Source organism: Ruegeria sp. BC8 (assembly GCF_056535705.1).
In genome coordinates, this window is record NZ_JBQFIV010000002.1 from 287,452 (window position 1) to 343,349 (window position 55,898).

55 protein-coding genes and 1 tRNA gene are annotated in these 55,898 nt (G+C 62.1%); 25 read left to right on the forward strand and 31 right to left on the reverse strand.

Going from position 1 to position 55,898, the window contains the following annotated elements; genetic code table 11:
• Nucleotides 1–75 precede the first annotated feature (75 nt).
• From ACR3EK_RS18500 to ACR3EK_RS18515, 4 genes are all read right to left on the reverse strand, one after another.
• Nucleotides 76–1,245 carry an ABC transporter substrate-binding protein gene (locus ACR3EK_RS18500; RefSeq protein WP_170461438.1) on the reverse strand — a complete coding sequence of 390 codons (1,170 nt, stop codon included), beginning with the start codon at nt 1,243–1,245 and terminating at the stop codon, nt 76–78.
• The gene (locus ACR3EK_RS18505) at nt 1,242–1,826 is read right to left on the reverse strand and encodes an ANTAR domain-containing response regulator (RefSeq protein WP_170341425.1); all 585 of its coding nucleotides are present in this window, start codon (nt 1,824–1,826) and stop codon (nt 1,242–1,244) included. Before ACR3EK_RS18505 ends, ACR3EK_RS18500 begins: the two co-directional genes overlap by 4 nt.
• A 189-nt stretch (nt 1,827–2,015) precedes the next feature.
• Nucleotides 2,016–2,092, reverse strand: a tRNA-Pro gene (locus ACR3EK_RS18510).
• A gap of 105 nt (nt 2,093–2,197) precedes the next feature.
• Nucleotides 2,198–3,310: a THUMP domain-containing class I SAM-dependent RNA methyltransferase gene (locus ACR3EK_RS18515; protein WP_480634207.1), complete on the reverse strand. Its 1,113-nt coding sequence runs from the start codon at nt 3,308–3,310 to the stop codon at nt 2,198–2,200.
• Nucleotides 3,311–3,608: 298 nt separating this feature from the next.
• Between ACR3EK_RS18515 and ACR3EK_RS18520 the strand changes: the two genes are divergently transcribed.
• From ACR3EK_RS18520 to nqrF, 6 genes are read left to right on the forward strand one after another with little or no spacing between them, the layout of a single operon-like run.
• Nucleotides 3,609–4,952, forward strand: a complete 1,344-nt coding sequence (locus ACR3EK_RS18520; protein WP_480634208.1) for a Na(+)-translocating NADH-quinone reductase subunit A — start codon at nt 3,609–3,611, stop codon at nt 4,950–4,952.
• 5 nt (nt 4,953–4,957) lie between these two features.
• Nucleotides 4,958–6,166 carry an NADH:ubiquinone reductase (Na(+)-transporting) subunit B gene (locus tag ACR3EK_RS18525; protein ID WP_170365861.1) on the forward strand — a complete coding sequence of 403 codons (1,209 nt, stop codon included), beginning with the start codon at nt 4,958–4,960 and terminating at the stop codon, nt 6,164–6,166.
• Nucleotides 6,159–6,974 carry a Na(+)-translocating NADH-quinone reductase subunit C gene (locus ACR3EK_RS18530; RefSeq protein WP_480634209.1) on the forward strand — a complete coding sequence of 272 codons (816 nt, stop codon included), beginning with the start codon at nt 6,159–6,161 and terminating at the stop codon, nt 6,972–6,974. Before ACR3EK_RS18525 ends, ACR3EK_RS18530 begins: the two co-directional genes overlap by 8 nt.
• Nucleotides 6,974–7,627: an NADH:ubiquinone reductase (Na(+)-transporting) subunit D gene (locus tag ACR3EK_RS18535; RefSeq protein ID WP_170341437.1), complete on the forward strand. Its 654-nt coding sequence runs from the start codon at nt 6,974–6,976 to the stop codon at nt 7,625–7,627. The genes ACR3EK_RS18530 and ACR3EK_RS18535 overlap by 1 nt, the downstream gene beginning before the upstream one ends.
• Nucleotides 7,627–8,235, forward strand: a complete 609-nt coding sequence (gene nqrE / locus ACR3EK_RS18540; RefSeq protein WP_050603817.1) for an NADH:ubiquinone reductase (Na(+)-transporting) subunit E — start codon at nt 7,627–7,629, stop codon at nt 8,233–8,235. The genes ACR3EK_RS18535 and nqrE overlap by 1 nt, the downstream gene beginning before the upstream one ends.
• A 12-nt stretch (nt 8,236–8,247) precedes the next feature.
• Nucleotides 8,248–9,468: an NADH:ubiquinone reductase (Na(+)-transporting) subunit F gene (gene nqrF, locus ACR3EK_RS18545; protein WP_170341458.1), complete on the forward strand. Its 1,221-nt coding sequence runs from the start codon at nt 8,248–8,250 to the stop codon at nt 9,466–9,468.
• Nucleotides 9,469–9,933: 465 nt separating this feature from the next.
• On the opposite strand, the gene tviB is transcribed toward nqrF, so the two are convergent.
• From tviB to ACR3EK_RS18565, 4 genes are all read right to left on the reverse strand, one after another.
• Nucleotides 9,934–11,217 (reverse strand): Vi polysaccharide biosynthesis UDP-N-acetylglucosamine C-6 dehydrogenase TviB, encoded by a 1,284-nt coding sequence (gene tviB, locus ACR3EK_RS18550; RefSeq protein WP_480634210.1) that lies wholly within the window; start codon nt 11,215–11,217, stop codon nt 9,934–9,936.
• A gap of 22 nt (nt 11,218–11,239) precedes the next feature.
• Nucleotides 11,240–12,253 carry a GDP-mannose 4,6-dehydratase gene (locus tag ACR3EK_RS18555; RefSeq protein ID WP_480634211.1) on the reverse strand — a complete coding sequence of 338 codons (1,014 nt, stop codon included), beginning with the start codon at nt 12,251–12,253 and terminating at the stop codon, nt 11,240–11,242.
• Nucleotides 12,254–12,366: 113 nt separating this feature from the next.
• On the reverse strand, nt 12,367–12,750 hold the full coding sequence (locus tag ACR3EK_RS18560; protein ID WP_480634212.1) for a hypothetical protein: 384 nt from the start codon (nt 12,748–12,750) through the stop codon (nt 12,367–12,369).
• Between the two features lie 136 nt (nt 12,751–12,886).
• The gene (locus tag ACR3EK_RS18565; protein WP_093963355.1) at nt 12,887–13,411 is read right to left on the reverse strand and encodes a CBS domain-containing protein; all 525 of its coding nucleotides are present in this window, start codon (nt 13,409–13,411) and stop codon (nt 12,887–12,889) included.
• A 125-nt stretch (nt 13,412–13,536) separates the two neighbouring features.
• Between ACR3EK_RS18565 and ACR3EK_RS18570 the strand changes: the two genes are divergently transcribed.
• From ACR3EK_RS18570 to ACR3EK_RS18600, 7 genes are all read left to right on the forward strand, one after another.
• The gene (locus ACR3EK_RS18570; protein ID WP_170365854.1) at nt 13,537–13,722 is read left to right on the forward strand and encodes a hypothetical protein; all 186 of its coding nucleotides are present in this window, start codon (nt 13,537–13,539) and stop codon (nt 13,720–13,722) included.
• Between the two features lie 66 nt (nt 13,723–13,788).
• Nucleotides 13,789–14,814 carry an FAD:protein FMN transferase gene (locus ACR3EK_RS18575; RefSeq protein WP_480634213.1) on the forward strand — a complete coding sequence of 342 codons (1,026 nt, stop codon included), beginning with the start codon at nt 13,789–13,791 and terminating at the stop codon, nt 14,812–14,814.
• 15 nt (nt 14,815–14,829) lie between these two features.
• Entirely contained in the window at nt 14,830–15,075 is a 246-nt protein-coding gene (gene nqrM / locus ACR3EK_RS18580; RefSeq protein ID WP_093963352.1) for a (Na+)-NQR maturation NqrM, read from the forward strand.
• The gene (locus ACR3EK_RS18585; RefSeq protein WP_480634214.1) at nt 15,076–16,743 is read left to right on the forward strand and encodes a sulfatase-like hydrolase/transferase; all 1,668 of its coding nucleotides are present in this window, start codon (nt 15,076–15,078) and stop codon (nt 16,741–16,743) included.
• 92 nt (nt 16,744–16,835) lie between these two features.
• On the forward strand, nt 16,836–18,353 hold the full coding sequence (gpmI, locus tag ACR3EK_RS18590) for a 2,3-bisphosphoglycerate-independent phosphoglycerate mutase (protein ID WP_480634215.1): 1,518 nt from the start codon (nt 16,836–16,838) through the stop codon (nt 18,351–18,353).
• Entirely contained in the window at nt 18,350–19,483 is a 1,134-nt protein-coding gene (locus ACR3EK_RS18595; RefSeq protein ID WP_480634216.1) for a murein hydrolase activator EnvC family protein, read from the forward strand. Before gpmI ends, ACR3EK_RS18595 begins: the two co-directional genes overlap by 4 nt.
• A gap of 6 nt (nt 19,484–19,489) precedes the next feature.
• On the forward strand, nt 19,490–20,836 hold the full coding sequence (locus ACR3EK_RS18600; RefSeq protein WP_170525885.1) for a S41 family peptidase: 1,347 nt from the start codon (nt 19,490–19,492) through the stop codon (nt 20,834–20,836).
• A 54-nt stretch (nt 20,837–20,890) separates the two neighbouring features.
• On the opposite strand, the gene ACR3EK_RS18605 is transcribed toward ACR3EK_RS18600, so the two are convergent.
• The 3 genes from ACR3EK_RS18605 to ACR3EK_RS18615 form a co-directional block, all read right to left on the reverse strand.
• Nucleotides 20,891–22,417, reverse strand: coding sequence for an MFS transporter (locus ACR3EK_RS18605; RefSeq protein ID WP_170359451.1), 1,527 nt, complete (start codon nt 22,415–22,417; stop codon nt 20,891–20,893).
• 110 nt (nt 22,418–22,527) lie between these two features.
• Nucleotides 22,528–22,887 carry a hypothetical protein gene (locus ACR3EK_RS18610; RefSeq protein WP_170341499.1) on the reverse strand — a complete coding sequence of 120 codons (360 nt, stop codon included), beginning with the start codon at nt 22,885–22,887 and terminating at the stop codon, nt 22,528–22,530.
• An 11-nt stretch (nt 22,888–22,898) separates the two neighbouring features.
• Nucleotides 22,899–23,660, reverse strand: coding sequence for a DUF6478 family protein (locus ACR3EK_RS18615; RefSeq protein WP_170407629.1), 762 nt, complete (start codon nt 23,658–23,660; stop codon nt 22,899–22,901).
• A gap of 245 nt (nt 23,661–23,905) precedes the next feature.
• Here ACR3EK_RS18615 and ACR3EK_RS18620 point away from each other — a divergent pair, with 245 nt between their 5' ends.
• The 4 genes from ACR3EK_RS18620 to ACR3EK_RS18635 are packed head-to-tail and all read left to right on the forward strand — an operon-like array spanning nt 23,906 to nt 30,161.
• Entirely contained in the window at nt 23,906–26,986 is a 3,081-nt protein-coding gene (locus ACR3EK_RS18620) for an ABC transporter transmembrane domain-containing protein (protein ID WP_170391501.1), read from the forward strand.
• Nucleotide 26,987: 1 nt separating this feature from the next.
• Nucleotides 26,988–27,887 (forward strand): CPBP family intramembrane glutamic endopeptidase, encoded by a 900-nt coding sequence (locus ACR3EK_RS18625; protein WP_170391502.1) that lies wholly within the window; start codon nt 26,988–26,990, stop codon nt 27,885–27,887.
• Nucleotides 27,888–27,945: 58 nt separating this feature from the next.
• Nucleotides 27,946–28,890, forward strand: a complete 945-nt coding sequence (gene accD / locus ACR3EK_RS18630) for an acetyl-CoA carboxylase, carboxyltransferase subunit beta (RefSeq protein ID WP_170359459.1) — start codon at nt 27,946–27,948, stop codon at nt 28,888–28,890.
• The gene (locus ACR3EK_RS18635; protein WP_480634217.1) at nt 28,887–30,161 is read left to right on the forward strand and encodes a bifunctional folylpolyglutamate synthase/dihydrofolate synthase; all 1,275 of its coding nucleotides are present in this window, start codon (nt 28,887–28,889) and stop codon (nt 30,159–30,161) included. Before accD ends, ACR3EK_RS18635 begins: the two co-directional genes overlap by 4 nt.
• A gap of 39 nt (nt 30,162–30,200) precedes the next feature.
• On the opposite strand, the gene zapE is transcribed toward ACR3EK_RS18635, so the two are convergent.
• Nucleotides 30,201–31,259: a cell division protein ZapE gene (gene zapE / locus ACR3EK_RS18640; RefSeq protein ID WP_480634218.1), complete on the reverse strand. Its 1,059-nt coding sequence runs from the start codon at nt 31,257–31,259 to the stop codon at nt 30,201–30,203.
• A 145-nt stretch (nt 31,260–31,404) separates the two neighbouring features.
• On the opposite strand from zapE, the gene ACR3EK_RS18645 reads away from it, so the two are divergent.
• On the forward strand, nt 31,405–32,646 hold the full coding sequence (locus ACR3EK_RS18645; RefSeq protein WP_170371711.1) for an MFS transporter: 1,242 nt from the start codon (nt 31,405–31,407) through the stop codon (nt 32,644–32,646).
• A 2-nt stretch (nt 32,647–32,648) separates the two neighbouring features.
• On the opposite strand, the gene ACR3EK_RS18650 is transcribed toward ACR3EK_RS18645, so the two are convergent.
• From ACR3EK_RS18650 to mbfA, 6 genes are all read right to left on the reverse strand, one after another.
• Nucleotides 32,649–33,269: an HAD family hydrolase gene (locus ACR3EK_RS18650; protein ID WP_480634219.1), complete on the reverse strand. Its 621-nt coding sequence runs from the start codon at nt 33,267–33,269 to the stop codon at nt 32,649–32,651.
• Nucleotides 33,270–33,342: 73 nt separating this feature from the next.
• Nucleotides 33,343–33,798, reverse strand: coding sequence for a YaiI/YqxD family protein (locus tag ACR3EK_RS18655; RefSeq protein ID WP_222458342.1), 456 nt, complete (start codon nt 33,796–33,798; stop codon nt 33,343–33,345).
• The gene (gene sthA / locus ACR3EK_RS18660; RefSeq protein ID WP_093963338.1) at nt 33,795–35,264 is read right to left on the reverse strand and encodes a Si-specific NAD(P)(+) transhydrogenase; all 1,470 of its coding nucleotides are present in this window, start codon (nt 35,262–35,264) and stop codon (nt 33,795–33,797) included. Before sthA ends, ACR3EK_RS18655 begins: the two co-directional genes overlap by 4 nt.
• A gap of 3 nt (nt 35,265–35,267) precedes the next feature.
• Complete coding sequence (gene fghA / locus ACR3EK_RS18665) at nt 35,268–36,101, reverse strand: S-formylglutathione hydrolase (RefSeq protein ID WP_222458341.1); 834 nt, start codon at nt 36,099–36,101, stop codon at nt 35,268–35,270.
• A gap of 101 nt (nt 36,102–36,202) precedes the next feature.
• Complete coding sequence (locus tag ACR3EK_RS18670) at nt 36,203–37,132, reverse strand: AEC family transporter (RefSeq protein WP_170359474.1); 930 nt, start codon at nt 37,130–37,132, stop codon at nt 36,203–36,205.
• Nucleotides 37,133–37,176: 44 nt separating this feature from the next.
• The gene (gene mbfA, locus ACR3EK_RS18675; RefSeq protein WP_170365821.1) at nt 37,177–38,151 is read right to left on the reverse strand and encodes an iron exporter MbfA; all 975 of its coding nucleotides are present in this window, start codon (nt 38,149–38,151) and stop codon (nt 37,177–37,179) included.
• Nucleotides 38,152–38,278: 127 nt separating this feature from the next.
• Between mbfA and ACR3EK_RS18680 the strand changes: the two genes are divergently transcribed.
• Nucleotides 38,279–38,896, forward strand: coding sequence for a TetR/AcrR family transcriptional regulator (locus ACR3EK_RS18680; RefSeq protein ID WP_170365819.1), 618 nt, complete (start codon nt 38,279–38,281; stop codon nt 38,894–38,896).
• 9 nt (nt 38,897–38,905) lie between these two features.
• On the opposite strand, the gene ACR3EK_RS18685 is transcribed toward ACR3EK_RS18680, so the two are convergent.
• The 12 genes from ACR3EK_RS18685 to ACR3EK_RS18740 form a co-directional block, all read right to left on the reverse strand.
• The gene (locus tag ACR3EK_RS18685; protein ID WP_480634220.1) at nt 38,906–39,745 is read right to left on the reverse strand and encodes an EamA family transporter; all 840 of its coding nucleotides are present in this window, start codon (nt 39,743–39,745) and stop codon (nt 38,906–38,908) included.
• Between the two features lie 175 nt (nt 39,746–39,920).
• Complete coding sequence (gene ureG / locus ACR3EK_RS18690; RefSeq protein ID WP_170359481.1) at nt 39,921–40,556, reverse strand: urease accessory protein UreG; 636 nt, start codon at nt 40,554–40,556, stop codon at nt 39,921–39,923.
• Nucleotides 40,553–41,206, reverse strand: coding sequence for an urease accessory protein UreF (locus ACR3EK_RS18695; RefSeq protein WP_480634221.1), 654 nt, complete (start codon nt 41,204–41,206; stop codon nt 40,553–40,555). The genes ureG and ACR3EK_RS18695 overlap by 4 nt, the downstream gene beginning before the upstream one ends.
• The gene (locus ACR3EK_RS18700) at nt 41,190–41,636 is read right to left on the reverse strand and encodes an urease accessory protein UreE (protein ID WP_170359485.1); all 447 of its coding nucleotides are present in this window, start codon (nt 41,634–41,636) and stop codon (nt 41,190–41,192) included. Before ACR3EK_RS18700 ends, ACR3EK_RS18695 begins: the two co-directional genes overlap by 17 nt.
• Before the next feature lie 14 nt (nt 41,637–41,650).
• Nucleotides 41,651–43,360: an urease subunit alpha gene (ureC, locus tag ACR3EK_RS18705; RefSeq protein WP_480634222.1), complete on the reverse strand. Its 1,710-nt coding sequence runs from the start codon at nt 43,358–43,360 to the stop codon at nt 41,651–41,653.
• The gene (locus tag ACR3EK_RS18710; protein ID WP_170359487.1) at nt 43,360–43,665 is read right to left on the reverse strand and encodes an urease subunit beta; all 306 of its coding nucleotides are present in this window, start codon (nt 43,663–43,665) and stop codon (nt 43,360–43,362) included. Before ACR3EK_RS18710 ends, ureC begins: the two co-directional genes overlap by 1 nt.
• On the reverse strand, nt 43,662–43,820 hold the full coding sequence (locus ACR3EK_RS18715; protein ID WP_170509879.1) for a hypothetical protein: 159 nt from the start codon (nt 43,818–43,820) through the stop codon (nt 43,662–43,664). The genes ACR3EK_RS18710 and ACR3EK_RS18715 overlap by 4 nt, the downstream gene beginning before the upstream one ends.
• Nucleotides 43,821–43,831: 11 nt before the next feature.
• The gene (locus ACR3EK_RS18720) at nt 43,832–44,134 is read right to left on the reverse strand and encodes an urease subunit gamma (RefSeq protein ID WP_005976933.1); all 303 of its coding nucleotides are present in this window, start codon (nt 44,132–44,134) and stop codon (nt 43,832–43,834) included.
• Between the two features lies 1 nt (nt 44,135).
• Nucleotides 44,136–44,897, reverse strand: a complete 762-nt coding sequence (locus tag ACR3EK_RS18725; RefSeq protein WP_170407665.1) for an urease accessory protein UreD — start codon at nt 44,895–44,897, stop codon at nt 44,136–44,138.
• Between the two features lie 317 nt (nt 44,898–45,214).
• Nucleotides 45,215–47,194, reverse strand: a complete 1,980-nt coding sequence (locus ACR3EK_RS18730) for a bifunctional 2',3'-cyclic-nucleotide 2'-phosphodiesterase/3'-nucleotidase (RefSeq protein WP_480634223.1) — start codon at nt 47,192–47,194, stop codon at nt 45,215–45,217.
• 223 nt (nt 47,195–47,417) lie between these two features.
• On the reverse strand, nt 47,418–48,137 hold the full coding sequence (locus ACR3EK_RS18735; RefSeq protein WP_480634224.1) for a glutathione S-transferase family protein: 720 nt from the start codon (nt 48,135–48,137) through the stop codon (nt 47,418–47,420).
• Nucleotides 48,124–48,732 (reverse strand): NAD(P)H-dependent oxidoreductase, encoded by a 609-nt coding sequence (locus tag ACR3EK_RS18740; protein ID WP_170435746.1) that lies wholly within the window; start codon nt 48,730–48,732, stop codon nt 48,124–48,126. Before ACR3EK_RS18740 ends, ACR3EK_RS18735 begins: the two co-directional genes overlap by 14 nt.
• Nucleotides 48,733–48,860: 128 nt before the next feature.
• Between ACR3EK_RS18740 and ACR3EK_RS18745 the strand changes: the two genes are divergently transcribed.
• On the forward strand, nt 48,861–49,226 hold the full coding sequence (locus ACR3EK_RS18745; protein ID WP_480634225.1) for a winged helix-turn-helix transcriptional regulator: 366 nt from the start codon (nt 48,861–48,863) through the stop codon (nt 49,224–49,226).
• A gap of 4 nt (nt 49,227–49,230) precedes the next feature.
• Here ACR3EK_RS18745 and ACR3EK_RS18750 read toward each other — a convergent pair whose 3' ends face one another.
• A complete protein-coding gene (locus ACR3EK_RS18750) occupies nt 49,231–50,244 on the reverse strand; it encodes a LacI family DNA-binding transcriptional regulator (RefSeq protein ID WP_480634226.1) in 1,014 nt (337 codons plus the stop codon).
• A 246-nt stretch (nt 50,245–50,490) separates the two neighbouring features.
• Between ACR3EK_RS18750 and ACR3EK_RS18755 the strand changes: the two genes are divergently transcribed.
• The 5 genes from ACR3EK_RS18755 to ACR3EK_RS18775 all read left to right on the forward strand — a co-directional run bounded on the left by ACR3EK_RS18755 (nt 50,491) and on the right by ACR3EK_RS18775 (nt 55,895).
• Nucleotides 50,491–51,759, forward strand: a complete 1,269-nt coding sequence (locus tag ACR3EK_RS18755; protein ID WP_170599930.1) for an ABC transporter substrate-binding protein — start codon at nt 50,491–50,493, stop codon at nt 51,757–51,759.
• Between the two features lie 104 nt (nt 51,760–51,863).
• Nucleotides 51,864–52,709: a carbohydrate ABC transporter permease gene (locus ACR3EK_RS18760; RefSeq protein WP_170341551.1), complete on the forward strand. Its 846-nt coding sequence runs from the start codon at nt 51,864–51,866 to the stop codon at nt 52,707–52,709.
• Entirely contained in the window at nt 52,706–53,545 is an 840-nt protein-coding gene (locus tag ACR3EK_RS18765; protein WP_170599929.1) for a carbohydrate ABC transporter permease, read from the forward strand. Before ACR3EK_RS18760 ends, ACR3EK_RS18765 begins: the two co-directional genes overlap by 4 nt.
• Nucleotides 53,546–53,566: 21 nt before the next feature.
• On the forward strand, nt 53,567–54,607 hold the full coding sequence (locus ACR3EK_RS18770; RefSeq protein WP_480634227.1) for an ABC transporter ATP-binding protein: 1,041 nt from the start codon (nt 53,567–53,569) through the stop codon (nt 54,605–54,607).
• Between the two features lie 10 nt (nt 54,608–54,617).
• Nucleotides 54,618–55,895 (forward strand): amylo-alpha-1,6-glucosidase, encoded by a 1,278-nt coding sequence (locus ACR3EK_RS18775; protein WP_480634228.1) that lies wholly within the window; start codon nt 54,618–54,620, stop codon nt 55,893–55,895.
• Nucleotides 55,896–55,898: the final 3 nt, after the last annotated feature.

A 55,898-nucleotide genomic window follows, 5' to 3' on the forward strand; every position in this document is an offset into this window, starting at 1 on the left:
AAATTGACGGCCATCAGGTGAAAATTCTGCAACGCAGCATAATTTGACGCTGCAGTGCAAAAAAATTAGGCGCACTTACTGGGAAGGCTCAAAAATCCGACTGTCGAAAAAGACGTTTTGCGGCAACATCAACTTTCCACCCGGGCCGGACACTAGCGTCGGGTCGTTGCCGGCACCCTCGGGCTTTTCAGAATCGGCGGGCATGACAACACCGATTCCCTGCAGCTCGCGCCGATACAGGTCACTTTGGAACACATCGGCTGCCGTACGCTCGGCATCTGACGGATCCAGTCCATATCTTCGCGCCATGTGGTGCGCGATCCATTTGGCCTGACTGCGCCACGGAAAACCCGTCGCGCCTTCATGAAAAGTGACAAAACGGTCGACCTGACGCTGGTCGCCGCGCGCTGAAATCGCAAATTGGCCGGTCAATGCCCGGTCGACCAGGTCCGCGGGAACATCAAGATAGAGCCTTTGCGCCAGCATCTCCGACGCCGTGGTCAGGCTTTCGGAATTTGAAAGCCATCGGCCCGCCCGCCAGATCGCCCGCAGCAGCGCGCCCGTCAGATGTGGTTCCGTCTGTGCCCAATCCGTTCGCACGGCCAGTACCTTTTCCGGGGCACAGGACCAGATCGCGTTCCCCGGCAGCAGAAGCGCACCCACCCGGTCGTCGACGGAAAATGACCCCCACGGCTCACCTACGCAGAAAGCATCGATCTCACCGGCGGCCAGGGCCTGGGCCATCAACGGTGGGGGAACGGTGCGGATCTCAACCTGGGTCGAAGCGAGTTCCGTGCCGCTGACCCAATATCGCAGCAGTTCCACATGCATGGAAAACGGAAACGGAACCCCGAAGGTCAGCGTTCCACCGGCCGCCTTTGCCAAGGCCGCTCCGGCCGCAAAAGCATCGCTGAAATCGAAGGCATAGCCATTTTCGCGCAGCCGCGCTTCCAGTTGGCGGCCGACGCCGATCACGTTTCCATTTACCGACAGGACCGATACGGCCGAAAGGGGCGTGACGATCCCCCCAAGCCCCAGCGCCATGGCCACCGGGACAGGAGACAGCAGATGCGCCGCATCAACATGCCCGAAGGCCAGCATGTCCCGCAACGAGGACCAGGACGGGGCAGGGCGCAGGTCAAGAGAGATGCCCTCGGCCTGATCATATCCCATCTCGTGCGCCACGATCAGGGGGGCCGCATCGACCAACGGCATATAGGCCGCTCGGAGCGAGACCGCCCTCATGACAACAGCCCCGAAGCGGTCACCAAAGCCTCGGCCACATCGGCCACCCGACGATTCTGATTCATGGCGGTCTTGCGCAGCAGGGCATAGGCTTCATCTTCCTGAATGCCCTTTGCTTTCATCAACAGCCCTTTCGCGCGGTCGATCACCTTGCGCTCTTCCAATGCGCGTCTGGTTTCGGCCAACTCGGTCCGCATCTGGCGCAGTACTTGGAAACGGGCGATGGCGGTGTCGATGATGGGCTTGACCCTTTCGGGATGCAGACCGTCGACGACATAGGCCGAGACACCTGCTTCGACCGCAGCTTTGGACAGGCCGCCTGCAGCCCCGGATACGAACATGGCAACCGGCCGCTCCATCGGGCCGGAGGCGGTTGTCAGTTCTTCAAGCATGTCCCGAGATGGATTGTCGATGTCGATCAGAACGACATCGGGATTGTGGACAGCAATCTTGCGCGGCAATTCAGACACGCCATCGATCACGTGCGCCTCGACGCTCCCCGCCGCTTTCAGGGCCTCGAGGATCGCATCGGCGCGGTCCGGGTTCTGTTCGACTACAACAACGGTCAACGTTTGGTTCATAACATCGAACTGACCAAGCAGGCAGAGCGAGGCAATGCCACCCTCGGAGCGCTGCGTTCAATTCCCTGGAAAGCGCCTATCTAGATGGCAGATCGTGCGCGGATGCCGAATAATTCAGCACGTTGCTGCCCCGGACATGTTTGGAGATACGACCAACCAAAAAAGGCGCCACAGGGCGCCTTGTTTTATTGGTCGGAGTGAGAGGATTCGAACCTCCGACCCCTGCCTCCCGAAGACAGTGCTCTACCAGGCTGAGCTACACTCCGACCGTGGCGCGTGATCTATACCCAGTGGATTTGATGCGCAAGAGGGATTCTGTGTGCTTTTTGTCCGAACTCGCTCTGCCGCTTGGACCCGCAGGAATTGGCCGGTCAGGGCAGGGCTTCGGTTTGATGGAGGCGGATCTTCGTACCGCCATGATCGACGATCGGACCCGGAGGCAGCAACGGCAGGCGGGTGGCGCGCGCCAGGGACTGGTTGCTGGTGACGACGCCGACACGCCAGCCGGAAAACCCGGACAACATCACCCTGCCAAAGCTGCCATACAGCGACCGCAGGCGTTTTTCATCGCCGATGCGTGCCCCATACGGTGGGTTGACGATTACCAGGCCCGGCCCGCCCATGGGCGGTTTCAGGTCAGCGACTGCGCGTTTTTGGAATTGCGTCGCGCCGTCCACTCCGGCGCGGCTGGCATTTGCCTGCGCGGCCGCGATCGCCCCGTCATTCCGGTCCGAGCCATAGAACGCGGTATCTGTCTGCGTCGCGACCCAGTCGGCGCGGAGTTCCGCCCAAGCCTTGGGGTCGAATCCGGCAAATTCCTGAAAGGCAAAGGCTCTGTCGCGGCCGGGCGGCAGGCCCAGAGCGATCTGGGCGGCTTCGATCACGAAAGTGCCCGAGCCACACATAGGGTCCAGCACCGGCTCAGATCCGTCAAAGCCGCAGTTGCGCAGAAACATCGCCGCCATCGTTTCGCGCATGGGAGCCTTGGCGACCGCTACCTTGTGCCCGCGCTTGTGCAGCGCTTCTCCGGAACTGTCGAGGGAAAATGTGCAGATGTCTTTCTCGATTCGCAGCAGAACACGGACCGTCGCCTCGGACGAGATCGGAGACCCCAACATGTCAGAGATTGCGCCTTCAATCCGTTGCCGTGCGGCGCCAGCGTGATAGATGCGGGATTTTCGGCTGGTGGCCTCAACCCGAACCGGGACGTCGGGTTTCAGAAAATCTCCCCACGGAAACTTTCGTGCCCGCTTGTCCAACTGAGCCAGGTGCACAGCCGGGAACGAACCCACCCGAACCAACACCTTGTTGGCCCCGCGCAACTGGAGATTGGCCCGCCAGACCTCGCGCAGGTTGCCACGAACCGTGACACCTCCGGGTGCAAGTCGGGCCTCAGCGAATCCGGCCTCCTGCGCTTCGGCGAGGAGGGGAGCCTCCAGACCGGGTGTCGCGACCAGAAAAATCTCAAGATCGGTATTCTCCATTCCGGCTGCTTATATCAGCAGGGCCATCCGTGCGACACGAAATTTCCTACCAAGTTTTTGGTACTCCGCCCGTGGTTTCGGGTAAAAATAGCTACACGACGCGCGATTTGGGCGGTAACAGGTTTGCGTTTGGCCGCTTCGCCGCGTAAAGGGGCCGTAATCAGAGAGACGCCCGCGGATTTCGGCCGGTCCTCGTCGTTTTTACGACGGGCTTGACGAAACTCCGCGCTATTCAGTGCCCAAAGCAAAGGGCCCTGTATGACGGGCGCAAGAAAAAGGCTTGGAAGAACGTAGCGACATGCAAACTTTCAAACTGAAAAAGGGACTGGACCTTCCGATCGAGGGATCGCCTGAACAGGTCATTCAGCCAGGGCCAGCATATTCTTCGGTTGGCGTGCTGGGTGGAGACTATATCGGGCTCAAACCACGGATGCTGGTGCAGGAAGGGGACACTGTCCAGCGCGGCACGCCGCTGTTCTGCCACAAGGACGCGCCCGAGGCGATGATGGTGGCTCCGCTGACCGGCAAGGTCGTGGCCATCAACCGCGGCGCGCGGCGCGTGTTGCAGAGCGTCGTCATCGAAGTGTCGGACCCCAACGACCCCGGCGTCGATTTCTCGGGCGTGGGCGATGCCGAGACCGCGCAGGGCCTCACCGCCAAGCTGCGCGCCGCCGGCCTGTGGACCGCGTTCCGCACGCGGCCCTATTCCAAGATGCCGCAGCCGGGCACCGCGCCCGCCGCGATTTTCGTCACCGCCATGGACAGCGAGCCGCTGGCTGCCGATGCCGCGCTGATCATCAATGACGCGGCCGAGGCCTTTGCCGCCGGTCTGGCCGCCGTGGCCAAGCTGACCGAAGGCAAGACCTATCTGTGCCAGAAGGATGGCGACACGATCCCCGGCGCCGATCTGCCGGGCGTCGAGGCTGCGGCCTTCAGCGGCCCCCATCCGGCGGGCCTGGCCGGGACGCATATCCATTTCCTCGAACCCGTGACCGCCGCGAAAACCGTCTGGACCATCGGCTATCAGGACGTGATCGCCATCGGGCGGCTGCTGCAGTCGGGCCATCTGGACCCGAACGTGGTGGTGGCCCTGACCGGCCCCGGCGCGCGTCAGCCGCGTCTGATCCGCACCGTCATGGGGGCCTCGACCGAGGATCTGACCCGCGACGAGATAAATGTCGACGGCGAGGCCCGCGTCATTTCCGGCTCGGTCCTGTCGGGGCGTCACGCCACCGGGCCGTTCGCTTATCTGGGACGCTTCGCGCGCCAGATCTGCATCATCCGCGAGGATCACGACCAGATCCCGATGGGCTGGATCCGTCCGATGCCGTCGAAATACGCGGTGCAGCCGGTTCTGGGTTCGGCCTTTGCCAAAAAGCTGTTCGCCTTCACGTCGAACCTGAACGGTGGCCGCCGCGCCATGGTGCCCACCGGCACCTTCGAAGAGCTCATGCCGCAGGACTACCTGCCGACGCAACTGCTGCGGGCGCTGTTGGTGATGGATACCGACACGGCGCAGGCCCTGGGCGCGCTGGAGCTGGACGAAGAAGATTTGGGCCTTGTGGGCTTTGCCTGTCCGGCCAAGTATGAATACGGGCTGGCGCTGCGCGACTGCCTGACCAAGATTGAAAAGGAGGGCTGATCCATATGGGTTTGCGCAGCTTCTTTGACCGGATCGAGCCGAACTTCACCAAGGGCGGCAAGTACGAGAAGTTCTTCCCCATCTACGAGATGGTGGAAAGTTTCATCTACACTCCGAAAACCGTAACATCCGTGGCGCCGCACGCGCGATCCTACGTGGATATGAAGCGGATCATGACCTATGTCGTGATCGCCACCATCCCCTGCATCCTGTGGGGCATGTACAATACCGGGTTCCAGGCCAACTCGGCCATCGCGACTCTGGGCCCGGAGTCGGCAACCGGTTGGCGCATCGCAGTCCTGCAGGCCTTGGGCATTTCTCTGGACCCGTCCAGCATCTTTGCCAACGTGATGCACGGGCTGATGTATTTCCTGCCGATCTACATAGTCACGCTGGTCGCGGGCGGCACCTTCGAGGTGATTTTCGCCACCGTGCGCGGGCATGAAGTGAACGAGGGCTTTCTTGTCACCTCGATGCTGTACACGTTGATCATGCCGGCCACCGCGCCGTTGTGGCAGGTGGCGCTGGGGATCATCTTTGGTGTGGTCATCGGCAAAGAAGTGTTCGGTGGCACCGGCAAGAACTTCCTCAACCCCGCGCTGGTGGGGCGGGCCTTTCTGTATTTCGCCTATCCCGCATCCATGTCGGGTGACGCGGTCTGGACCCCGGTCGATGGCTTTTCCGGCGCGACCGCGCTGGCCGTTTCGGCCGCTGACGGCTATCAGGCGCTGGCGGCCGAGGGCATCACATGGTGGAACGCCTTCTTCGGCTCGATCCAAGGCAGCTTTGGTGAGACATCGACCCTGGCATGCATGGTCGGGCTCGCCTTCCTGCTGATGACCAAGATTGCCAACTACCGCCTGATCGTGGGCTGTCTGGCGGGAACCATCGGCTTTACCCTGCTGCTGAACCTGATCGGATCGGATACGAACCCGATGTTCGCGATGCCATGGTACTGGCACGTCGTGCTGGGCGGTTATGCGTTCGGTCTGGCCTTCATGGTGACCGAGCCGGTCTCGGCCAGCCACACCAATATGGGCCGCTATATCTACGGCGCGCTGATCGGGGTGATGGTCGTGATGATCCGGGTGGTGAACCCGGCCTTCCCCGAAGGCATGATGCTGGCCATCCTGTTCGGCAACGTCTTTGCGCCGCTGATCGACCATTTCGTCGTTCAGGCAAACATCAAACGGAGGGCGCGTCGCCATGTCTGATACGCAATCCCCTGAACCCAAAGGCGCCATCGCCCGGTTCCTGGCGGCCTCGCCGGACTCGGTTGGCAAGACGATCTTCATCGCGGTCGCCGTGTGCCTCGTGGCGTCGATGATCGTGTCGGCAGCGGCGGTCAGCCTGCGCCCGGTGCAAGAGGCCAACAAGCTCAAGGACAAGCAGATCAACGTTCTGCAGGTCGCGGGCGTTTATGAGCCGGGCATCGACGTGGCCGAGGCTTTTGCCGCTTTCGAACCGCATGTGCTGGAACTGGCGACGGGTGAGTTCGTCGACGACCAGTTCGACCCGGCCACGTTCGACGACATTGCCGCCGCCAGTGACCCCGAGTTGAGCGAGCCGCTTGCCGACGACCCTGCCGGCATCGGCCGCAAGGCGAAATACCGCGTGATTTACCTGCTGCGCGACGAAAACGGCGCGCTGGACAAGGTGATCCTGCCGATCCACGGCTATGGGTTGTGGTCCACTCTGTACGGCTTCATTGCACTGGAAGAAAACGGCAACGACATCTACGGGCTGCAATTCTATCAGCATGGTGAAACGCCGGGTCTGGGCGCCGAGGTGGACAACCCGCGCTGGAAAGCCCTGTGGAACGGCAAGAAGCTGCGGGATGAGTCCGGCAATCTGCAGATCACCGTCGCCAAAACCATGCCCGCCGCAGGGCCTGACTTCTATATCGATGCTCTGGCCGGCGCGACCCTGACGACGGTCGGCGTCGACAACCTGGTGAAATTCTGGATGGGGGACGCGGGCTATGCTCCGTTCCTGGCCAAGCTGCAAGCAGGAGAGATCTGATGTCACAGACCAAGAAAGATCTGCTGGTCGACCCGCTTGTCGACAACAACCCGATCACGTTGCAGGTGCTGGGCATCTGCTCGGCGCTGGCGGTAACTTCGTCGCTGCAAGTGGCCTTCGTGATGTCGCTGGCGGTGATGTTCGTGACGGCGTTTTCGTCCTTTTTCATCTCATGCCTGCGCAACCAGATCCCCGGCTCGATCCGGATCATCGTGCAGATGGTCATCATCGCTTCGCTGGTGATCCTGGTCGACCAGATCCTCAAGGCCTATGCCTTCGAGATCTCAAAGACGCTGTCGGTCTTCGTGGGCCTCATCATCACCAACTGCATCGTGATGGGTCGAGCCGAGGCCTTTGCCATGAAGAACCCGCCCGTGGCGTCCTTCATCGACGGCTTGGGCAACGGCATGGGTTATGGCCTGATCCTGATGCTGGTCGGCGTCGTCCGCGAGCTGTTCGGCTCGGGCTCTCTGTTCGGGGTGACCATCCTGGAAACCGTGAACAATGGCGGCTGGTACGTGCCCAACGGCTTGCTGCTGCTGCCGCCGTCGGCCTTTTTCATCATCGGCCTGATCATCTGGGCCTTCCGCACGTGGAAGCCGAACCAGGTCGAGGAACGTGAATACAAGATCCAGCAGGTAGAGGCGCACTGATGGAAGGTCTCATCTCACTGGCCGTAAAGGCCATCTTCGTCGAAAACCTCGCGCTCAGCTTTTTCCTGGGCATGTGTACCTTCATCGCCGTGTCGAAAAAAATCTCGACGGCGCTGGGGCTCGGGATCTCGGTCATGGTCGTGCAGGCCATCACCGTTCCGGCCAACAACCTGTTGCTGAACTACCTGCTCAAGCCGGGTGCGCTGGCGTGGGCCGGGTTCCCGGATGTGGACCTGACCTTTCTCGGCCTGATTTCATATATCGGCGTGATCGCGGCGATGGTGCAGATCCTCGAGATGGTTTTGGACAAGTATTTCCCGCCGCTTTACAACGCGCTGGGTATCTTCCTGCCGCTGATCACGGTGAACTGCGCCATCCTGGGCGGCTCGCTGTTCATGGTCGAGCGCGACTACAACTTTGCCGAGGCCGCAACCTATGGCCTGTCCTCCGGCTTTGGTTGGGCGCTGGCGATCACCGCCATGGCGGGCGTGCGCGAAAAACTGAAATATTCCGACATTCCGGACGGACTGCAGGGCCTCGGCATCACCTTCATCACCGCAGGTCTGATGGCGATGGCCTTCATGTCCTTCTCGGGCGTCAAACTGTAAAGGGGCAGGGGCATGGAAACTTTCTCGCTCGGCGTTGTCCTTTTCACCCTGATCGTTCTGGCCCTGGTCGCGCTTATCATGGCGGCCCGGTCTCGGCTGGTTTCATCGGGCAACGTCAACATCACCATCAACGGTGAGAAAACCATCTCGGTTCCTGCCGGCGGCAAGCTGCTGCAGACGCTGGCAGCCGAAAAGCTGTTCGTTCCGTCGGCTTGCGGCGGCGGCGGTACCTGCGCGCAGTGCCGGGTGCGAGTGCTGGAGGGCGGCGGGTCGATCCTGCCAACCGAAGAAAGCCACATCACCAAGCGCGAGGCCACCTGCGGTGACCGTCTGTCGTGCCAGGTGGCCGTCAAGCAGGACATGAAGATCGAAGTTCCCGAAGAGGTCTTTGGCGTCAAGAAATGGGAATGCACCGTCCGGTCGAATGACAACGTGGCGACCTTCATCAAGGAACTGGTGCTGGAACTTCCCGAAGGCGAGGATGTGAATTTCCGCGCGGGCGGGTACATCCAGATCGCCGCCCCGGCTCACAAGGTCGACTACAGCGATTTCGACGTCGCCGAGGAATACCGTGAGGATTGGGACAAGTTCAACCTGTGGCAGTACAAATCCACGGTTACCGAACCGATCGAGCGCGCCTATTCGATGGCCAACTACCCCAACGAAAAAGGCATCATCATGCTCAACGTGCGGATCGCCTCGCCCCCGCCGGGGTCCGAAGGCATTCCGCCCGGGCAGATGTCGTCCTACATCTTCAACCTGAAGCCGGGTGACAAGGTTACGATCTCGGGTCCGTTCGGCGAGTTCTTCGCGCGCGACACCGACAAGGAGATGGTGTTCGTCGGTGGTGGCGCAGGCATGGCCCCGATGCGCAGCCACATCTTCGACCAGCTCAAGCGTCTGAACACCAAACGCAAGATCACCTTCTGGTATGGCGCGCGGTCGCGCCGCGAGATGTTCTATGTTGAAGATTTCGACCAGCTGGCCGCCGAGAACGAAAATTTCGAGTGGCACGTTGCTTTGTCCGACCCGCAACCGGGCGACGATTGGGATGGCTACACAGGGTTCATCCACAACGTTCTGTTCGAGGAATACCTCAAGAACCACCCGGCGCCCGAAGACTGCGAATTCTACATGTGCGGTCCGCCAATCATGAACCAGTCGGTCATCAACATGCTGCTGGATCTGGGTGTTGATCGCGAAGACATCATGCTGGACGACTTTGGTGGCTAAGACAAAACCGGCGCAATCTTGCGCCGGTTTCATTTTGTAACATCAAAACCCAAAACGCTGCGTATTGCCGTCAGTGGGTCAACGCGGTTGTCCCGCATACAGCGTTCTACCAACGCCAACGTCCGTTCGACACGACGACGATACCCAAGACCCCGCAGCCGGGGAAAACGCCGCCCTTGGCGGCTATCCAAAAATCCCAGCCAGATCACGTATCGCAACAGGAAATAGGCTCCGGCCCTGAGCCCACCCGACGAGAACGTGCTGCATTCCCCATCGCAATCAGCGCGGTGGTCGCTGCGCCATTCAGCGTGGACACAAAAGCAAGGACGCAGAGCACAGCGGACCAAGCACCAGCACGCCAGTCAGAAGACTGAACAGGCCGGCGGCAACCCACAGGGCCTCGGACCTTGCGGACAGAGGTCTCACAGTCAGAAAATGTCTCTCATTTCAGTGTACTGGCGCGGGTCAGAGCCTCAGATCACTGGCGCTGCGCGGCAGGCAGGATTTGACGTCGAACAGGACATTCCGGGCCTTTCCGAACACTCGGATTTCGGCCGGATCCATCGCAAGATATGCGTCATGGGCAACCGCAAGGACGATACCGTCATAGGTGCCGGGTTTGGGCTGCTCCAGCAGGTCGATCCCATACTCGTCACGTGCGGCTTGCGGATCGGCATGGGGATCGTGAACGTCTACGGTCACACCGTAGCTCTGCAACTCGTGAACGATGTCGACGACCCGGGTATTTCGCAGATCAGGGCAGTTTTCCTTGAAGGTTAGCCCCATGACAAGGACCCGGGCGTCCGTCATCTCGATCCGCTCGCGGATCATCCGCTTGACCAACTGGGATACGACATATGCGCCCATTCCATCGTTCAGGCGCCGCCCCGCCAGAATGACCTGAGGATGATGGCCAACGGCCTCGGCCTTGTGGGTCAGGTAGTAGGGGTCGACCCCGATGCAATGCCCACCGACAAGGCCAGGGCGGAAGGGCAGGAAATTCCATTTGGTGCCCGCCGCCCGCAGCACCGCATCAGTGTCGATGCCGAGGCGGCCGAAGATCATGGCAAGTTCGTTCACCAGGGCGATATTCAGATCGCGCTGTGTGTTCTCGATCACCTTTGCAGCCTCGGCCACGCGGATGCTTTCGGCCTTGTGCGTCCCCGCCGTGATGATCCGCGCATAAAGCGCGTCCACCAGATCGGCGGCCTTAGGCGTCGATCCCGACGTGACCTTGCAGATATCGGCGATGCGATGCGCCTTGTCGCCGGGATTGATCCTTTCAGGACTGTACCCGGCAAAGAAATCCACGTTGAAACGCAAGCCGGACTCCCGCTCGAGGATCGGGACGCAGTCTTCCTCGGTCGCGCCGGGGTAGACGGTTGATTCATAGATGACCAGATCACCAGGCTTCAACACCCGTCCAACCGTTTCTGAGGCGCGCAGCAACGGTGCAAGGTCTGGCTGTTTTTGTGCTGTGATCGGTGTGGGCACCGTCACGATATACGTGTCACAGTCCGCCAGATCAGCGGGGTCAGTGGTAAACCTAAGACCCCCGGCGGCGGACAGCTCGTCTTCGCTGACCTCATGCGTGGCGTCATTGCCCTGGCGCAGCGCGTCGATGCGCGTGGGATTGATGTCAAAGCCCAGAACCGGTCCGATCTTGCCAAAGGCAGCGGCCAACGGCAGGCCGACATAGCCCAGACCGATCACGGCGATCCGACGGGAATTGGGGTTCGTTTCAAGCATACGTCAGGTCCGGGTCACTAGATCATTTGCCGTGGTATTCGCGGAACCATTCGACAAACTGAGCGATTCCATCCTTGAAATCGGTCTGCGGACGATACCCGGTCAGGCGTTGCAGCAGGTCGGTATTGGCCCATGTCGCCGGAACATCACCCATCTGCATGGGCATGTAATTCCGGATCGCCTTCTTGCCCACGGCTTCCTCGATTGCTTCGACGAAATCCATCAGACGCACCTTGTCACCATTTCCGATGTTGACCACACGATAGGGCGCGACCGCCGAAAGGCTGTCACCCTCCTCGATATCCTCAGGGCTGTCCGGACGGACGGGGACCGCATCGATCAATAACCGGATCCCGCGCACCAGGTCGTTCACATTGGTAAAGTCGCGATACATTTCGCCGTGATTGTAGATGTCGATCGGGCGCCCATCCAGAATTGCATCGACAAACTTGTACAGGGCCAGGTCTGGACGGCCCCAGGTGCCGTATACGGTGAAGAACCGGAACATGGTCGTGGGCAGATCCCAGAGATGGGCATAGGAATGGCCCATCGCTTCGTTCGCCTTTTTGGTGGCAGAATAGATCGTCAATTGGGTGTCGGCCTTTTCAACCTCGGTGAAGGGCATGTCTTCGTTTGCCCCATAAACCGAAGAGGTAGATGCCATGAGCAGGTGCCCGACCTGATGCTGACGGGCCACCTCCATCACATTGAACGTACCCACAACGTTTGAATCGATATAGCTGCGCGGGTGTTCAAGGCTGTAACGCACACCTGCCTGGGCGGCGAGATGAACGATAACCTCGGGCTGGAATTCGTCTGCAACCTGCATGAGGCGTTCGTGGTTTTCCAACAGATCCTCGGTTGCCGAGAAGCCGGGCGTCTGCAACAGCATCTGATGGCGGCGCTGTTTGAGAGTGACGTCGTAGTAATCCGTCATCCCGTCATAGCCATGGACCTGAAATCCTTCGGACAACAGCAGCTTGGCCAGGTGGAACCCGATGAAGCCCGCAGTGCCCGTAATCAATACCCGTTGCATGAAACCCTCGAACGCAAATCAACAATCCCGACCATCAGGGACCCTTTCGACCCGCCAAGGTCAAGGGGATTATCGGTCGGTGGGGCCTCATATCCGATGCAGGGCGGGGCGCGTCAACCATTTGCCGCGCCCCGCCCCGCATTGACCAGCGAGGGCAGGAATTGATCCAGCGCCCGACCCCAGGTCGTGATCGGCTGTTCTTGGATGAAGACAATATCGTTGGGGCGCAGTTCCATACGGGCCGCGATCGACAGTGCCGCGGGATTGCACGCATCGAGGCGCCAGGCAGTTACGGCGCCGAATTCCTCAGGCTTGCGAGAGGCACGAAGTGCATAGATTTGCGATGCGTCCGCCGTTCTGGTGCTGTAACCGCCTTCACCGAACAAAGCACCGGCCAGGCTCAGGTGCCGGCCGCAGGGCAGGGGAACACAAGCGTCCTTGCGGAACTCTCCCCCTAGATAGACATAGTCGCGCTGTTCGGCGCCCAGTTGGCACAAGCGCTGCGCGAGTTTTCCAGCGTGAACTTGCAGGTCACCGTGCTGGTCATCTCGGACCTGGGGTCTGTCCGAAAGCAGACCAAGACAGGTGGGCAGCCTTATGGGGCCTATGCCCGTTACTACAACGTGTGACTATCTAGCCGACGATCATCTGCTTCATGCGCAGGGCTTCGTATTCCAGCTCTTTCAGGCGGAAATGCACGACATCGCCGATGGTGATCATGCCGCAAAGCTTGCCGTCGCGAAGAACCGGCATGTGGCGGAATCGCCCCTCGGTCATCGTCTTGAGCACATCCATCAGCAGGTCGTCCGGCGTGCAGGTCCGCACATCGCGTGTCATCAGCGCCTCGACCGACTGTGGCAGCGTCTGACCCGGAGTATCCGCCATGCGGCGAACGATATCCCGCTCGGACAGGATTCCCTGCAGTGCGCCGTTCTGATCGGTGACGACAACCGCCCCGATGCGTTTCTCCTTTAGAATTTCGACCACCGAATGGATGGTGTCATTCGGCCGAACCGAAAACACCGCATCACCTTTTCCTTCCAGCAATTTGGCGACAGTGGTCTGAGTATGTGACAAATTCGACTCGGCGGATTGGCTGTAAGTGCTTGACCCGGCCTTGTCGCCACGTGTCGGGGGCTGGTAAGAGCTTGGGGCCATGGGCGGTCTCCTCCTTCAACGCTACAGGCTGTCCTCACCACCTTATCGCAGCAGAGAAACCTGTATAGGGTGCAAATTCAAAAACCGGTGCAACCGCGCCGGGTCGCAAGGAAAAACCGGACCCCGTGACCCAACTCCATCTGTCTCCTGCGGTTGCCGCCGTGATCTTCCTTCTGGTCGTGATCTGCGGGCATAATTTTCGCAAACTGTGGAAAGAACAGCCCCCGGGTTGGCAGAAACGTGCGTGGCTGTTTGGAGTGCCCGCTGCGGTCGGGCTGCTGATCCTGGGCTTCCTGCCGCTGGCGTCCTGACGCAGGTTTGACTCTGGGTGGGGCCGCTGGCATATGCCGGGCAACACTTTTCCAGGAGATCGCCCCATGCGCCGACTACTTGCTCTGGCCCTGCCGCTTGTTGTTTCTGGCTGTCTGTTCGACGAGGAGCCCGAGATTGTCCGTCTGTCCGGCGAAACCATGGGCACGACCTATCACATCACCGCAATCGACGAGGATCTGGACGAGGCTGCTCTGTCCGCCGACGTCGAGGAAACGCTGGCGCAGGTGAACGCCAAGATGTCCAACTGGGACCCGAATTCCGAGGTCTCGGTCTTTTCCGCCTCGGCCAACACCGACCCGATACCGGTGTCACAGGAATTCGCCTATGTGATCGCGGCGGCCAACCAGGTGCACGAGCAAAGCGGCGGCGTTTTCGACGTGACCCTCGGCCCGTTGATCGAGCTGTGGGGCTTCGGCCCGCGCAAGCCCGAAGACCCGGTGCCGTCGGATGCCGAGATCGCAGCGGCGCTGGAACAGGTGGGGCAGGCGCGCCTGCTGACGCTGGATGCACAGGCCGGGACGCTGGCCAAGACGCAACCGGGGGTGGGGATCAACCTGTCGGCCATCGCCAAGGGATACGGGATCGACGCCGTGGCCGAGACGTTGCGAGACGCCGGCATCGAGAACTACATGGTCGAGATCGGCGGCGATCTGGTGGCCCGCGGTCAGAACGACAAGGGCCAGGCCTGGCGCATCGGCATCGAAAAGCCCGAAACCGGATCGCAGACCATCCAGTTCATCGTGCCGTTGGACAACCGCGGCATGGCGACCTCGGGCGACTACAAGAACTTCTTCGAACAGGACGGGGTGCGGTATTCGCACATCATCGACCCGATCACCGGACGCCCGATCACGCATCGGACGACCTCGGTCACGGTTCTGGCCGAAAACGCGATGATGGCCGATGCCTGGGCCACCGCGATGCTGGCACTGGGGCAGGAGCGGGGGCTGAAACTGGCCGATCAGCTGGGTTTGGCGGTGTTTTTCATCTCGCGGGATGTGACAGGCGGCGAAGATGCCTATATCACGGTACAAAGCAGCGCGTTCAAGGATGCGCTGGGATCGAACTGAAGGGCGGGCCGGCCGATGAGCACCTTTATCCTCGCGTTTGTTCTGCTGCTGATCATCATGGTCGGCATGTCGCTGGGCGTGATGCTGATGGGCAAGACCATCAAGGGCAGTTGCGGCGGGCTGAACGCGATCTCGGGCGCCGACAAATGCGTGGTGTGCCAAAAGGACGTGGACCCCAACAGCCCCCTGCGTGACAAGCTGCAATGCAAGCGCGCCCGCCGGATGGTGGAACAGATGGAAAGCCAGGGCGCGCAGCACTGAATGGCCAAGGCCCGCAACATCCTGTTCATCATGTTCGACCAGCTGCGCTGGGATTACCTGAGCTGTTACGGCCATCCACATCTGCACACGCCCAATATCGACCGGCTGGCCACGCGCGGCGTGCGGTTCACGCGGGCCTATATCCAGTCGCCGATCTGCGGCAGCTCGCGCATGTCCACCTATACCGGGCGCTATGTACAGTCGCATGGCGCCTCGTGGAACGGCATCCCGCTGAAGGTGGGTGAACTGACCATGGGCGACCATCTGCGCAAGGCGGGGATGGACTGCTGGCTGGTCGGCAAGACCCATATGCGCGCCGACGCCGAGGGCATGGCGCGGCTGGGCCTTGAACCCGACAGCCTGATCGGCGCGCGCGTGGCCGAATGCGGTTTTGACGTGTTCGAGCGCGACGACGGGATGCGCCCCGAAGGCCCCGACGGGTTCTATGACCCCGACGGGGCCCGCGCCTATAACGCTTGGCTGGCTGATAAGGGGTATGACAGCGACAACCCCTGGCACGATTTCGCCAATTCCGGTCTGGACGCGAACGGCAACGTGCTGTCCGGCTGGTTCCTGAAAAACGCGCCGCAGGCCGCGAACATCGCCGAAGAGGACAGCGAGACCCCCTATCTGACCACGCGCGGCATCGAATTCATGGAAACCCATGACGGCCCGTGGTGCTGCCACCTGAGCTACATCAAACCGCATTGGCCCTATATCGTCCCCGAGCCCTATGCCTCGATGTACGGGCCCGAGCATGTCCTGCCCCCCAACCGGTCCGAGGCCGAACGGGCCGATGCACAACCCGTGCTGAGCGCCTTCATGCACACCAAGATCGGTCAGACCTTCTGGCGGCAGGATGTGCGCGAGGCGGTGATCCCCGCCTATATGGGCCTGATCAAGCAGGCCGACGACCAGATCGGGCGGCTGCTGGACTGGATGGAGCAGACCGGCCGCATGGACGATACGATGATCGTGCTGACCTCGGACCATGGCGATTTTCTGGGCGATCACTGGATGGGCGAAAAGACGTTTTTCCACGACGCTTCGACCAAGGTGCCGCTGATCATCTATGACCCGTCCGAACAGGCCGATGCCACGCGCGGCACCACCTGCGACGCGCTGGTCGAGTCGATCGACCTGGCCCCCACTTTCGTCGAGGTCGCGGGCGGTGCGGTGCCTGATCATATCCTGGAAGGCCACTCGCTGCTGCCCATCCTGCACGGGCAGGCGACCGAGACCCCGCGCAAATTCGTGATCTGCGAATACGACTATTCGGCCTCGCCCATCGCGGAAACGCTGGGCGTGTCGGTGCGCGATGCGGCGATGTTCATGGTGGCCACGAAAAAATGGAAGCTGATTCATTGCGAAGGCGGGTTCCGCCCGATCCTGTTCGATCTGGAAAAAGACCCCGACGAGCTGACCGATCTGGGCGACAGCGCGGCACATGCGGATGTGATCGCGCAGATGTATGACCACCTGTTCGCCTGGGCCCGGCGTCCGTCGCAGCGCACCACGCGCTCGACGGCCGAGCTGGTCGAGATGCGCACCAAAAGTCGCGGCAAGGGCGTGATCCTGGGCGCCTATGAAGAAAGCGACGCCCCGCCCGAGCTGACGGTCAAGTATCGCGGCCGCAAGGCGCGGCCCTGGCAGCAGATCAGGAAATAACCCGGAGAGGGGCGCATCGCCGCAAAAGGCGGTTCACGATGCGGCGGGCAGGGGATAGAAGAACGGACAAGAGCAGTTACCGGAGACCCGACATGAGCGCACCCAAACCCGTCGTCCTGTGTATCCTTGATGGTTGGGGCCTGTCCGACGACACGCAGGCCAATGCGCCCTATCTGGCCCACACGCCCACCTTCGACGCGATCATGTCCAAGGGTCCGCACGCGCGGCTGATCACCCATGGCCCGGATGTGGGTCTACCCAGCGGCCAGATGGGGAATTCCGAGGTCGGGCACACCAATATCGGGGCCGGGCGGGTCGTGGCCATGGATCTGGGCCAGATCGATCTTGCGATCGAAGACGGCTCGTTCTTCGAAAATGCCGCACTGCAGGACTTCATCGCCAAGGTGAAGGCGGCGGGCGGAATCGCGCATCTGATGGGGCTGGTCTCGGATGGCGGGGTGCATGGGCACCTGAACCATATCGTCGCCGCCGCGACAGCGATCACCGAGGCGGGCGTGCCGGTGGCGCTGCACGCCATCACCGACGGACGCGACGTGGCCCCGAAATCGGCGCTGGACTTCCTGGCCGAGCTGGAGCGCCGCCTGCCTGCGAACGCGCGCGTCGTCACCGTCTCGGGGCGGTATTATGCCATGGACCGCGACAACCGGTGGGAACGGGTCGGACGCGCCTATGAAGCGATCATTAAAGGGCAGGGTGGGCAGGCCGATACCGCAAGCGCTGCGATTCAGGCCGCCTACGACCGGGGCGAAACGGACGAGTTCATCGCGCCCACGGTTCTGCCCGGCTACGACGGCGTCCGCGACGGTGACGGGTTCTTCTGCCTCAACTTCCGCGCCGACCGCGCCCGCGAGATCCTGCGCGCCATTGCCGAACCTGATTTCGCCGAATTCGACACCGGCCCGCGCCCGCACCTGTCGGCGCTGCTGGGCATGGTGGAATATTCCGACGGCCACAATGCCTACATGACGACCGTTTTCCCCAAGCGCGAGATCGTGAACACGCTGGGCGAATGGGTTGCCAAGCAGGGCCTGCGCCAGCTCCGCCTGGCCGAAACCGAGAAATACCCCCATGTCACGTTCTTCCTGAACGGCGGCAAGGAAACCCCCGAGCCCGGCGAAGACCGCTACATGGCCCCGTCGCCCAAGGTTGCAACCTATGACCTGCAGCCCGAGATGTCGGCCGGAGAGGTCACGGACAAGTTCGTCGAGGCGATCGAGGCGGGCTATGACCTGATCGTCGCCAACTATGCCAACCCCGACATGGTGGGCCATTCCGGTGACCTGCAGGCCGCGATCAAGGCCTGCGAGGCCGTTGACCAAGGCCTGGCCCGCGTGGTCGCCGCGCTTGAAAAGGCAGGCGGTGCCATGATCGTGACGGCCGATCACGGCAACTGCGAAACCATGATCGACCCCGAAACAGGCGGGCCGCATACCGCTCACACCCTGAACCCGGTACCCGTGGCGCTGGTTGGCGGACCCGAGGGCGCAACCCTGCGCGAAGGTCGCCTGTCCGATCTGGCGCCTACGGTGCTGGACCTGATGGGCCTGCCCAAGCCGCCGGAAATGACGGGTCAGAGCCTGCTGTCATGAGGCTGCGCTCGCTTCTTCTGGCGGCCCTGATGGCGGGGCAGGCGGTCCGGGCCGCGCCGGACCCCGCGCAGGCGGCACTGGAGGCAGCGCAGATGCTGGAACAGGCCTCGATCGCGCTGACCGAGGCCGAATCCGCCCGTGACCGCGTGCGCGCCCTGACCGAGACGATCCAGGCCTACGAGGCCGGGCTGGCCGCAATGCGCGACGGGCTGCGCCGAGCGGCTTTGCGCGAAAGCCAGCTGACCGCCGAGTTGAACACGCGCGAACGCGAAATCCGCCAGTTGCTGGGCGTGCTGCAAACCATCGAAACCACGGCGCCACCGGTTCTGATGCTGCACCCGGCCGGGCCACTGGGGGCGGCGCGCACCGGGATGATGCTGTCCGAAGTCACACCTGGCCTGAACACCAGGGCCCAGGCGCTGGCCCGCGATCTGGACGAGGTGCAGACCCTGCGCCGCTTGCAACAAAGCGCTGCGGACACGCTGACCGAAGGGTTGGAAGGCGTGCAGAATGCCAGGACGAAGCTGAGCGAGGCCATAGCGGATCGTACCGACCTGCCGCGCCGCTTCATTGAAGACCCGGTACGGACAGCCATCCTGATCTCATCAACGGAGACTCTGGATGGCTTCGCCAGCGGTCTATCTGAGATTTCGGATGGAGAAATCATAGCCTCGAACGCGGATGTGTCCCAACTGAAAGGACAGATTCCGCTGCCGACCCAAGGCGTCATACTCCATCGTTCCGGAGAAACGGACGCCGCAGGGGTCACGCGTCCGGGGCTTGTACTGGGAACCAGACCACGTGCATTGGTGCTGTCCCCGACAGCGGCCACGATCCGATACAGAGGGCCGCTTCTGGACCTCGGAAACCTTGTGATCCTGGAACCGCAGCCGGGTTTGCTTTTTGTCTTCTCCGGCCTTCAGGAGGTGTATGGGGACCCCGGTCAGGTGATCCCCGAAGGAACACCAGTAGGCCTGATGCCCGGTCAAACACCAGAAATCGGCGCGATTTTGTCAACAAGCGGTGATGGCACTGGAACTGATCGTCCAGAAACGCTCTATATAGAGGTAAGAGAGAACAATAGCCCCGTGGATCCGGAATCATGGTTCCGGCCGGACAAGGATGGATAGACGAGTATGAAGAGATTTGTGATGGCCGGTCTGGCCGGCACCGTGGCAGGGATTATTGCGACTACCCAGATCGCCGGGCCACTGCTGGCGCAAGAGGCCGAAAACAAGGCCGGAGTGTATGAACAACTTGACCTGTTCGGCGATATCTTCGAACGGATCCGCGCCCAGTATGTTGAGGAAGTCGCCCCCGAAGAACTGATCGAGGCTGCGATCGACGGCATGTTGACGTCGCTGGATCCGCATTCAAGCTATCTTTCCCCGGACGACGCCGAGCAGATGCGCGTGCAGACGCGCGGTGAATTCGGTGGGCTGGGCATCGAGGTCACCCAAGAGGATGGCTTCGTCAAAGTCGTCTCGCCAATTGACGGAACGCCTGCGGACGAAGCGGGCATCGAGGCCGGCGATTTCATTACCCATGTGGACGGCGAAAGCATCCTGGGCCTGACGCTGGACAAAGCAGTCGACCTGATGCGTGGCCCGGTCGGTTCGGAAATCGTGATCACCGTCGTGCGGGAAGGCGAACCCGACCCATTCGATGTGACCATCATCCGCGACACGATCAAACTGACCGCCGTTCGCGCCCGCACCGAAGGCGCCAGCGTGGTGTTGCGAGTGACCACCTTCAACGATCAGACCTTCCCGAACCTGAAAGAGGGCTTGGAAAAGCAGATCGCCGAAGCTGGCGGCATCGACAAGGTGAACGGCTTTGTTCTGGACCTGCGCAACAACCCCGGCGGGCTGTTGACCCAAGCCATCAAGGTATCGGACGCATTCCTGAACGAGGGCGAGATCGTCTCGACCCGTGGACGCAATCCCGAAGATGGTGAACGGTTCAACGCAACCCCGGGTGATCTTGCCCAGGGCAAGCCGATCGTAGTGCTGATCAACGGCGGATCGGCGTCGGCGTCCGAAATTGTTGCCGGTGCATTGAAGGATCACCACCGCGCGATCGTCGTCGGTACCAAAAGCTTCGGCAAAGGATCGGTTCAGACCGTGATGCCGCTGCGTGGCGACGGGGCGATGCGTCTGACCACCTCGCGCTACTACACCCCGTCGGGTCGGTCGATCCAGGCTTTGGGTGTCAGCCCCGACATCATCGTGGAACAGCCCCGCGTCCGTCCCGAGGCTGAGGAAGAGGAAGAAAGCAACGCCCGCACCCGGTCCGAGGCCGACCTGCGGGGCAGCCTGAACAATGACAGCTTGACCGAGGATGAAATCCGCCAGATCGAGGAAGACCGCACCAAAGCGGAAGAAACCGCCGAACTGCGCAACGAAGACTACCAGTTGGCCTATGCGATCGACATTCTCAAAGGCCTGTCCGCCTTCAATCCGACAGAGCGGGCATCGCAGTAAGCTGCGCAAACAATGACCGAAGGGCCGCGGTTTTCCGCGGCCTTTTCTTTTGGCTCAGCTCTCGATTTTGTGCAGTTTCTTTTCGTCCAGCATCAGCGCCAGAACCAGCCCTATGGACACCGACAGCGTTGAAAAGACAAAAGCCATGTCCATCCCGCTGTCAAAGGCCATCGACAACGCGGATTTGATCTTTTCGGCCTCGGGCGCGCTGAATTTCTGCATGACAGCCTGCGCGGTCTTGGTCGTCAAAGTACCGCCATTGATGGCTTTTTGATCGGCTAGGGACATGTCGATGCCAGCTTTGGCAAGGTGCTCGCGGAAGCTGGACAGGCTGACCATGTACATGATGGCCGTCGCGCAGGCGACCGAAATGGCGCCATAGACCAAGTGCACCATGAAGCTCAGACCGCCAACCAGGCCGGCGCGTTCGGGCTTGACGGCGCAAACGGCGGCGGTGCCCGACGGGCCAACCGTCAGTGTCGCTCCCAACCCGATCAGAGCCATCCCCGGAAGAATATGGAAATACCCCAGCCCGGCCGGCATCACGACGACACTGGCCGCGCCTATCGTAGCGCAGAGATACCCCCAGAACAGCAGGCGCTTGGGTCCGAAATCATTGTACAAGGTGCCAGAGACGATCGACCCGACCGCCAAAAGAACGGTCAGCGGCGCAAGGCCCAGAGCGGATTCAAACACTGACCAACCAAGAACCTTTTGCATATATTGCGGAAAATACAGCAATCCCACAAAGGCCGCCGAGACGTTGAACATGTTCAGCCCCAAGGTGATGCGAAATTGCGGATTTTGCATCATCTGCGGAAGCAATAGCGGTTCTTTCACCCGTTTTTCCACGCGTGGGAACAACAGAAACAGCGACGCGCTGAGGAAAAACAGAAACATCAGCGGAACCGACAGCCAGCCCCAGTCCGACCCGACATCAAGCGCGTACAGCAGCAGCAGGACAGCAAAAGAAAGGACACCCATTCCGGCAAAGTCGATGTGCTCACCCGTCTTGTGGGTCTTGTCACGCTGCATCAGCAGGACTGCCGTGGCCATCGAGATGCACGAGAAGACGACATTCGCCAGAAAGAACAGGCGCCAATCCCCAAGATTGACGACAAACCCGCTGATCATCGGACCAAATACGTTGCCCGTCGTGACACCGGCAAGGATCAACCCCATGACCATCGCACGGTGTTCCTCACGGGATACCCTCGTTGCCCCGAAGGCCAGCGTGCACGGCCACACGCATCCCGCGCCGATACCTTGAAGCGCGCGTGCGCCGATCAGGAAATCAAGGCTGGGAGATACGAAACACATGACCGAGGCGAAAAGAAACAGCGACAATCCGATGATCATGATCTTGCGATGACCGTACATATCGCCCAGCCGGCCGCCTGCGACCATCGTCATGGCGAAGAACAGCGCGTAGATGTTCAACACCCACTGAGTACTCGTGATATCGGCATCAAACGAGTTTTCGATCGCCGGAACCAGCATCAGCGCACCGGTAAAGTCTATGCCGATGCCAAACGCCGTTACCATCAGCGCTATGACCTTGATAATGCTGTCACGTTCCATTCGGCCCCCTGAGTTTCCTTGGCGGCTCAATCATGCATGAATTCAGCAAAAAAGATAGGAATGCGTCCAAGCAGGTTTCGATTACGTAGATCCTGCAGGCTTTTGGCCGATCAACCCTGACCAGCGCTCAACCGACGCACCACGCGCTTCAGAAGATCAAGTTCGGCGCGCAGCAGGTCCATCTCGGCTCGGATATCGCCTACGGCCGGCGCGCCCGCGATTACGGTGATGTCGCCCACTTTTTCCTGTGAAGCGCTGTCGAGGATAATCACACTGTGGACACCTTCGGACAACAGGACCGTTGGTACGGGAACCCGAACATGCCAGCCACCTTCGGCCTCGGAAACCTCGATACCTTGCAGGACCTGATCCCGGTACCGGGCTTCAAGTTGGGGTGCGGTACTTCCTGAAAAGTGGCCTTCCCATACGCCGTCTTCGAACCGGATCGGGACGAGTTTTGTTTCCACCATGGCCTTTCCTTTCACAAGTCAGCGCGATGATGGCGGCACAGGGTCAAATCCCGCAGCACCACACGGTTCATACCAGGATCCTGGATGATAAGGTCCAGCCACATCTTCTCGATGCGACGTTCGTTCAAGGACAGATGCGCAAGATCAAAATCGATGTCGGATGTCGCATCTTTCGGTTCCAGCTTTCGCAGCACCTGCTCGGTATTCGGTCCATTCTGGATATTCAGCCTGGCAAAGACCTCGGCCGGGCGTTCACTGTCGACCGTCACATGGGTCCGGACCAGGTGTTGCCGCGTCAGACCCTCGGCGGCGCTGCCCGGAAGTTCGACAGACACGGAGAGGAACGAGCCTTGAAAGCTGAATACGTCGATCGCCAGGCTGAAAGGCGCCAGGTCCTTTTCCCCGCTGTTGCGCATTTGCCGGACTGCAATCTCGGCCAGCGGACAGTCATGGAAAAGCGCCACACTGTCATCAATTTGCGCCTTGCGAGACAGTGATACCAGGCCCGTAACCGGCAGGGGGCTGCCCCACAAATCCGGGCGCCAGGCCCAATCCGTGCCAAGCGGTCTGGGGAAATTCTGGGTGCCAATATGCGGGCGGGTCAGGCGCCCGTCCGCAATCTGAATCAGCCGATCAAGTTGGGCGCGAAGCACTCGCGCCTGATCACGCTGCTGGCGAAGCAGGGGCAGGTCTTCGTGCGGCGCGTTCTGCGCCGTCCGTTTCCAGTGCCCAACTGCCTTGCGGCTGAAATACCGATCCAGAAGTCTGCTCATGTGCCCAGTGCTTGAAACTGCACCTCTTTAGTCGGATTCCGCGGGCGGAATAAACCCGCCTTCGACAGATAGCACTGCAAAATTTCCGAATTGTGAACGACGCCGATCCTGCCGGCCGGATTTTTGCAAGATCACGCCGGGGCACGTTCTTGAATTAGCACGGGGCAAAGCTTACCGTCAGTCACCCGGTCGCCGTGGATCCTCCGCAACGGGCCGCAGTCCAAAAAACAAGACGAGGCCGGGGCATGGAACCCACCCTATTCGCGTTCATCTGGAAACATTCCAAGAAACAGCAGTTCATTCTGCTGCTGTTGACCGTACTTTCGTTTCCGTTTCTCTATGCCTCGCTTGAACTGCCCAAGCAGATCATCAACGACGCCATCGGTGCGACCGGAAACACGGTAACGCTGTTCGGCACGAAGGTGACCCAGGTCCAATACCTGCTGATCCTGTGTTTTGCCTTCTTGGGAACCGTGCTGGCTGGCGGTCTCATGAAGATGCGCATCAACACCATGAAGGGGATCCTGGCCGAACGCATGTTGCGGCGGCTCAGATTCACCCTGATTAGCCGGATGCTGCGCTTCCCCAAGCCGTATTTCTCGACCACAAGCCAGGGCGAACTTGTGTCGATGATATCGTCCGAAGCGGAACCGATGGGCGGACTGATGGGCGACGCGATCGCCCAGCCGGTTTTTCAGTTCGGTCAGATGATGACGATTGTCACTTTCTTGTTCATGCAGAGCGTCTGGTTCGGGCTGGCCTCGATCGCGCTGATTCCGCTGCAAGCCTGGCTGATCCCGCGCCTGCAGCGTCAGATCAACCTTTTGAACAAGGACCGTATTCAGGAGATCCGTCACCTGAGCACCGAGATCGGCGAAACCGCCGCCGGTATCAGCGACCTGCGCGCGAACGGTGGTTGGCGCTATCGGCTGGCGCAGTTCAGTCATCGTCTGGGAACCTTGTTCGATATCCGGGTCCGGATCTACAACAAGAAATTCTTCATGAAGTTCCTCAACAACCTGATCACGCAGATGACGCCGTTCCTGTTCTATTCGGTCGGTGGCTATCTCGCTATCACGGGCGAAGTGACAGTCGGTGCGCTGGTTGCGGCGCTGGGGGCGTACAAGGACCTCAGCGGCCCTTGGCGCGATCTGCTGACCTATTACAATCAGGTTCAGGACATGTCGTTGCGCTGGCAGGTCGTCACCGAACGGTTTGCACCCGAGAACATGATTCCCGAAGAACTGTTCTATGGCGAACCGGAGAGCATCCCGCACCTGCAGGGCGACATCGAATTGCGCAATGTCACGGTGCGCGACGAGGACGGCAAGCTGATCCTTGAAGACATCGACCTGACGATCCCGAAGGGCGCTCGGGTAGCCATCAAGGCCTCGCACGACTCGGAAAGACAGGCGCTGGCCCAGTTGCTGATCCGCGAGATTCTGCCGGTTCAGGGCGAGGTCCTTCTGTCTGGGCACAACCTTCGCGAACTCCATCAGGCGGTGATCGCCGCCCGTGTCGGCTATGCCCACTCGCGACCCTACTTGTTCAACGGCACGCTTGGGGACAACCTGCTGATGCCTTTGCGTCCCCATCCCCAGCACGAGACCGAAGCTCTGAAGGCCCCATCACGTTATCAGGTCGAAGCCGTGCGCGCCGGCAACTCCCCGGACCTGCTGGAGGACGAATGGGTCGACCCACGCCTTGCCGGGCTGCAGAGCATCGACGAGATCCGGGATTGGTGGTTCGAACTGGTCGAGGCGATGGGCATCGACGAGTTCATGTTCCGGCGGACGTTGCGGTCGCAATTCGATCCCGAACTGCACCCCCATCTGGCCAAGGCGATCGTGGATGCGCGCGACAAGGTTGCAGCGCGTCTCAAGGAAAAGGGCTTGGACAAATACGTTTACCGGTTCGATCCGGACCGGTTCAACCCGGCCGTACCTTTGGGGGGCAACCTTCTGTTTGCCTCACCGTCGCGCAACATCTCACCGGACATCCTGGCCGGGGACGCTCGATTTCTTGCCATGCTGCGGGCCCATGATCTGGACAAGGACGCCCTAAGCATCGCGACGGCGGTCCTCAGCACGCTGCGGAAAACATTCGGCCGAGAAGGGACGGATCACCCGCTGTTCCTGCGTTTGGGCATGTCCAAGGACATGTACCACCGACTGCTCGACATCGACGAACGCCGCATGTCGAAAGGTGAGGCAACCCTGTCCGAACGTGAAATGGCACTGTTGCTGACGGTGCCGTTCATGCTGACCGCCGAACAGATCGGCCCCAGTTTCCCCGAGGAGTACAAGGAAAAGATCCTTTCGATCCGGCGCACGCAGGCCCAAAACCTGCACGCATCTTTCGACGGGCTGTTCATTCCCGTGGCACCCGAAACCTATGTTCCGCGCCTGACCGTCATGGAAAATGCCCTGTATGGCCGCGTGTCGCTGATGGCCGGGGCACATGCCGAAGAGATCGAGGATGCCGTAGCCGAAGTCCTGATCGAGGCCGGTCTCACCCGTCGCCTGGCGGCTATCATCTACGATCTGCCGACCGGTCTTGGCGGGGCCAACCTGCCCACGGTTTTCCAGGAACGTGCCGCGTTTTCACGGGCAGCGATCAAGCGGCCCGACATCCTGATCCTGGACAAGGTCCTTGCCAGCCACGATTCGGAAAGCCGTCTGCGTACGCGCCTCAAGCTGCGTGAGTTGCTTCCCGACTCGGTCATGATCTTCATGGAAGATCATTTTGGCCATCCCGAAGCCTATGACATGTACGTGGAAATCAAGGACGGCCGAATCGACGGTGTATCGCGTTCCAAGGTCGAGGCGGATGACGAACAACCCGAAGACTTCAGCCGAAAACTCAAGATCATTTCGGCAACCGAACTGTTTTCGAGGCTTGACGGAAAACACCAGCGTCTGCTGGCCTTTTCGGCGCAATGGTACGACGCGGCGGCGGGGCAGACCATATTCTCGCGCGGGCAAACGCCCGACGCTGCCTATCTGTGCATCTCAGGGCAGGCGAGCCTGGAATGGACGATGCCGGACGGCGAAAAGCGCAACATCTCCGTCGTCGAGCCAGGCCGTCTGATCGGCGACCTGTCGATCATCACCGGCGCGCCTCGGCAACTTGACCTCGTTGCGATGACCGACTGTTCGTTCCTGCGGATCGGCGCGGAAGAGCTGCGCGCCGTGGTAGAGGGTGACGCGGCTGTTTCGATGCGCCTTCTCGAAACGGTGGCCGGGTATCTGACAACTGTCTCGGAACGACTGTTGCTGTCTAATACCCCGTTGACACCCGAAGCCGAGACCGGGGCGGGCGGTTAGGATGCGCGACCCGCAGCCACACCCGGCCTATGCCCCGCACGAAATCCTGGTGGCGCCAGCCAGGGCTTATCCCGAACTCTGGCGGCTGCTGCTCGGGTTCGCGATCATCACGGTCGTCGTGCTGGCACTGAATCTGGTTCTCCTGGCCGCTGTAACCGCCTTTGGTTCGGCCGAACTGGTGTCCGGTTTCGAAGACGGGTCCTCGGCCCTGGCGCTGCTGGTCATCCTTTCCAGTTTTGCCTTTGCCACATTGGGCGTCGGATTGGCCGTGCGACAGGTGCAGCACCGGAAACTGATCTCCGTGGTTGGGGCGCCGATTCTGACTGTACGGCAATTCTGGCGGGTTCTGCGGGCGCTGGTCGTGCTGGGTGCCTTGCTTTTTGTTCTGCCCCCATACGATATGGGACCGCCCTTGGAGCCAAACCTGCCGGTTTTCAGGTGGCTGCTGCTGTTGCCGCTGGCGCTGGTGGCTGTCCTTATTCAGGTCAGCGCCGAAGAGATTCTATTCCGCGGGTTCCTGCAACAATCGCTGGCCGCGCGGTTCAGGGCCCCGTGGATTTGGATGGGTGTACCCTCCCTGATTTTTGCTGCCGGGCACTACGCACCTCTTGCCGCCGGTGACAATGCTATCCTGATCGCAGTTTGGGCCTTTGTCTTTGGCCTTCTTAGTGCAGACATCACCGCCAGAGCAGGAACGCTGGGACCCGCAATCGCCATGCATTTTGCCAACAATGTAACGGCTCTGCTGATCGTATCGTTGCCTGACGGCCTGGGGGGGCTGGCCCTCTATCATCTTCCGTTCGAAACATCGGACACCGGTATCCTGCGCCAGTGGCTTGTCGTGGATTTCGCGGTGATGATCGTCAGCTGGCTGGTTGCGCGACTTGCGCTCAGGCGCTGATTGCATTTCCTTCCGTAGCGTCTTATTTGACTGCAACCCGCATCAGCAAGGTTCCGACATGAACTGGATCACAAACTACGTCCGCCCCCGGATCAACTCGATCTTCTCCCGCCGTGAGGTGCCCGAGAATCTCTGGCACAAATGCGACGAGTGCGGAACGATGCTGTTCCACCGTGAACTGGCGGACAACCAGAACGTTTGTACCCAGTGCGGACACCACATGCTGATCACCCCGCGCGAGCGGTTCAAGCACCTGTTCGACGGCGGCATCTTCACCGAGGTCGCAGTGCCCGCGCCCAAGGAAGATCCGCTGCAGTTCCGCGATCAGAAGAAATACCCCGACCGGATGAAGGCGGCGCAGAAAAAGACCGGCGAGAAAGAGGCGATGCTGGTCGCCACCGGCGAGATCGGCCGCACCCCCATCGTGGCCGCGGCGCAGGACTTCTCGTTCATGGGCGGTTCGATGGGCATGTATGTCGGCAACGCCATCATCGCCGCCGCGCAAGAGGCGGTGAAACTCAAGCGCCCGCTGATCCTGTTTTCCGCCGCCGGCGGCGCCCGGATGCAGGAAGGCATCCTCAGCCTGATGCAGATGCCGCGCACCACGGTCGCGGTGGAGATGCTGAAAGAGGCCGGCCTGCCTTACATCGTCGTTCTGACCCATCCCACCACCGGCGGCGTCACCGCCTCCTACGCGATGCTCGGCGACGTGCATATTGCCGAGCCGAACGCGCTGATCTGTTTCGCCGGCCCCCGCGTGATCGAGCAGACGATCCGTGAAAAACTGCCCGACGGCTTCCAGCGCGCCGAATACCTGCTGGATCACGGCATGCTGGACCGCGTCACCAAACGGACCGAGTTGCGGGACGAGTTGATCACGATCATCCGGATGCTGATGGGTCTGCCCCCGGCGGTCAAAGGCGATCTGCCCGCCCCGAACGAGGACGCGGCCGAACAGCCTGACGCGCAGGCCAAGCCTGCCGAAGACCAGCCCAAGAAATGACCGCGCCCACATCCGACGTCATCCTCGACCGGATGATGGCGCTGCACCCCAAGATCATCGACCTGACCTTGGACCGTGTCTGGCGTCTGCTCGAAGCTTTGGGTAATCCGCAGGACAAGCTGCCGCCGGTGATCCACATCGCCGGTACCAACGGCAAGGGCTCGACCCAGGCGATGATCCGTGCAGGGCTGGAAGGGGCCGGGCTGACGGCCCATGCCTACACCTCGCCGCATCTGGCACGCTTCCACGAGCGCATCCGCCTGGCGGGCAAGCTGATCTCGGAACCCGACCTGACCGCCGTTCTGGATGAGTGCTACACCGCCAATGGCGGCGAGAACATCACCTATTTCGAGATCACCACCTGCGCGGCCTTGCTGGCTTTCTCCCGTGTACCTGCCGACTACACATTGCTCGAAGTCGGACTTGGGGGACGACTCGACGCCACGAACGTAATCGCAAAGCCCGCGGTCACGGTCATCACCCCGATCTCGATCGACCACGAACAGTTCCTCGGCAACACGCTGGCCAAGATCGCCGCCGAAAAGGCCGGCATCATCAAGCGCGGCGTGCCCTGCATCGTCGGCCCGCAGCCGGACGAGGCGATGGAGGTCATCGAGGCCACCGCCGCCCGCCTCGGCGCACCCTTGCTGGCCCACGGACAGCACTGGCACGTCCACGAGGAACATGGCAGCCTGATCTATCAGGACGAAAACGGCCTGCGCGACCTGCCGCTGCCGAACCTGCTGGGCGCGCACCAAGTCCAGAACGCCGGCGCCGCACTGGCGGTCCTGCGCCACCTCGACCTCGGCGACGAGGCCTACGAGGCCGCTGTCACCCGCGCCGAATGGCCCGCCCGGATGCAGCGCCTGAAAACCGGCCCGCTGGTCGAACAGGCGCCCCAGGCCGAACTCTGGCTGGACGGCGGCCACAACGTCGCCGCCGGTGTCGCGCTGGCGGACGTCTTGGCCAAGCTGCCCCCGCGACCCACACACCTGATTTGCGGCATGCTCAATACCAAGGATGTAACCGGCTACCTCTCCCCACTGGCACAGGAAGCTGCCAGCCTGACCGCCGTTTCCATCCCGGGCGAGACCAACACGCTGAGCGCCGAAGAAACCGCCGCCGCCGCCAAATCGGTGAACCTGCCCGCGACGACCGCCAGCAGTGTGTCCCAAGCCCTCGACACCATCATCAAAGCCAACCCACAGGCGCGCGTGCTGATCTGCGGCTCGCTCTACCTCGCGGGCAACATCCTGCGCGAAAACGGCTGACCATTCATTGAGTCACAGCTACGCCAGCGGCAACGCTCGCTATTGTCCCCAGTCCTGCGCCTGCATCTCCCGCAGGCGCGACGCTGTGCGCTCGAACTCGAAAACACCTTCACCCTCGACATACAGCATCTCGGGCTCGGCGGCCGCTGAACAGATCAACCGCACCTTCGCCTCGTACAGCGCATCGATCAACGTGACGAACCGCTTCGCCTCGTTGAAATTGTTGCGCGACAGGCGCGGTATGTCCTCGAGCACCAGCACTTTTACCGCATCAGCAACGGCTAGGTAATCCCCCGGGCCAAGCATCCGGCCGCACAGATCGTAGAACGAGGCCCGTGCCACACCATTGCGAAACGCGGGCAACACCACCTCGCGCCCCTTGACATGCAGGGTCAGGGGTTCGGCCGGCCCACCGGACAGGTCGGCCCACACGGCCCGGATCTTCTCCCGCGCCTCGGGTCCGATGGGCGTGAAATAGACCGGCGAGCCCTCGAGCCGGTTCTGCCGGTAATCCGTGGGCGACGTCAGTTCCCATACTTCGAGCTGCTGTTTGATGTGGTGGATGAAGGGCAAAAACAGCTGCCGGTTCAGGCCATCCTTGTACAGATCGTCGGGATGACGGTTGGAGGTGGTCACAACGACGACGCCCCCTGCATGCAACAGGTCGAACAGCCGCCCGACGATCATCGCGTCGGTGATGTCGGTGATCTGCATCTCGTCAAAGGCCAGCAGGCGCACGGATTTCACGACCGAGGCCGCCACCGGCGCCAGTGCATCCTGCACGCCGGTTTCGCGCGCCTCATGCATGCCAGCGTGGATTTCCTGCATGAAGGCATGGAAATGGACGCGCCGGGCCGGAACTTCGCCCAGCGTTTCGACGAACATGTCCATCAACATGGACTTGCCGCGCCCCACGCCGCCCCACAGGTACAAACCCTTGGGCGGCGGCGGTGCCTTGCGGAACAGCCCGCGTTTCACCGGCGCGGCCAGAGCCGCCCGGATGCGCTCGAACTGGGGCAGAACGGCCTCTTGCGCGTCGTCGCGGTTCAGGGTGCCATCGGCAACGCGGGCCTCGTACAACGAGATCATGTCGGTCATGGCCCGAGCCATAGCGCCCGCCCGCGCCATTGAAAAGAAGGCATCCTCCGGCACGCATCAATTTTGGTTAATCGTGACCGCAAAACTCCTGAATTGACGAGCGAGCCCAAGCGGATACTGTCGGCGGGCTGAACCCGGAGGCCCAATGACCCCAACCGCCCGTCTGCTCAACCCGGTGCTGATCGTCGGATGCGTGATCATCACGGTCAGCTTCGCCGTGCGCGCCTCGTTCGGCGTGTTCCAGATTCCGATCGCCGAGGAGTTCGGCTGGCTGCGCACCGATTTCTCGCTGGCCATCGCGATCCAGAACCTGGCCTGGGGCATCGGCCAGCCGATCTTTGCCGCCATCGCCGAAAAGATGGGCGACCGGCGGGCGATCATTCTTGGTGCGCTGACCTATGCGGCGGGGATGGTACTGTCGGCTTGGTCCGTTACGCCCTTCGGGCATCAGCTTTATGCCTGGCTGGTGGGCTTCGGTATAGCGGGCACGGGCTTTGGCGTCGTGCTGGCGGTGGTCGGGCGGGCCTCGACGGATCAGAACCGCTCGATGTCGCTGGCGATCGTGACGGCGGCGGGCAGCTTCGGGCAGGTGATCGGCGCGCCCACAGCAGAATGGATGCTGACTTTCCTGCCGTGGCAGCAGGTGTTCATCATCTTCGCCATTGCCATTCTGGCCCTTGTGCTGACACTGCCATTCATGCGAGCACCCGCGCAGGTCAGCAAGGCCGAATTGGAAGAAAGCATGGGCCAGATCCTGGGCCGCGCCTTCCGCGATCCGTCCTATGCGCTGATATTCTTGGGTTTTTTCAGCTGCGGCTATCAACTGGGTTTCGTCACCGCGCATTTCCCGGCCTTCGTGACCGAGATGTGCGGTCCGATCCAACCCGGCGGTGTCCTGCATGCGATGGGCATCACCACAACGTCTGCTTTGGGTGCGCTGGCGATCTCGCTGATCGGGCTCGCCAATATCGGAGGCACCCTTCTGGCCGGATGGGCGGGCAATCACTTCCCCAAGAAATACCTTCTGGCGGCGGTCTACACCGGGCGCACTATCGCGGCCGCGGCGTTCATCCTGTTTCCCATCACGCCTCTGACCGTGATCCTGTTCTCGCTGGTCATGGGGTCACTGTGGCTGGCGACGATCCCGTTGACCTCGGGCCTCGTCGCGCATCTTTACGGCTTGCGCTACATGGGCACGCTGTATGGCATCATATTCTTCAGCCATCAGGTTGGCAGTTTCCTGGGCATCTGGCTAGGCGGCCGCATGTATGACCTTTATGGCGATTACACCGTTGTCTGGTGGATCGGCGTGGCCATCGGCGCCTTCAGCGCGATCGTACACCTGCCGATCCGCGAAAATCGCCCCACGCAGCCCGCTGCCGCATAAGGTCAGGCGGCCTCGTCGGGGGAGAGCAGACCTTCGGCCACCAGCCTTTCGGCCCAGCCCTGCGGACCGTCGAAATGGTGGGTCTGCCAACCACGGCGACGGGCGGTTTCGATGTTGTCGATCCGGTCGTCTGTGAACAGCAGCGTCTCGGGCGGCAGGCCGCAATCCTGTTCGACCATCTGGTAGATCGGGGCATGCGGTTTCACCATCTTCATCCGCCCCGAGACATAATGCCGGTCGAACTCGTTCAGGAACGGATAGACGGTGGTCGCATAGTCGAAATTCTGCACCCCGAAATTGGTCAGCGCAAAGACCGGCACGCCCTTGGCTCGCAGCGCGCGCTGCAGCCGGACCGAATGCGGGATCTCGGGCGCGGCCAGTTCGATCCAGTTGTCGTGCCACATGCGGATCTCATTGCGCCATTCGGGGTATTTTTCGGCCCAGGCATAGATCGTTTCGGTGAAGTGATGCCCCTGATCGACCAAGTCGTTCATGCCGTGCAGGTCGACGGCCGAGAACATGGCGCGGCGCCGGTCGTCGCCGATCACGCGGTCATAATACCGCTCCGGCTGCCATTCGATCAGAACGTTGCCGATGTCAAAAACGACCGCTTCTACGGGCATGGGATTTCCTGTTCGCTTGTGTTGCGTTTGGGGCTGACTGAACCAACCCGCCGAGCGGGATGCAAGGCCAATCTCAGCCGCGCAGGGCGGCGCGCATCTCGCGCTCGAGCGCGTCCAGAAACCGCGACCGGTCGGCCTTTGAGAACGGTTTGCCACCGCCCCCGGCACCCAGCGGGTTGGCGGCGCGCAGATCCGCCATCAGATCGCGCATCGCCAGTTGCTGGCCGATATTTGCGGCGGTGAAGGCTTCACCGTTGGGACGCAGCACGCGCGCGCCGGTCTCGACGCATTTGGCGGCCAACGGGATGTCCGAGGTGATGACAATGTCGCCCGGGCCACTCCGCTCGGCGATCCACTTGTCGGCCTCGTCCGCGCCTTGCGCAACGGTCACGATCTGAACCAGCGGGTTGGCCGAGGGGCGCAGCCCGCCATTTGCGACCACGACCATCGGCACCTTGTGCCGCGTGGCGACGCGCTCGGCCTCGGCCTTCACCGGGCAGGCGTCGCCATCGACATACAGGATCGTCACGCCTGCTTGGCCTTCTTGGGCGCCAACTTTGCTGGCTCGGGCGCATCGGATTTGCGCACCTTGAACTCGTCCGGGATCGGCATCCGGTTGAAGGCGTCGAGCCCGGCGATCTTGTAGGCCTCGGCCAGGGTAGGATAGTTGAAGGTGTTCTGCACGAAATAGTCCACCGTGCCCTTCAGGTTCAGCACCGCTTGGGCGATGTGGATCAGCTCGGTCGCGCCTTCGCCGACGATCTGCACGCCCAGAACCCGGCGGGTTTTCAGCGAGAACAGCATCTTCAACATCCCATGCTCGAGCCCCATGATATGCCCGCGCGACGTCTCGCGGAACCGGGCCACGCCCACCTCGTAGGGAATGCCACGTTCCTGCAGCTCTTCCTCGGACATGCCGCAGGTCGAGATTTCGGGCACCGAGTAGATGCCATAAGGGAACCAAGGGCTTTCGGGCAGGGTGGGGGTCTCGAGCGCGTGGCAGGCGGCCACGCGGCCCTGCTGCATCGAGGTCGAGGCCAGCGATGGATGCCCGATCACGTCGCCGGTGGCATAGATATGCGGCACCGAGGTCTGATAGGTCTTGCGGTCCACCGAAATGCGGTTGCGGTGGTCGGTTTCGATCCCAACCGCACCCAGATTCAGCGCCGAGGTGTTGCCCATGCGGCCCGCCGCGAACAGCAGCATCTCGGCCCGGACATGGCGGCCGTTTGACATGGTGATTTCGACATGCTTGCCGGCGTCCTCGATCTTTTCCACGGCCGAGCCCAGCCGCAGGTCCACCCCGTTTTCCCGGATCTGGTGTGTGAATTCCTGGATCAGGGTCTTGTCGATGAAATCCAGGAAGGTCTCGCGCGGCTCGATCAGCGTCACCCGCACATCCAGCGCCGAGAACATCGTGGCGTATTCCACCCCGATAACGCCCGCGCCGATCACGCAGAGCGAACGCGGAATCTCGGCCATTTCCAGGAACTCGTCGCCATCGACGATGGTCTTGCCGTTGAAGGGCACGTAATCGGGGCGATAGGTTTTCGTCCCGGTCGAGATCAGGAATTTCGCGGCCGTCAGGCGGGTGGTGTCGCCCGCATCGGCAGTGACCTCGATCTCGTGCGGGCCCACGAAACGGGCTACGCCGTCCATGGTTTCAACGTGGTTGCGGTTGAACTGGTGTTCCAGCACGTCAACCTCATAGTCCAGCGTCATGTGCAGCCGGGCCTTGAGGTCCTCGGCGCGGATCTGGTCCTTGACCCGGTACGAACGGCCGTAAAAGCTGCGCTCGCGCCAGCCAGACAGGTTCAGCACCGTTTCGCGCAGGGTCTTCGACGGGATCGTGCCCGTGTGCACCGACACGCCGCCCAACCGGTCACGGCGGTCAACTACCAGAACCTTGCGTTTCAGCTTGCCCGCCTGAATCGCCGCCGCGCGGCCCGATGGGCCCGAGCCGATGATGATCAGGTCATAGTCGTATTTGCTCATCCCTCAGTCTCCGTACAGGGCTTCGGCGTGAAAGGTGACGTGGTCCTCAATGAAGGTGGACACAAAGAAATAAGAGTGGTCATAGCCGGGCTGCAGCCGGACCGTTGCCTGTTGGCGGAGTTCGGCGATGGCCTGGGCCAGGGCCTCGGGGCGCAGCAGGTCGATGAACTGGTCGTTGGTGCCGGTGTCGATCAGGATTGGGCCGTCAAAGCCCTTTTCCTTCATCATCAGCGTCGCATCATGTTTGGCCCAGGCGGTCGGGTCATCGCCCAGATAGGCACTCAGCTGCTTGCGGCCCCAGTCGCTCGCCGTGGGGTTCGAGATCGGCGCAAAGGCCGAGACCGAGCGGAACCGGCCCGGCAGGTTCATCGCCAGCGTCAGCGCCCCGTGGCCGCCCATCGAATGGCCGGTGATGGCCTGCCGGTCGCCATCGATGGCGAAGTTTTCGACCAGCAGCGCGGGCAGCTCGTCAGCCACATAGTCCCACATGTTGAAATGCGGCGCCCAGGGGGCCTGAGTGGCGTTCACATAGAACCCGGCACCCTGGCCTAGGTCGTAATCCTCGTGATCGGCGACCCCTTCGCCGCGCGGCGAGGTGTCGGGAAAGACCAGTGCGATGCCTTGTTCGGCGGCCCAGCCCTGCGCGCCCGCTTTGACCATCGCGTTTTCATGGGTGCAGGTCAGGCCCGACAGATACCACAGGACCGGAACCGGACCGTCCTTGGCCTCGGCCGGCAGGAACAGGCCAAAGGTCATGTCGCACTGGCACGCCGCCGAGGCGTGGCGGTACACGCCCTGCACGCCACCGAAACAGGCGTTTTCGGAAAGGGTTTCCATCTGGCATCATCCTTACGTTGGGTTCGTGCCATGGCTAACGGGCGAAGGCCCCGGCGTAAAGTCCGGGCACCAATGTTCGCACGCATTTTGAAGTCGCCGTGTCAGAATGCGGCAACCCACGCGATGACCACCGGCACGGTCAGAATGCTGACAATGGTCGACAGCAGAATGGCGGCAGATGCCCGGTGCGGCGCCACCCCATAGTGGGCCGCCAGCATATAGACATTGCCGGCCACTGGCAGGGCGGCGGCGGAGATCGCCACCGCCGCGGCAAAAGGATCAGTCGGCAGCAGCCACAGCAGCACCACGGCCACACAGGCCGGGTGCACGGCCAGTTTGCAAAAGCTGAGCCACAGCGCGATCTGAACCCGCTCGGCTGATTTGCTGGCCAGCGAAGCGCCAATGGCAAACAGCGCGCCCGGCGTGGCGGCGCCACCCAGAATGGTCAGAAAATCGTTCAACGGGTCAGGCACCGGCATCTGCAGGGCCGACCAGATCAACCCGGCCGAGATCGAGACGATCATGGGGTTTTTCAGCAGCCCGACTCCGATGAGCCGCAGCGTCCCAACTGTCAGCTTTCCATCCCGCCCGCCGTTGATCAGGATCACGATCAGAGAGGAAAACACCACCAGATCGACCGTCAGAACCAGCATGACCGGCCCGATTGCGGCTTCGGAAAACAGCAGGGCCAACATTGGCAGACCCAAAAAGCCCACATTTCCGATGGCGGCGCATTGCGCCTCGACCGCGGCGGTGGGGATGTCGAGCCCGCGCAGATAGGCGACCAACGTGGCCAGCGCGTATACGCCCGCCGTGCCGATCAGATAGCCCAGCATCAGCCGCGCGTTGAAGATCTCGGCAAAGGGCAGCGTGGCGGCAAAGCGGAACAGCATCGCCGACAACGCGAAATAGAACACGAACTTGGTCAGATAGGCCGTGGCGTCTTCGGTGAAGAACCGGCTGCGCCCGGCCCAGTATCCCAGGCCGATGATCGCAAAGAAGGGCAGGGTGCGCAGAAAGATATCGACCATGCGCAGATTGGTAACATAGAATTACCACATCGCAAGCAGGGTCATCACCCGCTGCCGATCAATATCCCGGCTGCCAGCACCAGCGCTCCACCCAAAACGACCTGAAAAGCGGCACGGAAGAACGGAGTTTCCATATAACGATTCTGAATCCACGCGATCGCCCACAATTCGAAAAACACCACGATGAAGGCAATGATCGTGGCCGTCCAGAATTCCGGGATCAGATAGGGCAGGGCGTGGCCCAATCCGCCGACCGTGGTCATCACGCCGGACGCCAAACCCCGCTTGACCGGTGATCCACGGCCCGACAACTCGCCATCGTCCGATGCCGCTTCGGTGAAGCCCATGGAAATACCTGCGCCCACTGACGCTGCAAGGCCCACAAGAAAGGTCGTCCAAGGGTCGTGCGTGGCAAAGGCCGTCGCGAAGATCGGCGCCAAGGTCGACACCGACCCGTCCATCAGCCCGGCCAATCCCGGCTGGACCCAGGTCAGGATGAATTGCCGGTGTGAAATCACCTTTTCGGCTTCTTTTTCATCGTGATCCAAGTGAGCTTCTTCCAATTCGGCGGCCGCGGCTTGATGCCCTGCTTCGGCCGCAGCCAGGTCGCCCAGAAGTTTGCGTGTTGCTGCATCGGTCGTGCGACCGGCAGCCGCCAGATAGAAGCGCTCCGCGTCGCGCTCCATCATCTCGGCTTCTTCGCGGATTCGCTCGATTCCAAGATTCTCGACCAGCCAGATCGGACGGCGGGCGTAGTAACCGGCGACATGCTCGCGCCGAATCAGAGGGATCACCGGGCCGAACCGATCCTCGTGCAGAGCGATCAGGCGACGGCGGTGCTCGTCTTCCTCGGCAGCCATGCCATCGAAGATTTTGGCCGTCGCCGGATAGTCGGGGCGTAGCATTTCGGCATATGACCTATAGATCCGCGCGTCATCTTCCTCGGACGAAATCGCAAGCGCGATAACTTCCTGCTCGGTCAGATCCCTGAAGTGTTTGCGCTGAGTGAAAAACCGCATAGCCACCCTCGTTTTAGAATTATTCTAATCTACGCTGCGTAACGGAACTTTCAAGCCGAATTGAAAACCGTTGAAACTGAACTGACTGGTTTATAGATTTGTCGCAGCACTCAGCCAAGGAGACACCATGACCCAAGCCGCAACCATCGTGCGTACCGGACGGAAATTCGACCAGGTTCTGAACGGCGCCCGAGAGGTTTTCATGGCGGATGGGTTCGAAGGCGCCAGCGTCGATGACATCGCGCGCGCGGCGGGTGTGTCGAAGGCAACTCTCTACAGCTATTTCCCAGACAAACGACTTCTGTTCTCCGAAGTGGCGCAGACCGAGTGCTGCCGCATGGCCGAAAACGTGTTGTCCATGATCGACGAAACCAAGCCGGTGCGCGAGGCGTTGATGATCACCGCCACGCATCTGACCCGGTTTCTGGTTTCGGATTTTGCGCAACAGGTGTTCCGCATCTGCGTGGCCGAGCGTGACAGGTTCCCGGAACTGGGCAAGGCGTTCTACGAAGCCGGCCCCGCCAACGGTCAGCGCCAGATGGCCGAGTATCTGGAAAAAGCCGTGGCCAAAGGTGAACTGGCGATTGACGATGTGCATTTTGCCGCCGAACAGTTCTCGGAATTGTGCAAGGTGCGCCTTTGGACCCTCGCGGCTTTGGGGATCCAAACCCGGTTCTCGGACGAGGAAATCGACGAAGTGGCCACCAACGCCGTTGACATGTTCATGGCGCGTTACGGCACCTGACGGATCGGCTCAACCCGACAGTCCAACCAGCGCCACGCCCACCGCCATCAGGATGGCGGCCCCCAGCCTGCGCACCCAATAGCCTTCGTGCAGGAAGACGAACCCGATCAGGGCCGCAAAAATCACCGAGGTTTCTCGCAACGCCGAGACCGCCCCCAGCGGCGCGAAATTCTTGGCATACAGCACCAGCCCATAAGCCAGCATCGACACGAAGCCGCCCAAGATGCCGATCGCCCAGGTGCGGGCCGGGAGTTGTGTCAGAACCTGCCGCCGTCGAAGACCCACAAAGCCGGCGATGAACAGGTGCAGAAACGCCCCCCAAGCCCAGTAGCTGAGCGTGTTTCCAGACAGTCGCACTCCGATGCCGTCCACAACCGAATAGACCGAGATGCAAAGTCCGGTACCCACCGCAAACCCCAGCGCTGCGCCGCCGACGCCTTGCCGGAGCGAGCTCCAACTGCTGAGCTGGATGCCGACCGCAATCAGACCGATGCCGATCCAGGCTTGCAGGGGCAGAACCTCATCCAGCAAAAGATAGGCCCAAAGCGCCACTAGCGCCGGAACGATGCCCCGGGCGATCGGGTAGACGACGCTGAGGTCGCCATGCTGATAGGCTTTGCCCAGCATGAAGTAATAACCGAAATGCACGACGGTGGACAAAAGGATGTAGACAAAGCTGTCGCCGCCCGGAAAGGGCAGGACAAGGATCATCACGCTGGCTGGGATCACATGCCCGAAGGCCACAAGCCCCAGCGTGGTCGTCCGGTCGCCCGCGGTTTTGACGATGGCGTTCCAGACGGCGTGCAGGATGGCAGCCGACAGAATGATCGCGACGACGAATGGGCTCACCGGCGGTCCTCAGGTGATGGGGCGGCCCCAAGAAGGATCGGCCCGGCTGCAACTTTCTCGCACCGGGCTATCGCAAGGACAGCGTCGGTGGTCGAGTCCGGTTACATCGGATTGCCTTGCAGGCGCAAGGTTCCAAAGTCTGGAACCGGAAACGCCCATAGTCGTGTTGTGGGTCTTACGCCGTTGCACGCCTTCCGGCGTCGATGCCGGCAATCTTGTCCAACAGATCGATGATTTCACTTGTTCCGCTGCCGCTCCGCAGGTTGGTGAATACGAAAGGACGATCGCCGCGCATCCGGGCCGCATCGCGCTGCATCACCGACAGGTCCGCTCCGACATGCGGAGCAAGATCGATCTTGTTGATGATCAGGATGTCCGACCGGGTGATCGCGGGGCCGCCCTTGCGGGGGATCTCTTCGCCCGCGGCCACGTCGATCACGTAGATCGTCACATCCGCCAGTTCCGGGCTGAAGGTGGCCGACAGGTTGTCACCGCCGGATTCGATCAGAACGATCTCGACCTCGGGGTGACGGCGCACCATCTCGGCCACGGCGGCCAGATTGATCGAGGCATCCTCTCGGATCGCCGTATGCGGGCAGCCTCCGGTTTCCACGCCGATCACCCGGTCCTGCGGCAGGATCTGCATGCGCATCAGCGCCTCGGCGTCTTCCTGGGTGTAGATGTCATTGGTGATCACCCCGATCGAGTGAGTATCGCGCAGCGCGCGGGCGAGGGCGGCGGTCAGGCTGGTCTTGCCCGCACCGACCGGGCCGCCGATTCCCACCCGCAGAGGGCCGTTCATGCTGCTCATGTGCGGAAAATCCTTGGTTGTTGGGTTTCATGTTGCATGGCCGCGATCTCGGCCAGAAAGGCAGTGCCGGACAGGGCCGACAGATCGGCCTCCACTGCCGCGTGCGCCTGAATTGCGCACAAGGGCGCTATGTCTCGGACCACCCCTTGCGCAGCGGTCTGGCCCAGGGGCATCAGCCGCTGCGCGGCCGAAACAAGATTGCTGATGAACGCATGCAGATACAGCCGCGCGGTTGGCTCCACCGGCAAATCGGCGTGGCGCGCGGCGCAGCCGACGGCAACGGGGTAGGTCAGATCCGCCAGTTCGATGCCCCAGACTGCAGCCGTCACACCGCAGAAGGCCGCGCCCTGTTGCGCGGTCTCGAACCTGCGCTCGAAGGGGCCGGCGAAGGCGCGGGCCATATCGTCAAGTTCGATCAAGGCCAGCTCGGATTTGGCGCGCCAAGCGGCGGTCAGAAACAGGGCATCCGACCATCCGGCACCGTGTTCCAGCACGTCCTGCAGCCAGTCCCGCAGGCTGGCCGCATCGTGCACCGCGCCCGTTTGAACCAGTCGTTCCAGCCCATGCGAATAGGCAAAAGCCCCCACCGGGTAGGCGGGTGACAGCCATTGCGTCAGCGTCAGCAGATCAAGGTCAGTGGCTGTGGCCATGCGTCCGTCCGTGCCCATAGGCGCCGCCTTCGGGGCTGAAGGGTGCGCGGATGTCCTGGACCGTCGCGCCAAGCTTCAGCAGCATGTCGCGGATCACATGGTCGCGGCGGATCATCAGGCGGGCGGGCTCGATCTGGCAGGGAGTGTGACGGTTGCCGATATGCCAGGCCAGCCGGGTCAGATCGGGGCCAGTGACGGCGAACAGATCCTCTTCGGCGGCGACCACCTCGATCAGGCGGCCATCGGCCAGTTCGAACGCATCCCCCCCGTCCAGCGAGGTCGTCTGCGACAGATCCACCAGGAACTCTTCATTCTGTGCGGTGCGCAGCATCCGGCGGCGCAGAAAGCGGTCTTCGTAGTTCAGCGTCACGGTGCCATGGGTTTCGTCCCACTGACCGTTGCGGCGGATTTTCTGTGATGTGGCAAGCATCAGGGCGTCCCTTCTCAGAACAGGAAATAGCGTTGCGCCATGGGCAGGGTTTCGGCGGGCTGGCAAGTCAGCAATTCGCCGTCGGCGCGCACCTCGTAGGTTTCGGGGTTCACCTCGATCTCGGGCAGGGCATCGTTCAGCCGCAGGTCGCGCTTGCCGATCGCGCGTGTGTTGCGCACGGCTACGGTCTGCTTGGCCAGGCCAAGACGCGCGGCGATGCCGTCCTCCTGCGCGGCTTCCGATACGAAGGTCGCCGCGCCCTGTTCGACCGAGCGGCCATAGGCCCCCCACATCGGCCGCGAATAGACCGGCTGCGGCGTGGGGATCGAGGCGTTCGGGTCGCCCATCTGCGCACAGGCGATGGTGCCGCCCAACAGCACCATCTCGGGCTTCACGCCGAAAAAAGCGGGGCTCCACAGCACCAGATCGGCGCGTTTGCCCTCCTCGATGCTGCCGATATGGGTGCCAAGCCCGTGCGCAATGGCCGGGTTGATCGTGTATTTCGCGATATAACGGCGCACGCGGAAATTGTCGTTTTCGCCTGTTTCCTCCGGCAGGCGCCCGCGTTGTTTCTTCATCTTGTCGGCGGTCTGCCAGGTGCGGATCAGCACTTCTCCCACGCGGCCCATCGCCTGGCTGTCGGAGGCGATGATGCTGAAGGCGCCCATGTCGTGCAGAATGTCCTCGGCCGCGATGGTCTCGCGCCGGATGCGGCTTTCGGCAAAGGCCACGTCCTCGGGGATGGATTTGTCGAGGTGATGGCAGACCATCAGCATGTCCAGATGCTCTTCGACCGTGTTCACGGTAAAAGGCCGGGTCGGGTTGGTCGACGATGGCAGCACATGCGCCTCGCCGCAGATCTTGATGATATCGGGAGCGTGGCCGCCGCCCGCGCCCTCGGTATGGAAGGCGTGGATCGTGCGGCCTTTCATGGCGGCCACGGTGTTTTCGACAAAGCCGCTTTCGTTCAGCGTGTCGGTGTGGATCATCACCTGCACGTCCATCTCGTCGGCCACCGACAGGCAGCAATCGATGGCTGCCGGGGTGGTGCCCCAGTCCTCGTGCAGTTTCAGGGCGCAGGCCCCGGCCAGGACCTGTTCGCGCAGGGCCGCCGGTTGCGAGGCGTTGCCCTTGCCCGCAAAGGCCAGGTTCATCGGAAAGGCATCGGCCGCCTGCAGCATGCGTCCGATATGCCAGGGGCCGGGCGTGCAGGTGGTGGCCAGCGTGCCATGCGCCGGGCCGGTGCCGCCGCCCAGCATGGTGGTCAGGCCGGAATGCAGCGCATCCTCGATCTGTTGCGGGCAGATGAAATGGATGTGGCTGTCGAACCCGCCGGCAGTCAGGATGCGGCCCTCGCCGGCGATGGCTTCGGTGCCGGGGCCGACGATGATATCGACGCCGGGCTGCGTGTCGGGGTTGCCCGCCTTGCCGATCTTGGCGATGCGCCCATCCTTGAGGCCCACATCCGCCTTGTAGATGCCCGTCCAGTCGACGATCAACGCATTGGTGATGACGGTGTCCACCGCCCCTTCGGCGCGGGTGGCCTGAGACTGGCCCATGCCATCGCGGATCACTTTGCCGCCGCCGAACTTGACCTCTTCGCCATAGGTGGTCAGGTCGCGCTCGACCTCAATGATCAGGTCAGTATCGGCCAGCCGCACCTTGTCGCCCGTGGTGGGGCCGTACATGGCGGCATAGTCGGAACGTTTGATCCGGGCTGGCATCAGAGGTCTCCCATGACTGCGCCGTTGAACCCGAAGACGCGCCGCGCGCCGGCGATCGGGATCAGCTTCACCTCGCGCCGCTGACCGGGCTCGAACCGCACGGCGGTTCCGGCAGCGATGTCCAGCCGCATGCCGTGGGCGGCGGCCCGGTCGAAATCCAGCGCCGGATTGGTTTCGGCAAAATGATAGTGCGAGCCCACCTGCACGGGGCGGTCACCGGTATTGGCCACCATCAGGGTGATTGCAGCCGCGCCCGCGTTCAGCTCGATCTCGCCGGGGGCGGGGATGACCTCTCCGGGGATCATTTGCGCGCCTTCAGCCAGATCGCGACGCCGCCGATCGCCAGCAGCAGGACCAGCACCAGCCAGGTGCCCGAGTCATGCGGGTGTAAATGCGGCCCTTCATGCGCCATCGCGGGCGCGGCCATCAGGGCGAATGGCAGGGAAGTCAGGTGTTTCATCGTCATATCCTTCAGCGGATGGGGTTGTGGACGGTGACCAGCTTGGTGCCGTCGGGGAACGTCGCCTCGACCTGCACCTCGTGGATCATCTCGGGGATGCCGTCCATGCACTGGTCGCGGGTGATGACCTGCGCGCCGGCCTCCATCATGTCAGCGACCGAGCGGCCGTCGCGGGCGCCCTCGACCACGGCATCGGTGATCAGCGCGATGGCCTCGGGGTAGTTCAGGCGCACGCCCCGGGCCAGGCGCTTGCGCGCCACCTCGGCGGCCATGGCGATCAGCAGTTTGTCTTTTTCGCGCGGCGAGAGTTGCATGTCAGATCATCCAGGGTCTTGGCAGGGAATTGCGGGTCAGCCGGTTCAGGATCGGCACAAGGGTCTGGCGCAGCGCGAAACCGTCGGGCGCCAGCAGGCGCATCAACAGCATGTCGTCACCCACAAGGCTGACGCCGCCGGTGTCAGGCAAGACTGCTCGGATCGGGTCCAGATGCGCAGCGGCATCCGAGCGGATCAGTATCAGGCTGCTGAGCGCGCCCGCGCCGTCGCCAACGCCCGGCCGGGCCATTTCCGCCGCCAGATCACCGATCAGGCGCAGCGCTTCCAGATGCGCCAGCCGGCCTGCACGCCAGATTTCGATGCGGTCTTGGAAGTGGGCCGCAGTAATCCGCTCGCCCATTGCGGCGCGTCCGAAGATCAGCGACTCCACCAGCAGCAGGCCGGCATCAGGGGCCAGATCGGCGCGCAGGCAGCGGTCGATCGAGCAACCATCGAAAAGGATCGTCTCCTGCGGCAGCCAGTTCAACTGTCCGCCTGCCGCCACGGTCAGATGCGTCCGAATCCGGCCCGGGGTTACTCCGGACGCGCGATAGGCGCGCTCGGCGGCCTGCGTGGTCAGGGTCAGATGTGCATCTGGCTGAGCGGTGGCGGAAAGGTCAAAACTGTCTCCGCCGGTGACGCCGCCGGCGGTATTGACCAGAACGGCCTGCATGTCCGAGCCATCACGCCGAGGAAACAGCAGCTTCAGCGACCCTTGCTGGCGCAGGTCCTGCAACTCGGTCCGGCCAGCGCGGCCAACCACGGACACAACACCCCGCCCAACAGCACGGGGAGGCGCGGCGATCGCTTGCGCGGGAGTTATTGCGGACAAAGAGGTTATCGGAAGCTCCGGGCAAAAGGACTGTCGGATGCGAAAGCACCACAGCCTTTTCCTGGTGTCAGTGCAGCACGGCAGAGGCAGTTGGTTGAGAAAACTCGTTCGCCCTATTTCTGAGCATTTTTTCCCCTATCGCCTGAAAAATAAGCATCCCGCCAATGCGTGTGATAATCCGGCCTTCAGCCACAAACCAAGAGAAAAGGGCGGCCAGATTGGCCGTCCGATCCGGTGTCTGTCGCCGGTCAGAGCGTGATGCGGAAGGCCGCGAAACCGTCGGCCCCGTCGCCTGCGTCTTCCAGCGCCAAACCTTTGACCTCGCTGATGTAATCGCGCGCCTTGGGACCGGTTTCGAACAGAACCGTGGTGTCGCCCAGCGGTGCGAAGGACCAGTTGCCGTCGGCCTTGGGGTCGATCGTGCCTTGCTCGACGATATAGCGCACGATCACGTCGCGGTTGGTGTCGGGGGCCTCGAACACGATGGTGTCGCCCATCGCGCCCGGGAACGATCCGCCGCCCGAAGCGCGGTAGTTGTTGGTGGCGATGATGAACTCCATGTCGTCGGTCACCGGGGCACCGTTGAACTGCAGGTTCACGATGCGCGCCGCATCAGGGTTGACCTCTTCGCCCTTCGGGCCAAAGCGCGAGGGCTGAGACAGGTCGATCTGATAGGTCACACCGTCGATCACGTCGAAATTGTAGGACGGGAATTCGGGGTTCAGCAGCAGCGCATCCTTGGCGCCCGGCTCGATCTGGTTGAACATCCCGGCCGAACGCTCCAGCCAGCCGCGCAGTTGCGCGCCGTTCACCCGCACCGCGCGCACGGTGTTGGGATAGAGATACAGGTCGGCCACGTTCTTGATCGCCACATCGCCCACCGGCACGTCGGTATAGTATTCCGGGCCACCCCGGCCACCGGCCTTGAACGGCGCCGCGGCCGACAGGATCGGCAAACCCTCGTGCTCGGTGCCTTTCAGCATCTCCTCAACATACCATTTCTGCGCGATCGACACGATCTGGACCGAGGGATCATCGGCCACCAGCGCGAAATAGCTGTGCAGCGGGGCCGAGGTCTTGCCCACCGCGCGGCGCACATAGGCCAGCGTTTCCTCGTGGTCCCGCGCGACCGAGGCCAGCACCTTTGGGTCGTCATCGACCAGCGCGGTGATCGAGCGGTCTTCGTTGCGCTTCGAGATCGGCCGCGCCTCGGAGGTGGTGGTAACCACGCGCCATTCGTTGCCGTCGCGTTCCAGCAGCAGGTCGAGCACGCCCAGATGCGACCCCCAGAACCCGCCCATGACGGCCGGCTTGCCCATCAGCGTGCCCTTGTCCACGTCAACTCCGGCACGGTCGGCGAAGGTGGGCGAGGGGAAGACCAGGTGGTTGTGCCCGGTCACAAGCGCGTCGATGCCATCGACCCCGGCCAGCGGGACCGAGGCGTTCTCCATCCCGTCCGCGTGATCGGCCGCGCCGATGCCCGAATGCGACAGGGCCAGGATCAGATCGCAGCCTTGCTCTTTCATCTCGGGCACATAGGCTTTGGCGGTCTCGACGATGTCGCGGGCCTGCACGTTGCCTTCCAGGTGGCGGCGGTCCCAGTTCATGATCTGCGGCGGGGTGAAGCCGATGACGCCGATGCGGATCGGCTGCTTGCTGCCATCGCCCAGCTCGATCTCGCGATCGAGGATGACATAGGGCTGCACCAGCGTCTTGTCCGCGCGCGGATTGGCGCCCTGTTCCTTGGCGATATTGGCCAGCACGATCGGGAATTGCGCCCCGGCCAGCGATTTTTCCAGAAAGCTCAGGCCATAGTTGAACTCGTGGTTGCCCAGCGTCGCGGCATCATAGCCCAACGTGTTGAACGCATTGATGATCGGGTGGGTGTCGCCGTCGTTTATGCCACGCTCGTAGGCGATGTAGTCGCCCATCGGGTTGCCCTGAAGAAAGTCGCCATTGTCGACCAGCATCGAGTTTGTGGCCTCGGCCCGGATCTCGTTGATGATCGAGGCCGCGCGTGACAGGCCCACCGTATCGCGCGGCTTGTCGGCGTAGTAGTCATAGGGAAAGACGTGAACGTGAATGTCGGTCGTTTCCATGATCCGCAGATGCGCCTGGTTGCTTGCGGCGGCGGCAGAAAACGGGTGCAGGGAAACCATGGCGACGCCGGCCGTGGTGGTGGCCAGGAATTGACGCCGCGACATCGCGAATTTGCTGGATAGGGTCATGAGGCACCTCTCGAAATAAATTGGTCGACGCATCATCTGAACGTTTATGACGACAATGATGTGACAGCGCGGCACGAGGGGATCACCCGGCGCGCCGATGGTTCAGACTGACCGCTTTTGACACCCGAGTAAAGCGTCCTCCCGGCCATTGACCCGCGCTTGGGCCGTGCGGCGCCCAAGGTACTGTTGTGCGGGCCCGGGCTAGGGAGCCCGGGCCGCGGCCTTAGTCCTTTTTCACGTCACCGGCAAACCGCGCGGCGTTCTCCCGCGCAAAGGCGCCGGCATCAGCCGAGGCATCCCAGAACTGCGGATTGGCCTTGGGAATGGTCAGCGCCTTCTGTACTGCGGGGCGGGCATCGATGCGGTCGAACCATGCTTTCAGATGCGGAAGGTCATCGACCTGAACCCGCGCCCAGACATAGGCCCGCGCCCAAGGGTACAGCATCATGTCCGCGATCGTGTATTCATCCGCAGCAATCCAGTCGCGCCCATTCAGGCGATCATTCATCACCTCCATCAGGCGGCGGCTTTCGTCCACGTAGCGGCGGATCGAGAAGGGTTCGGTATGGCCATTGGGGGCGGCAATGTGCTGGAAATACATGGCCTGGCCCATCATCGGACCCACATGCCCGACCTGGAACAGCATCCACTGCATCACCTCGGACTGCTGCACAGGGTCTGAGGGCAGGAACTGACCGAATTTCTGCGCGAGGTGCCACAGGATTGCGCCGCTTTCGAAAATCGCGCGACCTTCGGCCCGGTCTTCGATCACCGGGATCTTGCCGTTGGGGTTCAGCGACAAGAAATCCGGCGTCTTTTGTTCCTGTTTGGAAAAGTCGATGGGGGTCAGGTCGTAGGGCACGCCTGCCTCTTCCAGGAAGATCACCGGTTTGTAGCCATTCATCGTGGCCGCGGTGTAGAGGTGAATGTCAGGCCGCGACATGCGCAATCTCCTCGAAATGCTCTTTCAGATGCGCGTCGAACCGCTGGAAATCCTGTTCGATCCGGGGGTTCTTCATCACGTCGAAAGCCGCGAAGGTGGGCAGGGGCTGCATCGCCAGAAACTTGGCGTTCAGGTGCATGGGCCACAGCAGGTCATCGACGCTGGCCCCGGCAAAGAACGGCTCGGCCGGGTTGTCGAACGCCTCGCGCGGGGCGTTGAAGGTGACCGACAGCATGTATTTCGTTCCGTGCAGCAGGCCACCGGTGCCGTAATTGGCCTTGGGCGCCTCGGCGGTCCGGCCGTCGCCGGCCAGCAACCGGCCGTCCATCCCCGCGGTATAGACCTCGTCGAGGTACTTTTTGAACACCCACGGTACACCCATCCAATTCACCGGAAACTGCATGATGACCACATCCGCCCAGACATGGGCGTCGATCTCAGCATTGATGTCGTATCCTTCGGCAACCGTGGTCACGCGCACCTCGTGGCCCATGCCGGTCAGCGCGTCCTGCGCCCGTTGCACCAGCGACGCGTTCAGGCGGCCAGGTGCGAATTCATAAGGCTGCGTACCGTTCACGATCAGGATCTTGCTCATGTCCATATCCTTGGTTTTGAAACTGCTTGCCCCTTGACTTCGGTCGGGGTGAAACCGAACTTGAGAACAGTAGTGATGAATTGCAACCAGTTTACTTTTTGTAACCTGCGACTGGACTGGAGAAGGTGATGCGTGCCCGTATCGAACAGGACGACCAAGGCAAGCGGCAAGCAGTGGATGCGTGCAGCGAACCATGCCCCATCGAACGCGGCATGCGGATCATTGGCGGCAAGTGGACCGGGTCGATCCTATGGCACCTCAAAGACGAGCCAGTGCGATTCAATGACTTGGCGCGGATGATCGGCGGCGCCAGCAAAAAGATGATCGCCGAACGCCTGCGCCAATTGGAGCAACAGGGCCTGGTACTCCGCCAAGTGCTCGAAACCTCACCGGTTTCAGTGCAGTACTCCGTGACCGACCGTGGACGCACCGCGCTGGGTTTTCTGGACGAGCTGCGGAAGTGGAGCGAGACCTTGCCGGATACGCGCGCCTGACTCGTCAGCGGTCCTTCTGCAGCGGCCCCGTGGTTTCCCGTGCGATGAACCGGGCTGAAACTTCGGACACGATTACCGGCATGTCAGGGTCTTTTATCCTGTCCAGCAGAGTACGTGCGAGCTTGCGGCCCAACCGCTTTGGCGAAACCGCCATGGTACTGAGCGCGGGAATTGCGACCGAGGCATCCTCGGTATCGTCAAATCCAACAATCGAAACATCCCGCCCCGGCTGCAACCCAGCCCGCATCAGGCCGAAACACGCCCCCAAAGCGACCATGTCGCCATTGCAGACCACCGCCGTGACCTCTGGATGGGCGTCATGCAATTTCAGCATCTCCTGCATACCCGCACGTTTGGTGTCAGGTGAGGGCCAGATGATCGGCGGCGCCAAAGACAAGTCCTGCAGCGTACGCTCATACCCGGCTATGCGCTGCTTTCGAACGGGGTTCATGCCGATGCCGCCGAAGAATGCGATGTGCTTGTGCCCCAGTTCCGCCAGATGATTGGTCGCGGTCGCGGTCGCTTCGGCATTTCTGATGCCCACATGATCAAAATCAGGGCTGACATGGCGTAGAAATGTCACCGTGGGCAAACCATGCGTGCGCAAGAGTTGAAGGGTTTCCGCCGTGGTCTCCAGTGCGGGAACCCACAGCAGGCCGCCGCGCCCGTTACGGATGAAATCCCGCAGTTGCCTGCCCTGACGGTCCGCGTCGTCGCGCGTGTCCAGGATCGAAACCAAATACCCCTCGGCCTCCAGCAACTCGACCGCGCCGCTGACCACTTCGGCGTTGAACGGGTTTGCAAACTGGTTCAGAACGAACCCGATTTCCCGGTTCTCGCCCGACCGCATAGACGCCGCGCGCGAGTCCGTGACATAGTGCAGGTCCTCGGCCGCCTGCAGCACTTTCTTGCGGGTCTGCTCGGAAATCCGGCCAGTGCCGCGCATCACCTGACTGACCGTCGGAATCGAGACTCCGGCGGCTTTGGCGACACTGGCGAGGGTGGGTTTGGCAGCCATTTCTCGAACTTCTGATATATCGTTGCATCATCAAAATGCCCAACTCACTAGAGCATTGCAACGAGCAATTCCCACAGTTTATTAAAGTTCGGGCCAACCGATTGGAAAATATTCGTTGACGTAAGATATATCGTTATACCATGCTAATGGCATCGCCTGGGGTGAGTCGTCGCACGACAAGCACAGCAAACCGACCCCACCGGGCAGAACGGGCAAAAAGCCCAATCGAAACTCTGGGAGGAGTCCATGTCAATTCAATCCAAGCTGGTCGGTGCCGCATCCGGCCTTGTTCTGGCCCTGGTCACAAACGTGGCGCAGGCCGAGGTTCTGTTCTGGTCGACACAGGCCAAGCCGGTCGAAGAGGCGCAGGCCATGCGCGAACAGGTTCTTTCAGGCTTCGAGGGTGGCGTGGATTACCAGCCCAATGACGGCGGCCCCTGGCTGACGCGTCTGCAAGCCGAATTGCAGGCCGGCTCGGGCACGATCGGCGTTCTGGGCGCGCTGCATGGTGATTTCTCGGCCATGAACCCCGATGACCTGGTCGACCTGGATGATCTGGGCATCGCCTCGGCCTCGGACACGTTCAACGAACTGGCGACGCTGGGAGCAGGCAGCTTGCAATACATTCCCTGGATGCAGGCCAGCTATATCATGGCGGCCAACAAAGAGGCGCTGCAGTACTTGCCCGAAGGTGCCGACATCAATGCGCTGACCTATGACCAGCTGATCGAATGGGCCGCCAACGCCCATGAGGCAGCGGGCGAGCCGAAATTCGGCTTTCCGGCCGGGCCCAAGGGCCTGAAGCACCGCTTCTTCCAAGGCTATCTGTACCCGTCCTACACGAACGGCGTGGTGCGGACCTTTGCCAGCGACGATGCCGTGACCGCGTGGGAAAAATTCCGCGAGCTGTGGACGCATACCAACCCGGCCTCGACCAACTTCTCGTTTATGCAGGAACAGCTGTTGTCGGGCGATACTTGGATCGTGTTCGACCACACCTCGCGTCTGGCGCAGGCCTTCAACGAGCGGCCTGATGACTTCGTGGCCTTCCCGGCCCCGGCGGGCCCGACCGGGCGCGGCTTCATGCCGGTTCTGGCTGGTGTTGCGATCCCCAAAACCGCACCGGACATGGAAGCGTCCAAAGCTCTGGTCGCCTACATGATGAAGCCGGAAACCCAGATCGCCACGCTGCGCGCGACGAACTTCTTCCCGGTCGTCGCGGTTGATCTGCCCGACGACCTGCCGCCGGCTGTCAAGGCCGCAGGCGACGCGGTCGCCAAGATGAGTGGCTCGGCTGATGCCAACCCCGGGCTGCTGCCCGCGGGACTGGGCGACAAGGGCGGTGACTTCAATCGTGTTTATACCGATGCGTTCGAGCGGATCGTACTGGGTGGTCAGGACATCCGCACCGTGCTGGACGATCAGAAAGGCGCATTGGAGGCGATCATGCAAGAGACCGGCGCGCCCTGCTGGGCTCCGGATGCACCCTCGGACGGTCCGTGCCCCGTCGAATAAGGGTCTGACCTGATCCCGACACCGGGCTTGATGCAGGCCCGGTGTCCCCCCCCGAACTCTTTGCCCGAAACCACCGGAACTTCCGCAAGGAAAGGAGCGATCTGATGAACGCTCGAGTGTTGCCCTATGTGCTGATCCTGCCCGTGACGGCGTTTCTGTGCCTGTTCTTTCTGTATCCTTTCGTCCTGGTCGCCAAACAGGCTTTCAACACCGGCGACGGATTCACGCTGGACAATTTCCGGCAGGTGGTCGGGTACTGGAAATTCCCGATCTCGCTGCAGAATACGCTGCTGCTGGCGGCGGCGGTGGTTCCGGTGCAACTGGCGCTGGCGCTGCTGATGGCCACGATGGTCAACAAGATGCAGCGAGGGCGCGACCTGGTGCTGTATGTCTGGACCATCCCACTGGGTATCTCGGATCTGGCCGCGGGCATCATCTGGCTGGCGATCTTCGAACAGTCGGGCTTCCTGAACTCCATGCTTTCTGGGCTGGGCGTAGTGGACCGGCCGGTGAATTTCCTCAGCTATCAGCACCCCGGCGTGGTGTTCCTGGCCATCGCCCTGGCCGAGATCTGGCGCGCCACGGCGATCATGCTGGTAATCCTGGTGGCGGGGATCGGTCTGATCCCCAAGGAATACTACGAGGCGGCCGAGGTCTTTGGCGCCTCGCCCTGGAAACGCTTCACCCGCATCACGCTGCCGCTGCTGCGCCCGTCGCTGCAGACGGCACTGGTGCTGCGCGTGATCCTGGCCTTCGAGGTCTTCGCCGTGGTGCTGGCCCTGGGCGGCACCCTTTTCCCCGTCCTCATGAGCGAAACCTACGCCTATCAATTCGACCTGCTTGACAGCGGCGCAGCGGCGGCGATGGCCCTGATCATCCTCGCCATCTCGATCGGGTTCACCCTGATCATCCTGCGCGCCCTGCGTGTCCCGAAAGGAGCCACGATATGACGACCGTCACGACCGATGTCGCCGCGCCCGATACGCGCCGGGCCGGACGCTATGTCTACATCGCCGCGGTGGTGCTACTGTGCGCCTGGGTGCTGGTGCCGCTGTATTTCCTGCTGATCAACACGCTGTCTTCGCCGGAAACGGTGAACAGCTTTCCCAAGCCCTTCATCCCCGAATTCGACCTGGGGAGCCTGGGGTTCTTTGCAGGCTTCGCGGGCATCCTGACCGCGCTCAAAAACTCGATCCTGGTGGCCGGGCTGACGATGATCATGTCGATCCTGATCGGCGCGCCGGCAGGCTATGCCCTGTCGCGGTTCGACTTTCGCGGGAAAGAGGTGTTCCGCCTGCTGATCCTGCTGACCCGCGCCTTTCCGCTGCCGCTGCTGGCACTGCCCTTGGCGGTGATGTTCATCCAGACCGGGCTGGATGACACGGTATTCGGCCTGTCGCTGGTGCACACCACGTTGGCCATCCCGTTTGCGGTGCTGATCACGTTCTCGCTGTTTTCCGGCATCCCGCTGGAACTGGAAGAGGCCGCCTGGACGCTGGGCTGCACCCGGCTGACCGCCTTCACCAAGGTGGTGCTGCCGTTGATCCTGCCGGGGATCACGGCCTCGGCCATCTTCGCCTTCGTGATCTCGTGGAACGAGGTGTTCGCCGCCGCCGTCCTGACGATCGAGAACCGGACCCTGACGGCCTTTTTGCTGCAGAACCTCGACACCTCGCCGCTGCATCTGAAATTCGCGGGCGGTTTCATCCTTGTCGTTCCGGCACTGATCTTCATCTTCGCCGTGCGCAAATACCTGTTCGCCATGTGGGGCATCGCTAACCGCTGACAGCCCCAAGGAGTTGGAATAATGGCAGAAATTCAAATCAAGAATGTCGCGAAACGCTTTGGCAGCTACCAGGCGCTGCACGACATCAACCTGACCATCCAGGACCAGGAATTCATGGTTCTGCTGGGGGCCTCGGGCTGCGGCAAGACCACGCTGCTGCGGATCATCGCCGGGCTGGAGACCGCGACCGAGGGCGAGGTCTGGATCGGCGGGCGCCGGGTGGATCACCTGCCGCCCAAGGATCGGGGCATCGCCATGGTGTTCCAGAACTACGCGGTATTCCCGCATCTGACCGTGTTCGAAAACATCGGGTTCGGCCTGCGGATGCAGAAACTGCCCAATGACGAGGTCAAGCGCCGGGTCGAGCGCACGGCGGGTCTGATGCATATCGACCAGCTGCTGGGCCGCTATTCGGGCGAGCTGTCCGGCGGTCAGCGCCAGCGCGTCGCCGTGGCCCGCGCCCTGGCGATGGAGCCCGACGTGATCCTGATGGACGAGCCCCTGTCGAACCTGGACGCGCTGCTGCGGATGGAGATGCGGGCCGAGCTCAAAGGCGTTCTGGCCGAAAGCAACACCACCGCCATCTATGTCACCCACGACCAGGTCGAAGCCATGAGCATGGCCGACCGGATCAGCGTGATGCATCAGGGCAAGATCGTTCAGGCGGCCTCGCCGATCGAGGTCTACCGCAACCCGGCGGCCGAGTTCGTGGCCGGATTCATCGGCAATCCGCCGATGAACTTCCTGCCCGCCACTCCGACCAGAGACGGCAAATGGACAGTCGCGGGCCAGATCCTCGACGGGCCGTCCCGGACCACGCCGCTATATTTCGCCATCCGCCCCGAGGATCTGCGCCCAGCCGACACGGGCCTGGCCGCCACGGTCAAGGTGGTCGAACCGTTGGGCGCGCACCTTCTGGTCACCTGCAGCGTGGATGGCGCCTTGTTCCGCGCGGTTCTGGACAGCGATCTGACCGTCCGCCGCGGCGACACCCTGACCCTGGCCCCGCAGCCCGACCGGGTGCGCTGGTTCGACCCCGAAACAACCCTGGCCGTGGCCTGAGGAGCGCGCAATGAAACAGGATCTGATCGAACAGGCCCGCGCCGTTCTGGCCCGAAACGACCGGGGCGACTACACGGTGCCCACCCACGGCCTCTACCCGTTCCAGTGGAACTGGGACAGCGCGCTCAGCGCCCTTGGGTTCTCGCATTTCGACGAGGCCCGCGCCTGGCGCGAGATCGAGACCTTGTTCCGGCATCAGTGGGATGATGGCATGGTGCCGCATATCATCTTCCACGAGATGAATGACGGCTATTTCCCAGGGCCGGATGTCTGGGCCACGGGCCGCGCGGTTCCCACCTCGGGCATCACGCAGCCGGCGGTGGCCGGGTTCGCCGTGCGGCGGATCCATGCGCGGGCCAAAAACCGGGCGCTGGCCGATGCGCAGGCCCGCGCCCTGCTGCCCAAGATCCACGCCTGGCACCAATGGTTCTATACCAACCGCGACCCGCAGGGCACCGGTCTGGTCGCCATCATCCACCCGTGGGAATCGGGGCGCGACAACTCGGTCGATTGGGACGCAGCGCTGGCCCGGGTCCCGACCGAGGGCGTGGCCCCGTTCCAGCGTCGCGACGTAACCCATGCCAACCCGGCGCACAGGCCGACCGACGAAGAATACCGCCGCTATATCTGGCTGGTGCAACATTTCCGCGACCTTGGTTGGGACAATTCCAAGCTGCATGATGCCTCGCCGTTCCGGGTCGTGGACCCGGGATTCAACGCGATCCTGATCCGCTCGTGCCTTGACCTTGCTGCGCTGGCCGACGACTTGGGCGAGGCCGAGATCGCCAGCGCTTCGCGCGCCTTTGCCCAGGCGGGCATCGCGGCGATGGACGCCCTGTGGAGCGAGACCCGCGGGCAATATCTGTGCTTTGATCGGGCCACCGGGGCGCTGATCGACAGCCCCTCGATCGGCGGCTTGTTGGCGGCGTTCTGTCCCATCCCCGAGCACCGCGCGCAGGCCATCGCCCAGCGGTTGGACGCCATCGGAGCCGCAGTCCCGTATCTGGTGCCCAGCCACGACCCGGCGGCCCCTGAATTCGACGGACTAAGGTACTGGCGCGGGCCGGTCTGGCTGATCGTGAACTACATGATCGCCGATGGTCTGAAACGCGCGGGCCAGACCCGGATCGTGCAGCGGATCGTCGACGACAGCCTGCGCCTGATCGAGCAAAGCGGCTTTGCCGAGTATTACGACCCAGTCACTGCCGAACCCTGCGGCGGCAGCAGCTTTACCTGGACGGCCGCGATGGTGATCGAGATCCTGAACGCGGAAACCACCCCGGCATGAACG

Coding starts and splice junctions, on each gene's coding strand:
- ACR3EK_RS18500 (WP_170461438.1), bottom strand. CDS start 1,245: ATGAGGGCGGTCTCGCTCCGAGCGGCCTATATGCCGTTGGTCGATGCG.
- ACR3EK_RS18505 (WP_170341425.1), bottom strand. CDS start 1,826: ATGAACCAAACGTTGACCGTTGTTGTAGTCGAACAGAACCCGGACCGC.
- ACR3EK_RS18515 (WP_480634207.1), bottom strand. CDS start 3,310: ATGGAGAATACCGATCTTGAGATTTTTCTGGTCGCGACACCCGGTCTG.
- ACR3EK_RS18520 (WP_480634208.1), top strand. CDS start 3,609: ATGCAAACTTTCAAACTGAAAAAGGGACTGGACCTTCCGATCGAGGGA.
- ACR3EK_RS18525 (WP_170365861.1), top strand. CDS start 4,958: ATGGGTTTGCGCAGCTTCTTTGACCGGATCGAGCCGAACTTCACCAAG.
- ACR3EK_RS18530 (WP_480634209.1), top strand. CDS start 6,159: ATGTCTGATACGCAATCCCCTGAACCCAAAGGCGCCATCGCCCGGTTC.
- ACR3EK_RS18535 (WP_170341437.1), top strand. CDS start 6,974: ATGTCACAGACCAAGAAAGATCTGCTGGTCGACCCGCTTGTCGACAAC.
- nqrE (WP_050603817.1), top strand. CDS start 7,627: ATGGAAGGTCTCATCTCACTGGCCGTAAAGGCCATCTTCGTCGAAAAC.
- nqrF (WP_170341458.1), top strand. CDS start 8,248: ATGGAAACTTTCTCGCTCGGCGTTGTCCTTTTCACCCTGATCGTTCTG.
- tviB (WP_480634210.1), bottom strand. CDS start 11,217: ATGCTTGAAACGAACCCCAATTCCCGTCGGATCGCCGTGATCGGTCTG.
- ACR3EK_RS18555 (WP_480634211.1), bottom strand. CDS start 12,253: ATGCAACGGGTATTGATTACGGGCACTGCGGGCTTCATCGGGTTCCAC.
- ACR3EK_RS18565 (WP_093963355.1), bottom strand. CDS start 13,411: ATGGCCCCAAGCTCTTACCAGCCCCCGACACGTGGCGACAAGGCCGGG.
- ACR3EK_RS18575 (WP_480634213.1), top strand. CDS start 13,789: ATGCGCCGACTACTTGCTCTGGCCCTGCCGCTTGTTGTTTCTGGCTGT.
- nqrM (WP_093963352.1), top strand. CDS start 14,830: ATGAGCACCTTTATCCTCGCGTTTGTTCTGCTGCTGATCATCATGGTC.
- ACR3EK_RS18585 (WP_480634214.1), top strand. CDS start 15,076: ATGGCCAAGGCCCGCAACATCCTGTTCATCATGTTCGACCAGCTGCGC.
- gpmI (WP_480634215.1), top strand. CDS start 16,836: ATGAGCGCACCCAAACCCGTCGTCCTGTGTATCCTTGATGGTTGGGGC.
- ACR3EK_RS18595 (WP_480634216.1), top strand. CDS start 18,350: ATGAGGCTGCGCTCGCTTCTTCTGGCGGCCCTGATGGCGGGGCAGGCG.
- ACR3EK_RS18600 (WP_170525885.1), top strand. CDS start 19,490: ATGAAGAGATTTGTGATGGCCGGTCTGGCCGGCACCGTGGCAGGGATT.
- ACR3EK_RS18605 (WP_170359451.1), bottom strand. CDS start 22,417: ATGGAACGTGACAGCATTATCAAGGTCATAGCGCTGATGGTAACGGCG.
- ACR3EK_RS18610 (WP_170341499.1), bottom strand. CDS start 22,887: ATGGTGGAAACAAAACTCGTCCCGATCCGGTTCGAAGACGGCGTATGG.
- ACR3EK_RS18615 (WP_170407629.1), bottom strand. CDS start 23,660: ATGAGCAGACTTCTGGATCGGTATTTCAGCCGCAAGGCAGTTGGGCAC.
- ACR3EK_RS18620 (WP_170391501.1), top strand. CDS start 23,906: ATGGAACCCACCCTATTCGCGTTCATCTGGAAACATTCCAAGAAACAG.
- ACR3EK_RS18625 (WP_170391502.1), top strand. CDS start 26,988: ATGCGCGACCCGCAGCCACACCCGGCCTATGCCCCGCACGAAATCCTG.
- accD (WP_170359459.1), top strand. CDS start 27,946: ATGAACTGGATCACAAACTACGTCCGCCCCCGGATCAACTCGATCTTC.
- ACR3EK_RS18635 (WP_480634217.1), top strand. CDS start 28,887: ATGACCGCGCCCACATCCGACGTCATCCTCGACCGGATGATGGCGCTG.
- zapE (WP_480634218.1), bottom strand. CDS start 31,259: ATGACCGACATGATCTCGTTGTACGAGGCCCGCGTTGCCGATGGCACC.
- ACR3EK_RS18645 (WP_170371711.1), top strand. CDS start 31,405: ATGACCCCAACCGCCCGTCTGCTCAACCCGGTGCTGATCGTCGGATGC.
- ACR3EK_RS18650 (WP_480634219.1), bottom strand. CDS start 33,269: ATGCCCGTAGAAGCGGTCGTTTTTGACATCGGCAACGTTCTGATCGAA.
- sthA (WP_093963338.1), bottom strand. CDS start 35,264: ATGAGCAAATACGACTATGACCTGATCATCATCGGCTCGGGCCCATCG.
- fghA (WP_222458341.1), bottom strand. CDS start 36,101: ATGGAAACCCTTTCCGAAAACGCCTGTTTCGGTGGCGTGCAGGGCGTG.
- ACR3EK_RS18670 (WP_170359474.1), bottom strand. CDS start 37,132: ATGGTCGATATCTTTCTGCGCACCCTGCCCTTCTTTGCGATCATCGGC.
- mbfA (WP_170365821.1), bottom strand. CDS start 38,151: ATGCGGTTTTTCACTCAGCGCAAACACTTCAGGGATCTGACCGAGCAG.
- ACR3EK_RS18680 (WP_170365819.1), top strand. CDS start 38,279: ATGACCCAAGCCGCAACCATCGTGCGTACCGGACGGAAATTCGACCAG.
- ureG (WP_170359481.1), bottom strand. CDS start 40,556: ATGAGCAGCATGAACGGCCCTCTGCGGGTGGGAATCGGCGGCCCGGTC.
- ACR3EK_RS18695 (WP_480634221.1), bottom strand. CDS start 41,206: ATGGCCACAGCCACTGACCTTGATCTGCTGACGCTGACGCAATGGCTG.
- ACR3EK_RS18700 (WP_170359485.1), bottom strand. CDS start 41,636: ATGCTTGCCACATCACAGAAAATCCGCCGCAACGGTCAGTGGGACGAA.
- ureC (WP_480634222.1), bottom strand. CDS start 43,360: ATGCCAGCCCGGATCAAACGTTCCGACTATGCCGCCATGTACGGCCCC.
- ACR3EK_RS18710 (WP_170359487.1), bottom strand. CDS start 43,665: ATGATCCCCGGAGAGGTCATCCCCGCCCCCGGCGAGATCGAGCTGAAC.
- ACR3EK_RS18715 (WP_170509879.1), bottom strand. CDS start 43,820: ATGAAACACCTGACTTCCCTGCCATTCGCCCTGATGGCCGCGCCCGCG.
- ACR3EK_RS18720 (WP_005976933.1), bottom strand. CDS start 44,134: ATGCAACTCTCGCCGCGCGAAAAAGACAAACTGCTGATCGCCATGGCC.
- ACR3EK_RS18730 (WP_480634223.1), bottom strand. CDS start 47,194: ATGACCCTATCCAGCAAATTCGCGATGTCGCGGCGTCAATTCCTGGCC.
- ACR3EK_RS18735 (WP_480634224.1), bottom strand. CDS start 48,137: ATGTCGCGGCCTGACATTCACCTCTACACCGCGGCCACGATGAATGGC.
- ACR3EK_RS18740 (WP_170435746.1), bottom strand. CDS start 48,732: ATGAGCAAGATCCTGATCGTGAACGGTACGCAGCCTTATGAATTCGCA.
- ACR3EK_RS18745 (WP_480634225.1), top strand. CDS start 48,861: ATGCGTGCCCGTATCGAACAGGACGACCAAGGCAAGCGGCAAGCAGTG.
- ACR3EK_RS18750 (WP_480634226.1), bottom strand. CDS start 50,244: ATGGCTGCCAAACCCACCCTCGCCAGTGTCGCCAAAGCCGCCGGAGTC.
- ACR3EK_RS18755 (WP_170599930.1), top strand. CDS start 50,491: ATGTCAATTCAATCCAAGCTGGTCGGTGCCGCATCCGGCCTTGTTCTG.
- ACR3EK_RS18760 (WP_170341551.1), top strand. CDS start 51,864: ATGAACGCTCGAGTGTTGCCCTATGTGCTGATCCTGCCCGTGACGGCG.
- ACR3EK_RS18765 (WP_170599929.1), top strand. CDS start 52,706: ATGACGACCGTCACGACCGATGTCGCCGCGCCCGATACGCGCCGGGCC.
- ACR3EK_RS18770 (WP_480634227.1), top strand. CDS start 53,567: ATGGCAGAAATTCAAATCAAGAATGTCGCGAAACGCTTTGGCAGCTAC.
- ACR3EK_RS18775 (WP_480634228.1), top strand. CDS start 54,618: ATGAAACAGGATCTGATCGAACAGGCCCGCGCCGTTCTGGCCCGAAAC.